At 57.0% G+C, this 57671-nt stretch carries 36 protein-coding genes (1 of these 36 running past the window's edge); 26 read left to right on the top strand and 10 right to left on the bottom strand.

Going from position 1 to position 57671, the window contains the following annotated elements:
• The 6 genes from ENH71_RS03420 to ENH71_RS03395 all read left to right on the top strand — a co-directional run.
• A protein-coding gene (locus tag ENH71_RS03420; RefSeq protein WP_294133230.1) for a non-ribosomal peptide synthetase crosses the window boundary here: on the top strand, positions 1 to 11198 show its 3' portion. Its footprint begins 1645 nt before the window's first position; the window shows 11198 of its 12843 coding nt (coding positions 1646-12843); its start codon lies beyond the left edge, outside the window; its stop codon occupies positions 11196 to 11198.
• 35 nt (positions 11199 to 11233) lie between these two features.
• Positions 11234 to 13342: a serine hydrolase domain-containing protein gene (locus ENH71_RS03415; protein ID WP_294133228.1), complete on the top strand. Its 2109-nt coding sequence runs from the start codon at positions 11234 to 11236 to the stop codon at positions 13340 to 13342.
• A 3-nt stretch (positions 13343 to 13345) separates the two neighbouring features.
• Positions 13346 to 14266: an alpha/beta fold hydrolase gene (locus ENH71_RS03410; RefSeq protein WP_294133227.1), complete on the top strand. Its 921-nt coding sequence runs from the start codon at positions 13346 to 13348 to the stop codon at positions 14264 to 14266.
• A 171-nt stretch (positions 14267 to 14437) separates the two neighbouring features.
• Entirely contained in the window at positions 14438 to 14938 is a 501-nt protein-coding gene (locus ENH71_RS03405) for a YcjF family protein (protein WP_294133225.1), read from the top strand.
• 390 nt (positions 14939 to 15328) lie between these two features.
• Entirely contained in the window at positions 15329 to 16558 is a 1230-nt protein-coding gene (locus ENH71_RS03400) for an outer membrane beta-barrel protein (RefSeq protein ID WP_294133222.1), read from the top strand.
• A gap of 222 nt (positions 16559 to 16780) precedes the next feature.
• Positions 16781 to 19009 carry a LysM peptidoglycan-binding domain-containing protein gene (locus tag ENH71_RS03395; RefSeq protein ID WP_294133219.1) on the top strand — a complete coding sequence of 743 codons (2229 nt, stop codon included), beginning with the start codon at positions 16781 to 16783 and terminating at the stop codon, positions 19007 to 19009.
• A 491-nt stretch (positions 19010 to 19500) separates the two neighbouring features.
• On the opposite strand, the gene ENH71_RS03390 is transcribed toward ENH71_RS03395, so the two are convergent.
• Positions 19501 to 20568: a lytic murein transglycosylase gene (locus ENH71_RS03390; RefSeq protein WP_294133215.1), complete on the bottom strand. Its 1068-nt coding sequence runs from the start codon at positions 20566 to 20568 to the stop codon at positions 19501 to 19503.
• Positions 20569 to 20656: 88 nt separating this feature from the next.
• On the bottom strand, positions 20657 to 21895 hold the full coding sequence (locus tag ENH71_RS03385; protein ID WP_294133213.1) for a tRNA-queuosine alpha-mannosyltransferase domain-containing protein: 1239 nt from the start codon (positions 21893 to 21895) through the stop codon (positions 20657 to 20659).
• A 37-nt stretch (positions 21896 to 21932) separates the two neighbouring features.
• Here ENH71_RS03385 and ENH71_RS03380 point away from each other — a divergent pair, with 37 nt between their 5' ends.
• The 11 genes from ENH71_RS03380 (at position 21933) to ENH71_RS03330 (ending at position 39750) form a co-directional block, all read left to right on the top strand.
• Positions 21933 to 23492, top strand: a complete 1560-nt coding sequence (locus tag ENH71_RS03380; RefSeq protein WP_294133211.1) for a class I adenylate-forming enzyme family protein — start codon at positions 21933 to 21935, stop codon at positions 23490 to 23492.
• 20 nt (positions 23493 to 23512) lie between these two features.
• Positions 23513 to 24139 carry a glutathione S-transferase family protein gene (locus ENH71_RS03375; protein ID WP_294133209.1) on the top strand — a complete coding sequence of 209 codons (627 nt, stop codon included), beginning with the start codon at positions 23513 to 23515 and terminating at the stop codon, positions 24137 to 24139.
• Between the two features lie 45 nt (positions 24140 to 24184).
• Positions 24185 to 24790: an NUDIX hydrolase gene (locus tag ENH71_RS03370; protein WP_294133207.1), complete on the top strand. Its 606-nt coding sequence runs from the start codon at positions 24185 to 24187 to the stop codon at positions 24788 to 24790.
• Positions 24791 to 24991: 201 nt separating this feature from the next.
• On the top strand, positions 24992 to 28627 hold the full coding sequence (locus tag ENH71_RS03365; protein WP_294133202.1) for a DUF4175 family protein: 3636 nt from the start codon (positions 24992 to 24994) through the stop codon (positions 28625 to 28627).
• Positions 28628 to 28646: 19 nt separating this feature from the next.
• Positions 28647 to 30950, top strand: coding sequence for a hypothetical protein (locus ENH71_RS03360; RefSeq protein WP_294133199.1), 2304 nt, complete (start codon positions 28647 to 28649; stop codon positions 30948 to 30950).
• Positions 30947 to 31990 carry a hypothetical protein gene (locus ENH71_RS03355; protein WP_294133196.1) on the top strand — a complete coding sequence of 348 codons (1044 nt, stop codon included), beginning with the start codon at positions 30947 to 30949 and terminating at the stop codon, positions 31988 to 31990. Before ENH71_RS03360 ends, ENH71_RS03355 begins: the two co-directional genes overlap by 4 nt.
• A gap of 37 nt (positions 31991 to 32027) precedes the next feature.
• Positions 32028 to 34697, top strand: a complete 2670-nt coding sequence (locus ENH71_RS03350; RefSeq protein WP_294133194.1) for a peptidase MA family metallohydrolase — start codon at positions 32028 to 32030, stop codon at positions 34695 to 34697.
• A gap of 3 nt (positions 34698 to 34700) precedes the next feature.
• Positions 34701 to 35633, top strand: coding sequence for a DUF4159 domain-containing protein (locus tag ENH71_RS03345; RefSeq protein WP_294133191.1), 933 nt, complete (start codon positions 34701 to 34703; stop codon positions 35631 to 35633).
• 15 nt (positions 35634 to 35648) lie between these two features.
• Positions 35649 to 36686, top strand: a complete 1038-nt coding sequence (locus ENH71_RS03340; protein ID WP_294133186.1) for an AAA family ATPase — start codon at positions 35649 to 35651, stop codon at positions 36684 to 36686.
• Between the two features lie 61 nt (positions 36687 to 36747).
• The gene (locus ENH71_RS03335) at positions 36748 to 37641 is read left to right on the top strand and encodes a DUF58 domain-containing protein (RefSeq protein WP_294133183.1); all 894 of its coding nucleotides are present in this window, start codon (positions 36748 to 36750) and stop codon (positions 37639 to 37641) included.
• Positions 37642 to 39750: an N-terminal double-transmembrane domain-containing protein gene (locus ENH71_RS03330; RefSeq protein ID WP_294133181.1), complete on the top strand. Its 2109-nt coding sequence runs from the start codon at positions 37642 to 37644 to the stop codon at positions 39748 to 39750. It begins immediately after the preceding gene.
• 309 nt (positions 39751 to 40059) lie between these two features.
• On the opposite strand, the gene ENH71_RS03325 is transcribed toward ENH71_RS03330, so the two are convergent.
• Both ENH71_RS03325 and ENH71_RS03320 read right to left on the bottom strand, forming a co-directional pair.
• The gene (locus tag ENH71_RS03325; RefSeq protein WP_294133179.1) at positions 40060 to 43239 is read right to left on the bottom strand and encodes an efflux RND transporter permease subunit; all 3180 of its coding nucleotides are present in this window, start codon (positions 43237 to 43239) and stop codon (positions 40060 to 40062) included.
• A complete protein-coding gene (locus tag ENH71_RS03320) occupies positions 43236 to 44360 on the bottom strand; it encodes an efflux RND transporter periplasmic adaptor subunit (RefSeq protein ID WP_294133178.1) in 1125 nt (374 codons plus the stop codon). Before ENH71_RS03320 ends, ENH71_RS03325 begins: the two co-directional genes overlap by 4 nt.
• Before the next feature lie 287 nt (positions 44361 to 44647).
• On the opposite strand from ENH71_RS03320, the gene ENH71_RS03315 reads away from it, so the two are divergent.
• Positions 44648 to 45049 (top strand): DUF4345 family protein, encoded by a 402-nt coding sequence (locus ENH71_RS03315; protein WP_294133174.1) that lies wholly within the window; start codon positions 44648 to 44650, stop codon positions 45047 to 45049.
• A gap of 14 nt (positions 45050 to 45063) precedes the next feature.
• On the opposite strand, the gene ENH71_RS03310 is transcribed toward ENH71_RS03315, so the two are convergent.
• Entirely contained in the window at positions 45064 to 45600 is a 537-nt protein-coding gene (locus ENH71_RS03310) for a response regulator transcription factor (protein WP_294133172.1), read from the bottom strand.
• A 1-nt stretch (position 45601) separates the two neighbouring features.
• Complete coding sequence (locus ENH71_RS03305) at positions 45602 to 46915, bottom strand: ATP-binding protein (RefSeq protein ID WP_294133170.1); 1314 nt, start codon at positions 46913 to 46915, stop codon at positions 45602 to 45604.
• A 50-nt stretch (positions 46916 to 46965) separates the two neighbouring features.
• On the opposite strand from ENH71_RS03305, the gene ENH71_RS03300 reads away from it, so the two are divergent.
• Together ENH71_RS03300 and ENH71_RS03295 are read left to right on the top strand one after the other, a co-directional pair.
• Positions 46966 to 48705 (top strand): SAM-dependent methyltransferase, encoded by a 1740-nt coding sequence (locus ENH71_RS03300; RefSeq protein WP_294133168.1) that lies wholly within the window; start codon positions 46966 to 46968, stop codon positions 48703 to 48705.
• A gap of 31 nt (positions 48706 to 48736) precedes the next feature.
• Complete coding sequence (locus ENH71_RS03295) at positions 48737 to 49669, top strand: alpha/beta hydrolase (RefSeq protein ID WP_294133165.1); 933 nt, start codon at positions 48737 to 48739, stop codon at positions 49667 to 49669.
• 50 nt (positions 49670 to 49719) lie between these two features.
• Here ENH71_RS03295 and ENH71_RS03290 read toward each other — a convergent pair whose 3' ends face one another.
• Positions 49720 to 51729, bottom strand: a complete 2010-nt coding sequence (locus tag ENH71_RS03290) for a TonB-dependent receptor (RefSeq protein ID WP_294137482.1) — start codon at positions 51727 to 51729, stop codon at positions 49720 to 49722.
• A gap of 313 nt (positions 51730 to 52042) precedes the next feature.
• On the opposite strand from ENH71_RS03290, the gene ENH71_RS03285 reads away from it, so the two are divergent.
• From ENH71_RS03285 to ENH71_RS03270, 4 genes are all read left to right on the top strand, one after another.
• Entirely contained in the window at positions 52043 to 52486 is a 444-nt protein-coding gene (locus ENH71_RS03285) for a BlaI/MecI/CopY family transcriptional regulator (protein WP_294133161.1), read from the top strand.
• The gene (locus ENH71_RS03280) at positions 52479 to 53444 is read left to right on the top strand and encodes a M56 family metallopeptidase (RefSeq protein WP_294133159.1); all 966 of its coding nucleotides are present in this window, start codon (positions 52479 to 52481) and stop codon (positions 53442 to 53444) included. Before ENH71_RS03285 ends, ENH71_RS03280 begins: the two co-directional genes overlap by 8 nt.
• A 250-nt stretch (positions 53445 to 53694) precedes the next feature.
• Positions 53695 to 54789 (top strand): hypothetical protein, encoded by a 1095-nt coding sequence (locus ENH71_RS03275; protein WP_294133157.1) that lies wholly within the window; start codon positions 53695 to 53697, stop codon positions 54787 to 54789.
• A gap of 12 nt (positions 54790 to 54801) precedes the next feature.
• On the top strand, positions 54802 to 55233 hold the full coding sequence (locus ENH71_RS03270; RefSeq protein ID WP_294133155.1) for a PaaI family thioesterase: 432 nt from the start codon (positions 54802 to 54804) through the stop codon (positions 55231 to 55233).
• Between the two features lie 22 nt (positions 55234 to 55255).
• Here ENH71_RS03270 and ENH71_RS03265 read toward each other — a convergent pair whose 3' ends face one another.
• The 3 genes from ENH71_RS03265 to ENH71_RS03255 form a co-directional block, all read right to left on the bottom strand.
• Positions 55256 to 55594, bottom strand: a complete 339-nt coding sequence (locus ENH71_RS03265; protein ID WP_294133153.1) for a P-II family nitrogen regulator — start codon at positions 55592 to 55594, stop codon at positions 55256 to 55258.
• Between the two features lie 107 nt (positions 55595 to 55701).
• The gene (locus ENH71_RS03260; protein WP_294133151.1) at positions 55702 to 56403 is read right to left on the bottom strand and encodes a dienelactone hydrolase family protein; all 702 of its coding nucleotides are present in this window, start codon (positions 56401 to 56403) and stop codon (positions 55702 to 55704) included.
• A gap of 157 nt (positions 56404 to 56560) precedes the next feature.
• Positions 56561 to 56998: a hypothetical protein gene (locus ENH71_RS03255; RefSeq protein WP_294133149.1), complete on the bottom strand. Its 438-nt coding sequence runs from the start codon at positions 56996 to 56998 to the stop codon at positions 56561 to 56563.
• Between the two features lie 132 nt (positions 56999 to 57130).
• On the opposite strand from ENH71_RS03255, the gene ENH71_RS03250 reads away from it, so the two are divergent.
• Positions 57131 to 57373, top strand: a complete 243-nt coding sequence (locus ENH71_RS03250) for a hypothetical protein (protein ID WP_294133148.1) — start codon at positions 57131 to 57133, stop codon at positions 57371 to 57373.
• Between the two features lie 57 nt (positions 57374 to 57430).
• Positions 57431 to 57671 (top strand): hypothetical protein (locus ENH71_RS03245; protein ID WP_294137480.1); only part of this gene is annotated, 241 nt, incomplete at its 3' end.

Here is a 57671-nt window from a genome sequence, read left to right as displayed (position 1 = left end):
CGCAAATGCTGTTGCAGCATCCGGCACATCAGCCGGGTCGTCACATCGCGCTGATGCTGGAAAAAGATGAACGCGCTCTGATCGTGATACTCGCCATTCTGAAAAGCCGTTGCGTTTACGTGCCGCTGGCCGCCAATACGCCCGTGGAGCGGATCGGTGACGTGATTGCAGCAGGTGAAGTGCCGCTGCTGTTTGCGGAGACTGAACGCATTCCGGCGCTTCAGCAACTGGATGTGACATTGCTTGATACCGATGCCTTGCTCATTTCTGGCGAGGCAGGCGTGGCGACGGCTTCAAACATCGCCGGCAAGGTACTGCCGTTGCGAAGCGACGCTGGCAAAACAACGGCTGATGCAGTTCCGGAGCCGGCCTATCTGATGTTTACCTCCGGCTCAACCGGCATACCCAAAGGAACGCTGATCGAACAGCGCTCCGTGCTCAGGCTGGTGTGCAATACAGATTATCATCAGGTCCGGGCAAACGAGCGCGTTTTGTTGACGGGCTCGCTGGCCTTCGATGCGGCCACCTTTGAAATCTGGGGCGCATTGCTGAACGGCGGCTGTGTCTGTATTCCGGCTGGCACGACATTGCTTGAAGTACATGAATTTCACACGCTGGTGGAGCATTACCGGATTGATACTGCCTTTTTGACCACGGGGCTGTTCAACCAGCTGGTTGATAACAGTGCCGGGGCGTTTGATCGACTGCAAACCGTGCTCACCGGTGGCGAAAAAATCTCCGTCGAGCACGTCAGGAAAATACTGCAGCGGCAGCATGGTTTAAAATTACTGCACGTGTACGGTCCTACTGAAAACACCACCTTTTCCACCTGGCACCGGGTTGCCGTGGATGACCTGGCACTGGCAACCATCCCCATAGGCAGGCCGATTGCCAATAGCCGCATTTATCTGCTGGACCCCGATATGCGCCCCGTGCCCATCGGCGTACCGGGAGAAATAGTGTGCGGCGGCGACGGCATCGCGCGTGGTTACCTGACACCGCAGGATGCCGGGCGCAGCGACCAGTCTGCCGCTTTCCTGGCGGACCCTTTTCTGCCAGCCGGTGCCGGCAGGCTTTACCGGACGGGCGATATCGCCAAATGGAACCACAATCGTGAACTGGTGTTTCTGGGCCGCAACGACAGGCAGGTGAAGATACGCGGTTTCCGCGTTGAACTCGGTGAGGTGGAACACCACTTGCGGTCCTTGCCCGGCGTCCTGGATGCATTTGTGCAGGCACGCGGCGCGGCGGGCAGCAGTGAGCTGGTGGCCTGGCTGGTGGGGCCAGGCGCAATCGGCAGCACAGTCGGGGTGGTGCGTGAGGCATTAAAAGGCAGCGTGGCGAATTACATGTTGCCCGCGAAAATCGTGCACATTGAACGTCTGCCGCTAAACGCCAGTGGCAAAGTCGACGTCAACGCGCTGCCATTGCCGGAAGATACGGATACCGGCGATACGCCTGCCGGGCAACTGCACGGAAAAGCGGAACAGGATCTGGCGAGCCTGTATGCCGCGGTGCTCGGGCTGACAGGAAGTGCCGCACTGACGATAGATCGCGAGGCGAACTTCTTTTCCCTGGGCGGCGATTCGATCCGCGCCATTCAGCTGGTGTCGCAGGCCCGTGCCAGCGGTTATCACTTCACGCTGAAAGATATTTTTGCCTCGGAGACGCTCGCCGGCCTCGCCGCGACGGCGGCGGTGACAGCCGTTGTCGCGAGTGAAGAAGCGTTGCAATCCGGGCCGCTGAGCCCTACCCAGCATTGGTGGCTGGAGCAATGCGGCCCACCTGTTGATCATTTTAATCTGTCCAGCGTGTTCAGGATCGCCGAACCCGTTGACCTCAACGTCCTGCGCAGGGTGCTCGACGAGCTAATGGAATTACACCCGGCTCTGCGCCTGACGCTCGATGCTGATACCCAAGTGCAAAGCATAAGAGGTACCGGCAGTTATGTGTTGCGAACCGTCGAGGCGGGGCAGTCTCGCCAGCAGTGCTGGCTGGAACTGCAACAGGCCATAGACCTGCAAGCTGGGGTGCTGCTCGCGGTCGGCGTAGCAGCGGAGGCCGATACCAGCTATCTGGCGGTGGTGGTTCATCATCTTGCTGCAGATGAAGTGTCCGGGCGTCTGTTTGCCCAGAACCTTGAGCGCCTGTATCAACGCCATCTGGCCGCGCAGCGCGGCACAGCGACGCCTGAAGGGCACATCGACGCAACCAGCACTGCCCGGAATCCAGTCCGTGAAGCACTTGGCATCATCAATTGGTCCGCGCAATTACAGGCGGCGGTGGCAAACGGCGCACTGGATCGTGATCTTGGCTACTGGCAGGAGGTCGTCGCTCACGGCAAACAGATTATTGCCGGACAACAACAACTGTTTGCCGATGAACAGATACAGCGCGACAGCGCAGTACACACAATGCCACAGCGCGAGACCCGGACGCTGCTGCAGCTCAGCGCAACGCTGCTCCGCATGACGCCGCAGGAAGTATTGCTGGCGGCTTTCATCCGCGCCTGGCAGAGCACGCTGACTCATGCTGGCTGCGTTTTATCGCTGGAGGGTCATGGCCGGGAAGCAGTTGATGGTCTCGGTGATTGCAGTTCGACGTTGGGCTGGTTCACCTCGCTGTATCCCTTTGTGTTTGCCGGTGGCGATAAATCGCAGCTTGATCTTTACCGCGAAGTGAAGGACAGCATCAGGCGGCTGCCGGCCAAAGGTTTCAGTTATCTGCCACTGCGTTTCTATAAAGACGATGACGTGCGGCAGACGCTGACCCTGCGACCGCAGCTGAGCTTCAATTATCTGGGCGAGAGCGGCACGGATCAGGATGTCTGGCTGGCTCCGGCAAATGAGCCAGCCGGCAATGATCATGGTGACGCTGTCGTTGAACCCTTCAGACTCGACGTGCTGGCGCGAATCACCGATGGCCAGCTGGAACTGATGCTGCGTGGTCAGAATCCGCACTCGTCAGCGGGTCTTGCTGCGCTCGCCGCCGCCTGGCGTACTGAGCTTGGCGCGCTGCTAACCCGTTTGCAGGCTCTGTCGACTGGCAATAGGGATGACAGTGACACAGATCAGTGCCTGCTCTCGCTGTCCGACAGCCTGGTTGCTTTTGCGTCGCTCGCCGAGCTTGACGCCACGCTTGCGGCGTTGCAATTGCCTGCCGCCGGCGTCGAAGAAATATTGCCACTGACTGGGATGCAGGCGGGCATGTGGCTGCATTGTGCGACCCACCCGACAGCCTATCAGGACCAGGTTGCCCTGCGTCTGCAGCAGCCACTTGATGAACAACGGTTCGCCGCCGCCGTGCAGGCCCTGGTTGCGGAAACCCAGGCGCTGAGAACCGGGTTTGCGCAGACGACGAGTGGCGACCTGCTGCAGATCGTCTTTTGTGAACGGTCGGGAAATTATCAGTATATCGACAACTCTGTCGACACGGGTGTTGCTAACGACCGGCACGAGGATGAACTTTCCCGCCTGCGCGCGACGTTGCGCAGCAGGCCACGTGATCTGTTACATGACCCTCTGTTCAGTCTCACGCTGGTCTTTATTAACGCGGACTGTTTTGAGCTCATCATCGATTTCCATCATATGGCGCTCGATGGCTGGACCAGCGCGTTATTGCTGCAACGGCTGGAAGCGCTGTATTTTGGCGAGGCCCGTGGCGGTGACGGCAACGCGGCCAACGGCATGCGGGCGTATTTCCAGTGGCTGGGCCGGCAGTCGCCGGTGCGGGCGCGCGACTACTGGCAGCAGTTACTGGGTGATTATCAAAGCCGCAGTGACGTGCCTACGCATCTGCCGCGACTACCCGCCGATGAACCGAGTCCGCTGTTTGTCGAAACTCGTACCGGGGAAGCCTTGCATGCCAGACTGTTAAGCTGGTGTGAGCAGCAGGGACTCACGCTTAACGCCGTTGTTCAGACATTGTGGGGCGTCTATCTGGGCCGCCTGACCGGCAGCGATGACGTGGTGTTTGGTGCCACCGTAGCCGGGCGCGACATTGATCTCGCCGGTGTCGGCGCCATCGCAGGCATGCTGATCAATACCTTGCCTGTGCGCATTCAGACAGCCAATGCGGCGACGTTCGCTGAACAGGTACGCGAAACTGCGCAACAATTTGCCGATAGCATGAGTTTTGGCCACCTGACGCTGGCGGAAATTCAGACGCTGACACCAGCCCGCGCCGGCCTGGTGACACACGCGCTGGTGTTTGAAAACTACCCTGTGTCTGATGCAGACGCGGCGCGCTGGCAATGGCAGCCGCAGGAAATATTCGATCCAATGCACTTCGAATTTGGCCTGATCGTGGCACCGCTGGCAAAGGACCTCAGCTTCCGGTTTGTCGCCGATGGCAGTCTGTATCTAGAGGACAGGCTGCACGCCATGGGCACAGATCTGTGCGCTTTGCTCGCTGCCTTGCTGGACGGCCAGCAGTCGCCTGCTGCGCTGGCTCAGGACGCGGCAGCAGGCTGGACTGTCTCCGCGAATTTTACGGCGGACAGCCTTATCGGGCTGCTACAGTATCACGAATATGTCAGTGGCCATTCCGGGGCCGTCACGCAGCTGCCATACGATCAGAGTGTGCAGGAGCTGATCAATCCTGACTCACGACTCAGACGCCTGCATCCTCAGCAGCATGTGGTGCTGTGGCGGCCGGTCACAGATGAAAACGGTCAGGTACTGGCGTCCACCGCTGCCGACCAGTTGGCGGAGCTTACTGCGGCGCTGGTCACCTATTCGCGCGCCTGTCCGGACAGCCGCCTGTACTTTGTGCCCTGCCCGTGGCCCGACTGTTATGGACAAAACGGTTATTCGCAGGACGGTGACTGGGCCTTGTACCTTGAGTTTACTGCGTATGCGGCTGATGCACTCGCAGGTATGCACAATGCGGAAGTGTTGAGTCTGGAAAATCTCGCCGATACCTATGACCTGAAGCAGGTCTGTTATCCCCCCGAACTTGTGTTTGGCGATATCCCTTATGCCGAGGAATTCTTTGCGGCGCTGGCAAACAGACTCGCAAGGTTGTGCGATCAGCAGGGCAGGCGTCCGGTCAAAGTGTACATCGTTGATGCCGACGACACGCTATGGGGTGGCATTGTCGGTGAAGAGGGTGTGGACGGCATCCGCCTTGATGCGGTGCATATCCGCCTGCAGCAACAATTGCTGGCTGCGCGCGCAGCCGGTGCGCTGATTTGCCTGGCGACCAAGAACAACGAGGACGACGTGCGCGCAGTGTTCGAACAGCGCGATATGCCCTTGCACTGGGCGCACCTGACGCGGGTGTGTGCCGGCTGGCGACCAAAGTCGGAGAGTATTCTGACACTGGCCGAAGATCTGTCTCTGGGCCTTGACAGTTTCGTCTTCATTGATGACAGCCCGCTGGAGTGTGAACAGGTACTTGCGGCCTGTCCTGGTGTGCTGGCTATACAGTTGCCGCCGGCGCAGGAGCGCGAGGATTTCCTCAATCACCTCTGGTTGCTTGATGCCCGCGCTGCCACGCGTGAGGATACAGCGCGCGCCCGCATGTATGCCGAAGAGCTGCAACGCGCCAGCGTAAGAAAGACAACCGCTAGCTATGCCGATTTTCTGCTGTCACTGGATATCCGCGTTGACATGCACACGCTGGCGCAGGACGAGTTACCGCGGGTGGCGCAATTGTCCCAGCGGACGAATCAGTTCAATACCACCGGAATCCGCTATACCGAGGCTGAACTGGGCGCGTTACTGCAGGAGCCGGACATCGATATTCGTTGTGTCAGTGTGACCGACAAATATGGAAAGTATGGTTTGACCGGCAGTGTTTTCATTCGCCGTGGCATTGATGTCTGGAGCGTTTTCGGTTTTATGCTTAGTTGTCGTGTGCTGGGCCGTGGTGTGGAACATACCATCCTGCGCCAGCTTGCGCAGGAGGCTGAGGCTATCGGCGTCGGGGCACTGCGTGTGGATTTCGTCAAACTGGCGCGTAATACGCCGGCGCTGCAATTCCTGCAAAGCATCACAAGCACACCTTTTGCGCTGCGGCAGGGTACCACTGACAGCCAATACCGTCTGGAGGTGTCCGATGCCGGGCACTGGCAGCCGGGCGCCGAAGACAGTGCAGTGGCGCCGGCACACAGCGCAGAAACACAGGCGCTGACGCCTCCGGACGCCGGTCACGGCGAAGCACCTGATGCGCACCAGAGAGCACGAGTCAGCACAACTGCCGGGCAATCGTCCGCTAGCATGTCCCGCTATTATCAACAGCTTGCCAGCACGCTGAACTCCGGCGCGGCCATCCTGCATGAGTTGCAGCATCAGGCCGTCATTCAGCAGACCGATCGCGTTGCAAGCAAGGCCGCAGCAAGGACACTGCCGGTGACGGCGACAGAGGTGGCGCTGGCCGGCTTCTTTAGTGAACTACTGGGGCAGTCCGATATCTACCGCGAAGACAGCTTTCACGATCTGGGCGGACACAGCCTGAAGGCCATGATGCTGTTTTCGCGCATTGCCGCGCATTTCGGATTGACGCTGGATTTCCGCGATTTGCAGAGTAATCCAACGTTAACCGAACTGGCAGCAGCAATTGATGTCAACGTTCTGAATGCCGATGGGACGCCGGCGACGGAACCTGTTTTGCAGGCCTTGCCCGAGGCAGACAGTTACCCGGTCTCGCCCGGCCAGTCCAGGTTGTGGATGCTGGAGCAGCTTCGTGCTGCCGGCCCCTCGCCGTTACACATGCATGCCACGCTGACGGTCGCTGGCAGTATCAACCACCGGGCGCTGGATAGCGCATTGCATGCCCTGTTGGTGCGACACGAGTCGCTGCGTACATGCTTCCGCGAGGACGCCCGGGGCAGAGTCAGACAACTGGTGATGCCCCTCGCGCCACTGTCGGATTCCGGGCAAGCAAGTCAGGCATCAAATAATGACCATGCGTCACAAAACAGTCGCGTGTACTGGTTCGAGGCTGCGCTGAATGAAGCGGATTTGCAGGCGACGGCGCAGGAACTCAACGGGCTGGCTTTCGATCTGAGTACGGCGCCGCTGGTGCGCATTGCGGCTGGCGAACTGACATCCGGCGGCAGTGTGCTTTTTATCACCATGCATCACATTATCAGTGACGGCTGGTCGATGGGGATATTCTCCAGAGAGCTCACCCGACTGTATCAGACCTTCAGTGAAGATCAGTGCCCGGATGAGGCCGCGGACGGTGTCCCCGCAGATCGCCTGCAGTTTCGGGATTTCGCCAGCTGGCAGCTCGACTGGCTGGCGTCGGAAGCCGGCGCTGACGCCGTGCAGTTCTGGCGGGAGCACTTTGCTCGCCCGGTAGAGGTGTTGCAACTGCCGGCCTCAGGGCCGCGGCCGGCGCTGATGCAAAGTGCAGGCGCTTCGGTTCACATCGACATTGAGCCAGCCGTGTGGACTGGCTTTTCACGCCAGCTGTCCACTATGGGCGTCAGTGATTTCAGTGGCCTGTTCGCTGCTCTGCAGCTCGTGCTCGCCCGGCTCAGCGGGCAACAGGACTTCTGTATAGGCACCGCAGTGGCCGGCAGGCGGCATCCTCAACTCGAATCAGTAATCGGTTTTTTTGTTAATATTCTGCCGCTCAGAGCCACGCTGGCGCTGGATGACCGGGTGGACAGATTCCTGCTTGCCGTAGCGGCAGAAGTAAACGACTGTCTTTCACATCAGGGTGTGCCATTCGACACTATTGTCGCAAACCTGGATCTGGTCAGGGACCCGGGCAGAACACCACTCTTTGATGTGTTGCTGGTGCTGCAGAATACCGACGTAGAGGATCTCCGGTTCGGCGCGCATGTCGCCGAAGTGCATCCGGTTGCGTCCACCACCAGCCAGTACGATCTTACCGTCAGCGCGTTTCCGGCGGCGGACGGGGGGCTGAGATTACTTGCGGAATACGACAATGTCATCTATTCCCGGGCCAACATCGAATTGATTTTGCGCTGTCTCGGGCAAACGCTGAATGGCCTGACCGGCAGTCACAGCGAAACGCTGGTGAACATTCCCTGGCTGGATGACAGTGACGCTGCATGTGTGCAGGCATTCGAAGGCGATGCTCTGTTCAGTCAGCGGTCTGACGCCGAACAAGACCTGCTGCCGGACCTATTCAGACGTGCTGCTGCCAATGCCAGTGGCAGAATCAGCGATGCCGACAGTGACTGGTCTTATGCGGAGCTGGAAAGCGAAATGCAACGCATCGCCAATCTGTTGCACGCGGCGCGGCCCGCCGACAGTGCCGGTGAGAGTTCTGGCAAGAGTTCCGGCAAGCGTTCCTGCAAGAGTTCCGTGCGTAAACAGGTGCACGTCGGCGTCATCGGCCGGCGCAGCGTTCGCAGCGTTGCGGCACTGCTGGGAACGATGGCGGCGGGTGCCATTTATATACCTCTGGATCTCAGCAATCCGCTGGACCGTCTGCTGCTGATTATTGGCGAAGGTTCGGTGGATATGCTGCTGAGCACCGATCAGGAAGGAGCTGATCTGGCTGCCGAGTTGCAGCAGCGGCAACAGAATCTGCAGCATATTCGTTACGCGGATAACGCAAGCGGGGCAGGTCCGGGTGCTGCGGGCGGCATGAGCGTGGATACCCGCGCCATCGCTTACATGATTTTCACCTCCGGCTCGACAGGCAAGCCCAAAGGTGTGCAGATTTCGCATGCGGCATTTTCGGCAATGATCCGACAACAGATTCCGGCGTTCGACGTGCACGGCGACGACGTCTGTGCGCAATTTGCTGCACTGTCTTTTGATGCTTCTTTGTCAGAAGTGTTTCTCGCGCTGGGCACGGGTGCATCGCTGGCAATTGCGCCGGATGCGGCGCGCAATGACATCGACATCTTCATGCAATGGCTGGACAAAAAGGCAGTCACCGTGATCACCTTGCCGCCGGTATTTTTGCGTGCACTCGACAAGCGAGCGTTGGGTGCGCTGCGTGTACTGGTGACGGCAGGTGATGCAGCTATTGGCGAGGATCTGCGGCATTACGCAAAAACCTTGCGCGTAATGAATGCGTATGGCCCGACGGAGACCTCTGTGTGCGCATCTGTTTACCGGGTTAATGAGCACGATGAATGGCCCTTTGGCGTACCCATAGGCAAGCCTCTGCCAGGAGTCATGTTGACCGTGCGCGATGCGTCGGGTTCGCGGGTGCCTGTGGGCGCGACAGGTGAGCTGTACATTGGCGGCGAAACGTTGGGCCAGGGTTATTACGGCGCCGCCGAGCTTAGCGCAAAAAAATTCACTACGCTCAGTGTTGCTGCGCAGACGGATGGCCTGCAGCGTCGCTGGTACCGCTCCGGGGATCTTGTACGCTGGCGCGATGACGGCCTGCTTGAATTTGCCGGGCGCGTGGACGCCCAGCTCAAGGTCCGCGGTTACCGTATCGAACCTGGCGAAATTGAACATGCTGCGCGCCAGGTGGACGGCGTCGATGATGCGCTGGCGCTATTACATCCACAGCTGGGTCTGCTGCTGTATTGCGTGACGGGGCGGGAGCAGGACGCCCGCGATGTACTCAGGTCTGCCATTATTGCGGCGCTGGGGAGATCCCTGCCCCGACATATGCTGCCGGGTTCGGTGGTGCTGCTGGATAGGTTTCCGCTGTCTGCCGCCGGCAAGGTGGAGCGCGGCACGCTGCTGGCGCTTGCCACCGGACCGGGCACAGCGTTTGTCCCACCCGCGACGGATGCGGAGCGGGTACTGGCACAAATCTGGTGTCGTGTGCTGGGTGCGGAGCGTGTCGGGTGCCATGACGATTTCTTTACCCTCGGTGGCGATTCAATCAAGGCGCTTGAGGTGCTCAGTGGCATCCGGGCAGCTGGCTATACCTGTGAGCTGAAAGACTTCTTTGCGTTTCCGCTATTGATGCAAATGGCCGGTACATTAACACCATGGCAGGATTCAGGGCACTTCAGGGAAGCACTTGTCGGCGATGTTGCGTTGCTGCCGGTGCAGCGCTGGTTTCTGGGTTCCAGAAGCACTGAAGCGGCCCGGCATTTCCACATTGTTACTGAATTGAAGGTCACCGCCGGGGTGTCGCAAAGCGTGCTGGCGGAGGCCATGACAGCGTTGATACAGCATCATGACTCCCTGCGTGCACGTTTTTATATGCTGGATGGACAATGGTTGCAGGAAATACAGGAGACGCTGAACCTGGCTGACGTGCTCACTTGCTATCGTCGTGGCGCTTCCGCCGACCTGCAGGCAGACCAGTCTGCTATCGAAGCACTGGCCTGTCGCCCCTTTGAACTCGAAGCAGGGCCTCTGGTTCGTGGCATCCTGGTACAGGGGCCTGATGGCGACAGCGAGTCGGTGGTGCTGGCGTTGCACCATCTTGTCGCGGACTGGGTTTCACTGCGCACGCTGATTGCCGACCTGAACGCGCTGACGCAGGCCTTGCTGGCAGGCGAGACCGGGCTCGCCCGTCTGTCTCCACCCCATTTACTACGGGAAGTGGCAGATGTGCGTTCTGCGGAACTGCTATCGGCACAGCAGACAGCTTCCGATGCGTATCATAAAGCTGTGGCAACGACGGCTGCGCTGGCGCCGGATTGTGGCTTGCACAATGAGTTGCACACGCTGCATTTGCGAATTGCTGCTAATGAACTGGCGGCTTTGTGCGAATCCCTGCACCGGCAGTCTGCCGCACAGCAGGTCGAGTTCAGGTTGCAGGACATGTTGCTGGCGACAACATTGAGTGAGCTTGGCGGCCTGCTGCCAGTTGAAGAAATTCCACTGTTGGTGGAAAGTCATGGCCGTGACGGCTCGCTGGACTTGTCTCGTCAGGTCGCCTGGCTGACACGTGCCCGGCTGCTCAATCTCGCGCCGCAACTCTTTGCCGGGCCTGACGCGCTGCAGCACGCTCATCAGGCCTTGCAAGCCGATACCCGGTCGCAGCCGGATGTGTTTGCCTGCGTGGCTGCCGAAGCTGAATTGCACCAGGCATTGCCCGCGCTGGTGAGCTTTAATTATCTTGGGGAATTTACCAACAGTCAGCACCCGGACGATCTGTACACGCTGACGGGCAGGGTTTTTGACGGGGCGATGGCGTCGACGTCTCCGGTCGATGTGCCGTTGCATATGGAGTTTTATGTTGTAGATAATGCACTGGAAATACAGGTAGCATGGTCTGCAGTCGTATTCGAGTCCGGTACCATGCGGGCTTGCTGGGAAAGGGTGCGGCGCAAATTTGCGCGCGTATGATTTTTTATCCACCATCGTTATGGGAAGGACTGCTTATGAAAACTTTTTCGATCATTGCCAATCGCAGGCAGCGACTGCGTCAAGTCGACGGCAAGCCGTTTATGTTATCGCTGGTTTTACTGTGGGCAGCGCTGGCGGGCAGTGGCGCTCATGCTGACAGCGTCGATGGCAGGGAAATACCGGAATTTGCCAATGGCAGTATTGTGCTGCCGGAACTGGCTTTCGGGGGCGACCTGTACAGCGTGGAGTTGACCCTGGTTTCCGCCTCCGGGCCCGAAGTTATGCAGGTGTCTGACTCCAACCTGATCGGCCCGGCCGGAACGCCGGACAGTTATCATGATCACGCGGCGCGATTGGCGGGCAACACCCTGAGCATTCCTGTCTTTGCAATGAACGGCCGCTACTACGCCGCGGAGATGGATGCGTCATTTTCTATCACAGGGTCGGCGCCGCAGTTTCAGCTGAAAAACCTCTGGCCGGTGACGCCCGGCAAGTTGTCTGTTCCGGTGGCCGGGCTTGATTACGTGTCCGGCACCAGGGCAGGTGTGACCGATTCCCAGGGCAGGTTCTATGGCGTTGAGGGCAGTCCCGTTGCTTTCAGTATCGGAGCGCTTGGACTGGGTAATCAGGTTTCGGTGACCGCTTCAACAACCAGCACCTATGCCTCATTGTTTGCGCAGGGCGAAAACGACCCGGCGTACTCACGTTCGTTACAGGTGCTGGGTCTGCTGGACGCTGACCACAACAGCGTCAACGGTATTCAGCTCACAGCCTCAATGAAGCAGGTACTTGCTGATCCACTGGCGGCCACAAATCTTGCGTCGGGCAGTTTTAGCAGTCAGTACTCGGCGCTCGCGACGGCGGCCAAAGGTGCCAATGCCGATGCGGTGAGCTACACTGCGGACGCAGCGGAAATCAATTTCCAGAAACTGGAAATCCAGAGCTACATGCTGTCGCGTCTGCAACAGAAGTCCATCCCCGGTGTTGCGCTTTCAATTGAACTGCCTAACGGTGAAATCTGGCACACCGCAGCAGGTGTGGCTGATACCCAGACAGGTGAGGCGCTGACGCCAAAGCACAAGTTCAGAATCGGCAGTGCCACCAAGTCCTTTACCGGTATGTTGATCATGCAACTGGTAGACGAGGGCAAATTGAGTCTCGACCAGAAGCTGTCCGAGTTTTTCCCCGGCAAATTTCCCAGCGGTGATGTGACCACAATCAAAATGCTGCTGAACCATACGGCGGGTATTTTCAGTTTCACCAATGAGTTCCCGGACTTCGAGCGCGCATTCGGCGTCACCATGGATGTTGAACCGAGCATGACTGATCTGTGGTTCGTGCGTTATATCGGTATGCCGGGTTTTGTCTATGCACCGGGTGAACTGGTCGATATCGGAGCCTCCATCAATTCAGCCTTTGCCAGAAACAATGCCACGGCTGACCGACCCTATCTGGTGAACGAGCCCGGCCAGAAATGGAATTACTCCAATACACACTATGTGCTGCTGCAGGAAATCGCCGAAATGGTGACTCAAAATAGCTGGCAGCATGAAATTCGTACCCGGTTTGTCGAGCCATTGGGTCTGACAGATACCGTGGTACCGTCGCCGGGTGAACTCAAGCTGGAGGGCACGTACGCGCGAGGTTATGTTAACTGGGCCGACAATCAGGGGCCGTTCGTAGCAGATCTGTTCGGCTTCCCTCACACGGACGTGGAGAGAACCAACACCGATCCCGCCTATACGATGGGTTCGGGTGCGATGATTTCGACCGCGGCCGATCTGGTGAAATGGGCCAATGCCGTGATGGAAGGACAATTGATGAGTCCTGCCACCCAGGCGTTGATGCGCGAGCCGTTCGAGGTGCAAGGCGCATTCGGTGAAAGCATCAATATGTTGCAGGGGGTGGTGCAGGATCTGGGTCTGCAGGTGTTCGGCCACAGAGGACAGATCGTTGGCTATGATGCGTCCTGGCAGTATCACTATCGCAACCCCAATGATGTCATTGGCACCGGCAGGGCGATGGCTGTGCTGTTGAACAGAACTCTGCTGACGGAATCCAACCCCGATGGCAGTATTCACATTTCCGATGTTAATCAGGTGATGCTGGAAGGCATCCTCGACATTCTTTACGGCACCGAGTAAAGCATGCAAAGTCGATTTTTCCGGGCCAGGGATGGCCTGCGGTTACACTACCTCAGCCATCCCTGCACACAAGCGGAAAGTGCCAGCTATTGCATTCTGCTGCATGGTTTTACCAACGATGCACATGTATGGGATGGGCTGGTCGGGGCGTTGCAGGCGAAGCATCATGTGTTGGCGCTGGATCAGCGCGGGCATGGGGATTCGGACTGGGACCCGGCGCGGAAGTATTCACACTGGCAGCTCGCCGAAGATTTGCAGGACTTTCTGGTAAGTCTGGGCGATGCCACAGTGCATATCGTGGGTCATTCCCTGGGTGCCAGAGTAGCGATTCTGGCACTGGAATCAATGCATCATTCGGTGACCTCGCTCACGATTGTTGATGCCGGCCCGGAGGTCAGTCCGGAGGCAGGAGAACGACTGGTCAATGATGTCATGCAGTTGCCTGAACATCACGCCGATGTTCAGGCATACCTTGATTGTCTGGCGCGTATTTACGTGATGGCGGACACCGAGGCGCTGGCCCGTCTCGCCAGTTTTGGCTTGCGTGTTAAGCGGGGCAGGCTCATGACCAAGACCGATCCGGCTTTCACGCCCGGCATCTGGCATAAAAGTCCGGAGTTCCGGCGCCTGGACAAGGAAAAAGGGGAGTTGAGCGTGCGGCTATGGAGAGCACTTGGTGCGCTTACGCTGCCGGTTCACATAGTTCGTGGTCAGGCATCGTCGATTCTCGAGCATTCGTTGGCATTGAAGATGGTGCAGGTGCTGGGTGATCGCGGCTTACTCTCTGTTGTGCCCAGGGCAGGGCATGCTGTGATGCTGGATAATCCGGTTAAAAGTGCTGCCCTGATCGCACAATTCATTCAAAATGCAGCAAGTGAAACCGGCGTTACACGAATAGAGAAAGAACTTGAATCCCGGGTTTAAATTTAGGATACTTGGGTAGCACAGAGTGCAATAAGGAATATATGCTGGATTAGCATTCTGGCCTGCGCCAAATTCGATAAAAGCGTCCCAAAGTTACAGAAGCGGCCGAAAGAGAAAGTGCGGTCGCCCAATTGACAGTTAACCAGCAAATTATTTCATAAGGAGTGTAACGTGGCTACCAAGACCGAAACCGACATCGATACCGAGACAGAAGCGCAAATGGCTGAGAAAGCGGAACGCCTGGACCAGGCGTCAGCAATTATTTCCAACAAATGCAAGTGGAGCGCTGCGGCGGGTTTCATACCGGTGCCTTACGTCGATCTTGCCGGGCTCGCTGCCGTCCAGGTAAAAATGGTCAGCGATCTGACACGTCTTTACGGTAAAACTGTTAAGCAGGAAGCCATCAAGACCACAGTTGCAACTCTGCTGGGTACACTGACAACGGCAGGCCTTGCGGCGCCGTTTGCTTTTACAACGGTCAAGATTATCCCTGGTCTGGGTTCTTTTGCCGGTGGTGTAAGCATGGGTGCCCTGGGTGCAGCGGCGACGTATGCGGTGGGAAAAGTTTTTGTTAATCACTTTGAAGGTGGCGGCACGCTGTCGAACTTTGACGTCGACAAGGTAAAAGACGACCTGAAGAACGAGTTTACTGCCAAAACTGCCAAGGCCTGATTTGGCTTGTGTCTGGCGGCTTGCGCCAGGCGGCCAGCATTTCTGAAGGCTGTCGTGTGATGACAACTGCCCTGTACCTTGTACAGGGCAGTTTGCTGTTCAATTACTGTGCTTGCATGGAGTCTGGACAATGATGTTTGACCCGCTTTTACTCATAATCTATGTCTGTGTGAGTGCCGTTGTCGGTTTTTTGGGGCGAAATCGTGCCATCGGGTTTCCGGCGTATTTACTTTCTCATTGCTTGTTTCCCCTGTCATAGTGGGATTGGTGCTGCTGGTATCCTCACCTGCACCGGTGAAAAAAAGTACCTGAACAGGCGCTTTTGACTGTGTCCTGCCGGATCCCTTGTCTTTTCCTCTACCGAGAATGTCCCGAGAGGCCGTATATTTCATGAAATCACCCTTCAAAGCCGTATTTGTGCCATTGCTGATTGGTCTGGCGCAAAGTGTGAGCGCACAAAGTGCTCATTTTCAGGATATTCCGGTTCCGGCCGGTTTTCCGCAACCAGAAGGCAGGGCGCTGGGTTCACTTCATCTTAACGCCGACGTGACCGCCGGCCTGATGACAACGAATAATGTCTATCGGGATGCGAGCCACCTGAGTTCCGAAGCGACCCAGCTGGGGTTGTCGACCTCAGTGACGTCGAGCGCAGAGCGCCACCTGATTATCGGTACGCTGGAACATTTCACGCAGGATTTTCGCGATGATGCCTATCAGGATATGGATCTGGACGTGACCAATGCGACCGTTTTTGGTCGTTTCGTGACCTCCGAGATGACCAACCTGCGTCTGCTGGTCATCAATGAAGAGGACATACTGGGAAAAAGCCAATCGGAGCAGCTCAACAATTTTACCAGCGGTGTGCAGCAAAACCAGCGCGTCGAAGCAATTTTCGAAATCGACAATTCCCGTTACTTCGCCAATATCATGGGTCGCAATGACGAGGTCGAGTCCCGGACAACAACGGGGTTTGAGAGTGACGCTCTTGACCGGTCGGAGCGCGATTATATCCTGCTGGCAGGCCGTCACTTCGGCTGGGGAAGGGCTTTCCTGTTTGGTGGCACTCAGTCTGTCAGATACGAATCTAGGACTTCACCGACACTGGCGAATCGCAATTCCGACGAGAATCGTTATGGTGTCGGGGCTGAGTATCAGATTGGCAGTTTTTCGGGTGATGTGGATATCTTCCGGTTCACGCAACGCTTCAAAAGCGCAACAATACCCGATATCGAGAAGGCCTGGGTGGGCAGCGGCAGGTTGAACTATACTGCGAGTGACAACCTTACACTGGTTTTTTCTGCTGACAGAAGCTTCCATGAAACCAATATTCCTAATTCGGGTGGTATTTTTGATGAGACCATCTTTTTGGGTGGTGCATGGTCATTGTCCCCGAATATGTCCCTGAGAATGGGGCCCAGCTACAACAAAACCGAAATACAGAACACGCCAGTGGTGATCGACAGGTTCGAGCTGGATGTTGAGCTTGCATGGCAGGTCAGCGCCCACTTCGAGATGCTGGTCTCGTCCAACGTTTTTGCACAGAATGCCGAGAATCCTGCTTTCTCGGGTTTCGACGCGCAGCAGGCCCATACCGTCATCAGTGTCAGATATTCGCTTTGATTGCTGACAATATCCTGTGCGCGAATATCCGGCGCGGGACTGCGAGTTCATAATCTCCCGGGCGCTGGCTGGAGTTGACAGGGTGCGTTGGCGCGGGCAAGATCAGGCAATAATGTATTTGTCTACCCGCTATCTTGTATCTATAGTCGGCGACTGGATTGATTGACAGTTGCCCGATTTAGCATTTTGTCGACCGTTCTGAGAGTTTTGTGGATTATGCTGATGATAAAAACAAGCCTGCATCGATATGCTTTAGGGTGTTTTTTAGGCCTGCTGGGCTTGCTGTCGCTGTCGGCAGGCCCGGTCCAGGCTCAGTCTGAGGCGTTGCCCAGACCAGCAGAACTGGAGCCGGCCATCGGTTTCTGGACGCGTGTATATACTGAAGTCGATACTGACAGCGGGTTTTTGCACGATGCCCGCAATCTGGCCGTGGTCTACCGCAAGGTCGACTATAATCGCCGGGAGATCGAACAGTTTCGCAACCGCATCGTCGAAGATCTGCAGGTGCTGGCGACGGGCAAACGCACCGATCTGACCCTGACCCAGCAACAAACCCTGGATGCCTGGCCGGCCGGTGTCAGTAACACAGAGTTAGCCGCAGCGGCGAACAATGTGCGCTTTCAGCTGGGGCAATCCGACCGGTTTGTGGAAGGCCTGATTCGTTCTGGTGCCTACCGCGAGCACATCAACCGGATAGCCACCGAGCGCGGTTTGCCGGTTGAGCTCGGCGCCTTGCCGCATGTTGAATCCTCTTTTCATCCCGGCGCTTATTCGCATGCCAATGCTGCCGGCATGTGGCAGTTCATCCGTGCGACCGGGCAACGCTTCATGCGTATCGACAATGTTGTGGATGAGCGCATGGATCCCTATGTTGCCACGCATGCGGCAATGAGTCTGCTGGAATACAATTACAATCTGCTGGGCCAGTGGCCGCTGGCATTGACGGCCTATAACCATGGCGCCGGCGGCCTGGCGCGTGCCGTGCGTGAAGTCGGCAGCAACCGGATTGAGGATATTATCGCCAACTATGACGGTCGTGCGTTTGGCTTCGCGTCGCGCAACTTCTATCCACAGTTCCTCGCGGTGCTGGATGTCGAGCGCCGGGCGCAGGCGCTGTTCGGGTTGCTGCATCTGGACGCGGCGCCGGAATATGATGAGTTCGAGCTGGAGGCCTATATCGAAGCGGATACGCTGGCAAGGTCCATGGGTGTGACGCTGGAACAACTGCGGTTTGATAATCCGGCATTGCGGCCGGTAGTGTGGCAGGGTGGCAAACGTATCCCGCGAGGCTACACCGTCAAAGTGCAACGGAACTCGATTGATGCGCCGCTGGCGACCCTGATTGAGCGTATCCCGGCGGAACAGATGTTTGCCTATCAGACCCCGGATGTGAATTACGTTGTACAGCGTGGCGACAGCCTGTCTGCCATTGCCGGTCGCTTTGATACGTCCATTGGCCAGTTGGTGGCATTAAATCAACTCGACAATCAGCATCGTATCCAGATCGGGCAAACGCTGCTGCTGCCACATGATACCAATATGGCGACACAGACCCTCGCGTCAGGTCCGTCAGAGGCATCCACGCCAGAGCTGCAGCCTGCAGTGGCCACAGCAGATGGCAGCTACAGTGTTCGTGCCGGCGACACGTTGTCGCTGATTGCGGCGCAGATGGGTGTCAGTGAGTCGGATATTCTGCGCTTGAACGGGATCACGGACCCGCATCGTATTTATGCCGGTCAGGCGCTGCGGATACCCACCGGTGATGAGCCGCAACTGACAACAGCAGCTTACAATTCGGCGGTGGATCAACGAACCATAGATGAGCCGGTGGTATTGCCGCAGACCGCTGATGCATCGGGTTCTGGCCTGATGGGGCCGCCGCAATATGATGCGCAAATCCATGGCGATCGGTTGGTGGTGCAGGTCATGTCGGACGAAGCGGCAGATGACCTGGCTGTAGAGCCGGATCTGAGCGTCAGCGCAGGTAATGAGCTGGCAATACGAGCGCTGTCAGCAGATCCGTCAGACTATTCGGTGGGCAGTAACGCGACTGTTGAAATTCAGGCCTCGGAAACCCTTGGTCACTTTGCTGACTGGCTGGATATACCGACACAATCACTGCGCAACCTCAACCGGTTGAGCTTCGGTCAACCTTTGATCATTGGCGAGCGGCTACGTCTGGACTTCAGTCAGATCGATCAGGATGAGTTTGAACTGCGTCGTCGGCAGTTCCATGTAGCGCAGCAGGAGAATTTTTTCCGCAATTACCGTATTCAGGATCTGGCGCGTCATGAGCTGGCGGTGAATGAGAATATTGCGAGCATAGCGAGGCAGCGTTATTCGGTGCCGTTGTGGTTGTTGCGGCAGTACAATCCGGGGCTGGATTTCAGTCGTGTGCGCGTCGGGCAGGAAATCGTTTTCCCGGTCGTTTCACGCGACGATGATGTCTGATTTTCCGCTAACCGCTAACCGCTAACCGCTAACTATCTAAAAAACTTTTCTGGACGCCCTCCGGGTGGTGGGTGGCGGCTTTCGTAGACGCCCGTGAACCCATCCCTGGGGGGCTCGGATGCGACCGTCCAAGGGTCGCATACGCTACTCAAGCCGCCACCCACCACCCGAAGTGCTCGTGCAGGATTCTGGCAATTAAGATCTTGCGAATGCGAAGTCTGATGATGCCCATTGATAGTAGAATCTGGCACGAGCTGGCCGGGCTTGGGTATCGTCTGGAGGAGCGTTGACAACCCTTGGACGGTTGTCACCGAGCCCCCCAGGGCCGGTTTTTGCTCCTGCAAAACCTGCATTTCCGCCCTCCATGGCGGTCAGATAAGGTTCACGGGCGTCTCCGGAAGACGATACCCAAGCTCGGCCTGCGTCCCCATCGAAATCTTCTAACCGTATATGGCCGAACGGAGCATTATCTTACGAAATAGACCGGGACGTCAGTCGCGGATATCGTCTATGGCATCGGCGAGCAGGGAGACGGAGAGGGCGTAGCGGAAGGCCGGGTTGTAGCGCATGATGGAGCAGAAGTTGCGGTACACCAGGTAGCCCTTGTCGTCACCCTCATCACCGATCAACAGCGCCGCCGGCAGGTTTCGCGTCGGCAGATCACTGCCGTCGGCCCGGCGCACACCCAGCTGCTGCCAGTCATTAAGTGGACGCCAGGCACCCATGCTCTGAAACGAACGGCATTGTGCCTCCGGCGTCATGCCCGCGCTTTGCGGTGCCGGCAACGATTGCTCACCACCCGACGGCAGGCTTACTTCCCGGCCCCAGGTCTGATCATCACGCCAACCGGTTGAGCTCAGATAGTTGGCCACGGATGCTATGACGTCCGGGCCCATGGTCCACAGATCGATACGGCCATCGCCATCGTGATCAACCGCCAGGCGCAGGAAGCTGCTTGGCGTGAACTGCACAATGCCCAATGCGCCTGCCCACGAACTTTTCATCATCTCCGGCGTGGCATAACCCTTGTCCACGATCTCCAGCGCGGCATACAGCTCATTGCGGAACATCTCTCCCCGACGACCATCAAAGGCCAATGTGGCAATGACACTGAACAGCGGTTCGGTGATAGGGAAGCTGCCATAGTTGCTTTCCAGTCCAAGAATGGCTACCACGAAACGGTGCTGCACGCCGTACCCGGCAGAGACCTCGCGGATCATGTCGCCGTGCTCCGCCATCAGATCCTTGCCCGCCTCTATGCGGGATGCATTCACCCGGCGCAGGTAGCGTTCATAGGTATTGACGAATTCAGCCTGACTGCGGTCAGCCTGCACAGCCTGACGCTGCTGTCTGATCGTCGGCAACACGCTGTCGAGGGTGCTGGCGCTGATGCCGCGCGCCAGCGCATCCTCGCGAAACTCTGTCAGCCAGCTCTGAAAAGCAGCCTCATTCTGTTCATCACCGGTGGCCTGCTCATCTGTGTCCTGTGCAGACAAAGTCAATGGCAGCAACAGTGTGCCGAGCAATACAGCCAGATTCTTGATGTGTGTTAACCGCATGGATACTCCCCGAGTCGTTCGATACTGCTTGTCGTGATTCTTTAATGGGCACAACTTTAGCGTGTAGGCATTGTGGCGACAAGCATTTTCAGGCCCCGGTCATGATACCTTCCATGCGGGTTTTCCAGGCTTCATGCATGGCCCCGGCGCTGAACCGGCGAATATCAATGTCAGGGCGGCAGGTCCGGGGATTTTGCCACTGCCGGTGCCATGTGGTGATTTTTTCGCAAGCGGACACGGCCTGCTCCGCCACGGTCAGTCCTGCCACTGAATACAGGCACTCGGGATTGATGTACTCAGGATACGCCAGTGCGGCGGGCGCCAGCGGTACGCATCCTCTGGCCATTGCCTCGAGTACCGATAGGCCCTGAAAGTCATGCAAGGCGGTGGATAACACGATGTCAGAGTTCGATAAAACGCCCTCGTATTCATCGCGTGATGGCAGCCAGGCATCGAGGCCGGGTGTCATGTTGTGATGAGCATAATGGGCAGCAAGCAGTGATCGGATCTGCGGAAACTCATCAGGTTCACCGCGAAAACGTTGCCCCAGCAGATGCATGCGAAACGGAAAACCTTGCCCGACCAGCTGCCGGACAATGGCAAGCAAGAGCTCCGGGCCTTTGTCGTATTCGTGTCGATGATTCCAGGCCAGCTGCAGGTCATCTGCAACGTTGTGACGGCGCCTTGTGTCACTGTTATTGTGAAAACTACCGGCAAACAATTGATCGGGCAATGGTACTGGCAGTACAGATGATTTTGACCTTAAGGACTGTGGCAGGTCGGGCGGTACATGGTCAGGCAATTTGCTCAGCAATGACTCGAGTCCGTCGAAAAAGCTGCGGCGGTTCCAGTCGCTGTTGAAGGCAATGTGATCTGCGCACAAAGCGGTGTAGAGGCTGGTTATTTGTGCATTGATCTGGTTGCTGCGTTGTGTGGCATCGGCTGCCGGGGTCGTTGCCCGGGTTGGTCTGGCGGGATAAACGAACTGATTCTCATGAAAATAAACCAATGTCGGCAAGCGCGCCAGTGCCGGTACCAAACCACGCAGACTGCTCAGGTCGGTCAGTGATGTCACGACCAGCAGGTCGTAGTTGTCAGTCAGCGTCTGGCGGTGGTTAAATGCCCAGGTCAGGCTGTTGCCGCGCACGCGCCAGGCGAAGTGACGCGGTGGCAGGCTCAGGCAGGTCCACTGGTCGTCAGGAAACATGTCGCATAACGTGTCCCGCCACTGCTGGTGACTGTATGCATCATAAGCGCTCAATAAAAGAATGCGGCGGCCGGTGTTGACGGACGGACGGGTGCTGGCGGTTGAGCGGGTGACTGGCATGAGGCGGACCACTGGCTGGTTTTAATTCGGAGAATCTATGCAATCTAATGACGAACGGCTGTTGGGTCAATCGCCGCAAGCGCTGCTTGAGTGTCTGCCGGCACGAGTCAGTGATGCCTTGATGCAGCATGCCCGGCGCAATGCGGGGGCACCGGCAGTGCGTGATCATTTGGGGCGGGCACTGAACTATGGTCAGTTCGCTGATGCCGTGTGTGCAGCTCGGCAAACGTTGCAGGACGCCGGCGTCAAAGCCGGTGACCGGGTCATGCTGATTAATGAGAACTGTGTGCCGCTGGTCGTAACCATTCTCGCGCTGAGTGAATTATCCGCCTGGCCGGTGGTGGTGAATGCCCGCATGGCGGAGTCCGAGCTTGACCGGATTCGACAGCACTGTGAACCGCGTCTGCTGCTGTACTTCCTTGATTCCGCGGCCGCCATGGAGCGTTGGCAGCCGTTCGCCGCGTTGAGCGACAGTTTTATGCTGGAACTGGGCGCAGGTGATGTTGGCGTGCGGCCCATGCCGGTGCCGGCAAGGCCGGAGGAGGCCAGCCTGATCGACGCAGGTGTTTTTACCCTGATCTATACCACCGGGACCACCGGAGATCCGAAAGGGGTCATGTTGACCCATCGCAACGTGCTGTATGTTGCTGCGGTCAGCAGCGCCCTGCGGGGACTGCGTGCCGATGACCGGGTTTATCTGGTGTTGCCGGTATCGCATGTGTTCGGGCTGGCGGCGGTGTTTCTGGCCTCGGTCTATGTCGGTGCCGAACTGGTGCTGGCCGATCGCTTCGAGCCGGCGACGGCGATGATAACCATGCGTGAGCATGGCATCACCGGCGTGTTCGGCGTGCCGGCGATGTTTGCCAGGCTGGTCGACCATGCGCGTGCCGAAGGACTTGGGCCTGCTGACATGCCGCCCTTGCGTTTCATGTACAGTGGTGGTGCGCCGCTGGATCCTGCGATCAAGGAAAAAACAGAAGCCCTGTTTGCCATGCCTTTGTTGAATGCTTACGGTATGACTGAAAGCGGGCCTACCATTTGTCAGGTGCGCTACAGCGAGCCGCTGGCATCCTGCAGTGTCGGACGCCTGCTGCCCGGGCTTACGTCGCGACTGCTGGACGTTGATGGCAAGCCGGTGGCGTCAGGTGAGGTCGGGGAGCTGCATATCCGAGGCCCCAATATTATGCTGGGTTATTACCGCAACCCGCAGGCGACAGCCGCAGCGCTGGATGCAGAGGGATACCTGAATACCGGTGACCTGGTGCGACTGGATGAAGCCGGCAATGTCCATATCGCCGGGCGCAGCAAGGAGTTGATTATTCACTCGGGCTTTAATGTCTACCCGCCAGAGGTGGAAGGCGTTATCTCAAAACATCCGGGAGTGCTATTGTGTGCTGTGGTCGGGCAGCCACGGGACGGCAATGAGGAAGTGGTCGCCTGGGTGCAGCGCGCCGCCGGCAGCGATCTGACAGAGGTCGAGTTGCAGGCTTTCATCAAGCCCTTGTTGACGGCTTACAAGCGGCCATCCAGAATACTGTTCATGGCTCAGTTGCCCACGGCGCCATCCGGTAAGGTGCTGAAACACAAATTAAAATAACATCCACAGGGAGCAGGAAAATGATCAAGTTATACGGGTTTCCGATCAGCAATTATTACAATATGGTAAAAATGACCTTGTTGGAAAAGGGCATGGCGTTTGAAGAAGTGCTGGTGCGGCCATCGCAGGAGAGCGATTACCTGTCCTGTAGCCCGATGGGCAAGGTACCCTGTCTGGAAACCGGGCAGGGGTTTCTGACGGAAACCGAAGTTATCATTGATTACCTGCACGATCTGGGTCAGGGCCCTGCTTTCTATCCCGAAGACCCGTTTGAAAAAGCCAAGATCCGGGAGCTGATCCGTTATCTGGAACTGTATATCGAATTGCCTGCGCGCCGGCTCTACGGTGATGTGTTCTTTGGCAAGCCCGCCAGTGATACAGAAAAGGAGTCCGTACGTAAAGAACTACAAAAGGGGTTTGCCGCCTTGCGCCGGTTGGCGGATTATTCGCCATATATCGGCGGAAATCTGATGACCTATGCAGATTTCTATTTTCTGTTCAGTGTCGGGCTGGTAACCCGGGTGACAAAAAAAGCCCTGGACTGGGATGTATTCAGCACTGAACCGGGTATACGCGAACTGCTGGCGCTAATGGAGCAGCGTGACAGTGTCAAAGCTATCCGCGCAGCACAGAAAGCCACGATGTGATCCGGTTGCTGACCGTAAAAGAATAAGAAACAGAGAGGCATTCCAATGATCCCCAGTCCTGCAAGCACGGTCGTGTTGGTGCGTGAGGCCGAAGACGATGTTGAAATACTGTTGCTGTTGCGTAATACCAAACTGAAGTTTGAGGGCGGGGCCTGGGTGTTTCCAGGTGGCAAAGTGGATCCCGGGGACTATCCGTCGCAAAGCGCAGATTATCCGCAGCATGGGGGAGACCGGCGCAAACAGGATTATCTGGCAGCCATCAACGCCGTAATTCGTGAGACCCGTGAGGAAGCCGGACTCAGCATAGCGCCGTCGGAGCTTATCCACATTGCCCACTGGACGACGCCCATGGGCTTGCCGCGGCGTTATGCCACTTGGTTTTTTTTGTGCCCCTTGCACACACCGGTGGAGATTGTGGTAGATGATGACGAGATTCTCGACTACCAGTGGCTGACGCCGCGCATTGCACTGGCGTTGCACGAGGCCGGCACGATCCGGTTGCCGAACCCGACGTCGCATACCTTGCGCAGCATCGCACACTACAATTCAGTGACGCGCCTGTGTACTGACATGCGTCATGCGGATATACATGTTTTTCCAGAGAATTCTGATTATTATCAGCCATTTGAAGGAATTATAAAGTTGCCGTAAGCGACCGTGGGGCAGCCGGAAAAGTACATAAGCCGCATGCGTCAGATGGAAACCAGGCGCGGACAGATTTGCTTGCGTTGTCCGGTCGCTTAATGGGATAGTTAGGTCACAGGCGATACCAGATCAACAGCCAGGGAATGCTCACGGAAAGAGCGACTGCATGCGCTATCGTTGACTCATTCACGAACAGCAGAGCCGCCTATGTCGTTGTCCAAGTTGGAAAAAACCACAATCGAAAAATTGCGTGCGACTCTGTCCACGGTGCGTCGCCGGCGACGCCTGCTGAGCATGTTGCAGCAGACCAGCCTGATGCTGACCGGCATCGTGGTCTTGCTGTTGACCCTGAGCGTGGTCAGCCTGTGGTTGCCCCCTTCACCTGTCTTGCAAACCCTGCTTTTTATCTGTTTCGGCGCCGTCGCAGCGCTATTACTTTGGCGTTACGTAGCGGCATTGCGGCGTCTGCGCGCCGACGACAGGCAACTGGCGCGGTTTGTTGAATCCAGAATGCCGGATCTGGAGCAGCGTTTGTTAACGTCACTGGAATTCTCCAGTGATGAAAAGTCAGCCGCAGACGCGGGGGTGTCGGTCCAGTTCGTGCGTCAGTTGTGGGCTGATGCCGATGTCCATCTTGAGGCGCAGCAGCAACAACTGGCGCAGGTGTCAGATGTACGGTTGCCGCTCCTGACACTGGCTACCGCCGGCGCCGTGGCGCTGGTAACCCTGATCGCTTTTGTCAGCTCCGATGCCTTGCTGCGCGCCGGCGGACAACTGTTGTGGCCGTTCCGTGGTGGCGAGGAAGTTGCGTTGCCGGCTGTCGAAGACAGTGCTCAACCACCGGCAGAGATGAATATTGTGGTTGAGCCGGGCGATATCCGCATGCAGCGTGGACGCGAGGCGACCATCATTGTGCGCATCGAGAATGCGTCGCCGGAGGATGTCAGTCTGCGCATGCAGACTGATCAACTTAACTGGTATGACGTTTCCATGCGCCGCGATGGCACTGGCAGTGACGGCGCCGCCTTTAGTTACTACATGCCCGCTGTCGAGGAAGATACCGAGTACTACGTCAGCGTCGAACATGACGGTGAGCAGCGTAGCCGGCAGTATCGCATCAGCCTTTATGACCTGCCGCGCGCGGAGCAGATTGATGTGGCCTACACTTTCCCTGAGTATACCGGGATCGAGAACTACAGCGAGGAAGATGCCGGTGACATGGTAGTGCCTGAAGGCACCCGGGTTACTCTGGATCTGGCCTTCAACAAAGCGGTGCAGCAGGCGCAAGTGGTGTTTGACGATGACATGACGGAACCTGTCAGCATTGACGGCATCAGTGGCACCGCTACATTTACCGTGACCAGCGATACCACCTACCGGATTCTTGCGACAGATTTCGATAACCTGGAGACCGAAGATCCGGATGTATTTTATATCCGTGCGATTGCAGATCAGCCGCCTGAGCTTGCCTTGCACAGTCCTGGCCGGGATCAGGACGTGATGCCACTGGAAGAGGTGGTTCTGGAAGTCGAAGCCAGTGACGATTATGGTCTGAGCGAGTTCACCCTGCACTACAGTGTGGTTGGCCGTGACGAAGTAGCTGTCGACTTTTTACCGCCGGCGCAAACGCGAAGCATCGCCGGCAACCAGATGATCTACATGGAGGACCTGACGGTACAGCCGGGAGACTTTATCAGCTATTACATGACGCTGGCTGACAACAACGGTCTGGACGGTGCCCAGTCTGTGGTATCAGATATCTATTTTCTGCAGGTGGTGCCCACTGATCAGGAGTTTCGCCGCGCCAGCGGTGGTCAGCAGGGTGGCGGCGGCGGTGGTGCCGGCGGTGGCGACAGCAGCGCGCTGGTAACATTGCAGAAGGATATTATTTCTGCGACCTGGCGCCTTCGTCAGAATCAGATGGAGCTGGAGCCACAACAGTTTGCCGATGATGTGGCCGTGATTGCCGAGTCGCAACGCGATGCCGTGGAACGTGCCGGGATGTCCATTGAGCGGCTGTCAGAGAGAATCGATTTTGCGGATGACACCTACGCCAATGCGGTGACTTTTTTGCGCAACGCCATAGCGCAGATGGAGCTGGCTGCCACTGAACTGGACGAGGCGGCACTGACCAGTGCCATGGTGCCCGAGCAACAGGCTTTGCAACTGGTGCTGCGAGCGGAAGCAGAAATCAATCGCACTGACGTCAATTTTCAACGCACGGCAGGCGGTGGTGGGGGCGGCGGCGCCCAGCAGGAGCGCGAAGATCTGCAGGAACTGTTTGATATGGAGATGGGGCAGAACGAGAATCGATACGAAACGCCCCGGCAAGCCAGTAGTGGCCAGAACAACAGCGAAGAGGCCAGCCGACTTGAGGAGCTGGCGCGGCGCCAGGAAAGTCTGACCCGTGCGCAACGCGATTTATCGCGACGCATGGAGGATATGACCGAAGAGCAGCGCCGACGGGAACTGGAACGATTGCGCCGGGAGCAGGAACAGTTGGGCAATGAACTGGCGCAACTGGATCAGCAAATGTCGCGCGGGCAGCAGCAGGGCCAACAGAGCCAGCAAGGCCAGCAGGGCCAGTCCGGTGCGCAGCAGGAAAGCCAGATGCAGCGCGCACTGCAGCAGATGCAGGAAGCGGCCCGGGCCGAAACGCCGGCACAGGCTGCAGCGCGCAGTCAGCGCGCGCTGGAAAGCCTGCGCGAACAGCAACGGCAGATGGATCAACAGCCAGGTAATTCCACCAATCAGCTCGCGCAGAACCTGTCAGAGCGAGGACAGCAGTTGATTCAGCAACAACGACAGTTGCAGCAGGCGCTGGCGCAGTTGGGCCGGGAACAGGGTGTGGGGCAGTCACGCGAGGACGTCGCCAACAACGAAGATGTGCAGTCACTGCTAAACCAGCAGCAACGTAACCGGCAAGAGCTGGAGGAGCTGGAGCGGATGTTACGTGCTGTTATTGCGCGGGCCGGTAATGATGAACAGCAGTTGTTATCGCAGGCGCAGCAGGCCAGTCGCGCTATCAGACCGCTGCGTGAACAGATGGATACCGGCAATCGCGTGCTACGCAATGGCATGGTGAATCTCGCGGTCGATATTGAGCAGGAGGTCGCTGATGCCCTGGCCGAGCTTGGGCAAAACCTGCAGGCACTGAACCCGGGCACTCAGTCAGACGGTGAATCGGGTACGGAGGCTCTGATGCAGGCGGCAGCCGATGCCAGTGCACTGCGTGAACAACTTGAGTCGCTGCAACAGGAAATTGATGCACGCGCGGCCGGTGGACAGGGTGACGAGTCGATCTCGGAACTGCGTGACCGGCTGTCGCGGTCGCAGGCGTTGGCCGAGCAATTAACCCGGCAGCTCGACCAGGCCCGGGAGGGCGCGGGCCAGCAGGGAGAGGCGGGCTCGCAGCAACGAGGTCAGCAGGTGGCTGGCCAGCAGCCAGGTCAACAGCCCGGCGCGCAGCAGGGACAACAGGCCGGCGGGCGGGGACAGCGTGCCGGTGCAGGCGGGCAGGCGGCCACAGATCAGGCCGGTCTGGGTGGCGCGATTCCGGAACCGGGAGAAGCAGCATTGTGGGGCAACGCCCGCTCCATCAGCTCAGACATCACTGAGCAGTCGCTGGAAGCGTTCATGAGCCAGCCGGAACTTTTACGCGGCCTGTTACAGCCCCTGGTGGAGCTGGAGAGTGATCTTCGTGCCCGTGCGGAACTGGCGCAGATCACGCGCCGCCTGTATGCCGTGTCGGAAGAAGACATTCCGGATCAGTATCGACGCCTGGTTGAGGCATATTATCGGGCATTGTCAGAAAACAGGAGCGCAGTTGAGCCAGTCGAATAACTGATTCAGCACCAACATAATGAGTTTTTTTCTTGATGCCAGCACCATGGAAGCGATCCGGAACGGACAGTTTTCCTTTGCCTATGGCCCGCATCCCTTGCTGGCAGCCCTGCTTTTCATGGCTTTGCCAGTTGTGGTCTGGCTACTGTATCGCAAAACCACCCGGCCGCTGACGCCGCGCTGGAAAGCATTGCTGGTCACACTGCGCTCTCTGATAGCCATGGTGTTGCTGTTCATGTTGCTGCGCCCTGTTATTACCACCTGGCAGGTCAATCCGCAGGAAACTTACCTCGCGGTCCTGGTAGATGACTCCCAGAGCATGCAGATCCCTGATCTGGCCGGTCAGCAACGTCGACGTGACGTTATCGCCGACGAGTTGTATGCCGACAATGGCATTCTGGCACCTCTGTCCCAGCGTTATCAGGTGCGAACCTTTGCTTTCAACAGTCAGGCACGACGAATCTCCGGTGCCGACGAGCTGACCGCCGCCGGCAATGCATCCCGGCTGGATCAGGCGCTGCGTCAGGTGAGAGAACAATTGGGTGGTCTGCCACTGAGTGCCGTTGTGCTGATCAGTGATGGTGCCGATAATGCCGGCGCCGACCCGTTGACCAGCGCCCGTGAATTCGGTGCAGAGCAAGTGCCGATTTTTACGGTGGGTGTCGGGCAGACCCAGATTCCACAGGATATCGCTATCACAGAAGTGAGCGCCGCCAGTACCATTCTGGATAACACCCTGTTTGATGTGCAGGTGAATCTGGCGCAGCGGGGGTTTGCCGGACGTTCTGTGCGCCTGCGGGTTATGGATGGTGAGACCGAGGTTGCTTCCCAAACCGTCCTGCTGGGACCCGATGGTAGCAGTCGTCGATATGAGCTGGAAATCTCGCCTGAGCGCCGCGAGCCGATTCTTTACGAATTGCAGGTCGACGAGTTTGATGAGGAGATCATCCTGCAGAACAACCGCTACCAGTTTCTGGTCGACAATAGCGAACGGCCGCCGCTGAATATTCTGTATGTTGACGGACATCCGCGTAATGAATTCAAATTCATTCGCCGTGCGGCCGAAGGTGATGAAAGCCTGCGCCTGGCATCCTATCTGCAAACGGGCCCCGGCCGTTTCTATCGGCAGGGTATCAATACCTCTACCGAACTGAGTGATGGTTTCCCTGAAACTGCTGAAGACCTGTATCAGTACCAGGCCATCGTCATGGGTGATATTGACCGGGACTTTTTCAGCGATGAGCAATTGACCCTGTTGCAGGACTTTGTTGCTGAACGCGGCGGTGGTCTGCTGGTCGCGGGCATGCTCGATGATACGTTTGCCGATACCGTTCTTGGCGATATCCTGCCAGTGACGCCGGTGCGAAGTGAGGTGTTGCCGACGTTTTTGCAGGGAGGTATCCGGCGCGGTAATCACGCTACCGGAGAGCTTTTCGTCCCTCGACTGACATCGGCCGGGGAGTTTGCAGCATTGCTGCGACTGGACAGCGACGATGCTGTCAATCGCCGCCTGTGGGGCGAAATGCCGGCATTGCAGGGCGTTTATGTCACCGGCAGGCCCAAACCCGGTGCCAGTGTGCTGCTCGAGCATCCCATTTTGCAGTATCAGAATCAGGCGGTGCCGGTGCTGGCAACACAACGTTATGGCAGCGGGCGCAGCATGGCGCTGACCACAGCCAGCACCTGGCGCTGGCAGATGCTGATGCCCTCCGATGATGACTCACATCAGCGAATCTGGCGTCAAAGTCTGCGCTGGCTGGCGCAGGACGCCCCGGAGCGGGTAACCATTGATTTCGACAGAGCATTCTATAACCAGGGTGACCGGGTAAACGTCAGTGCCACTGTCCTGGACGCCGGCTATGAACCTGACAATAATGCGTCGTTGTATCTGCAGCGAACCGACCCGCTGGGGGACGTCAGTGATGTTGCCATGAGCTGGGATATTAGTGAGGATGGTGTTTACCGTAGCCAGTTCACGGCTGATTCGGAAGGTATCTATCGTGTGCTGGTTGATGTGGCCAGTGCTGCCGGCACGGGCATCGAGACCGAGAAGCAGGCGGCTTTTGTGGTGACTCCGTCGCTGCGTGAGTACAACAACGCCGGGCTCGACAGCGGTATGCTTGGTCGTATCGCAGAGGCCAGTGGCGGACGTTATTACAGTCTGCCGCAGATACAACAACTGGTTGATGACATTGAACATTCGCCCGGAGCCTACTCAATGGAGGTACAGGAAGATCTTTGGGATAAACCCTGGTTGTTGGCGCTGCTGATTGCATTGATGAGCCTGGACTGGATGGCACGACGTTACCGGGGGCTGTCATGAACTGGCGTTTTGTCTACCAGGTTTGCGCGGCGGCGCTGCTGGTATTGTCACCGGGATTGTCTCTGCAGGCGCAGTTGCCGGATGACGAGAGCACGCCGTGGTTTCAGCAAAGTGTCAATACCGAAAAGTACGCGGTGATCGTCACTGGCGCAGCGGCGTCTGACGCAATAGCTGAGCGCTTTCTGCGCTGGACGCGGGACCTGCATGACACCCTGAGGGATGATTACGGATACAGCAGTGGCAACATCCGCGTACTGTTTGATGCCGGCCAGAGCCCCGGAAGTTTAGCTGTCAGCGGCAGCTCCCGTGCGGACGACATCGCTGCGGAATTAGCGAACCTGCAACAGGAGGTATCGGCAGGGGACCAGGTGACATTGTTTATGATCGGTCACGGTTCCGGCACTTTTGGCGCAGCCAAATTCAATAACGTGGGCCCTGACATGACCGGCACCGATCTGGCGGCGATGCTGGACGGGTTCTCCGAGCAGGATATCGTAGTGATCAACACGACCAGTGCCAGCTTTGAGTTCTCGCGCGAGTTGTCAGCATTAGGGCGCGTTGTGGTATCGGCGACACGCTCGCCCTCTGAGCGCTATGATCCGATATTCCCCGGCTATCTGATCGAAGGTCTGCAAAGCCACACCGCCGACCTGGACCGCAACGCCCGCGTGTCCGTGCTGGAAATCTTCAATTATGCCCGGGGACGTGTAGCGGGCTGGTATGAAGAGCAGGGGCGACTGGCCACCGAGAATGCAGTGCTTGATGATACCGGTGATGGGCTTTTTTCCCGGGAGCCGGGACCGAACCAGGCGGACGGACTGCTGGCCGAAATTGCCTATCTTGATGTGATCGTCCCGCAGGAAGAAAAAACGTCACCGCAGGCACAGGCGTTGCGCGCAGACATGCAGTCGATCGAACGCGAGATTTTCATTTTGCGCAATCAAAAACAGAACTACCTGGAGGACGAATACTGGCGCCGGCTGGAAGCCCTGTTGATTGATCTGGCAACCCGGACGAGGACATATAATGCATTGCCTTAAACAGACATTTAAGACTTTCCTGCGGATCCCTGTGTTAATGCTGACACTGGCGGTCGCTCTGCTACCTGCAAACAGCCTGGCGCAGGCGCCAGGCACGGGCCTCAATCCATCGGCGCAGGAGTTGCTGGACCGCGGTGATGAATTGCTGCTCCGTGGTTCCTATCTGGCGGCTCTGGAAGTATTCAACAGAGTTGATGACGACTTTTTTCAGACTCAGGCAGCATTGGGTCTGAGTCGGGCACACATGGAAACAGGACAGTATGGGCAGGCCGAGGCTGTATTGCAGCCAGCTGTGACGTCGCCTGCCGACAATCCGCAACTTGCTACCCGGCTGGCTGAGCTGTATGTCATGACCGGCCGTTCACAACAGGCCCAGGTCTTGCTGGCTGAGGTTGTGGATGGACAACTGAACCCGCCGGTGCGGACCCTGGTGCAGTATGGTCTGGTACTGGCGCTGCGCGGAGATCGCGATAGCGCTGATATACAGTTCAACGCTGCACTGGCGCGTTATGACAGCGGGTTGGTGTTCGACTCTGCTGATGTCGCCATGGTGGCGGTTGCCGCCCGTCAACTGGATGAGTTCCATGATGCCAATGCACTGTTCAGTGAGGCGGTCAGACTGGATGGCAACAATCTCGAGGCTCTGGTGTTGTGGGGCGACCTGTTTCAGGAAAAGTTTAACGATCAGGACGCTCAGATCAACTATAACGAAGCGCTGGAAATCAATCGTCGGTACGCGCCAGCACTGGCCGGCCTGGCCAGAATTGAAAGTCCGGAGCGCAATCTGAGTCGGGCGCTGGATGCCAATTCAAGAAGTGTCGCTGCACTGCAAACCTTCGGTGACCTGATGCTTCGCAATGGTCGTGAAGACGAGGGTCTGGGTTTTCTGGCTCAGGCACTGGAGATCAATCCCGAGTCCATTCCGGCGTTGGCAACGCTGGCGGCACGCGCTGCGATGAATGATGACATGCAGGAGTTTGCCCGATTGCGCGAACGTGTCAACGCCTTCAGCCCGGAAAGTGCCGATTTCTATGCCTCGATTGCCGAGTTTCTGGGCAACAATTATCGCTTCACCGAGGCCGTGGAGTATGCGCGCCGGGCTATCGAGCGTGACCCGCGCAACTGGCATGCGCACACCGTGCTGGGCGGTAATCTGGTGCGGTTGGGGGAGGAAGATCAAGGTAAACAGCATCTGGAACAGGCCTTTGATAACGACCCGTTCAATGTCCTGACTTCGAATATGTTGCAGGTGTTCGATGTGTTGGAGGAGTACGCAACACTGGAGAGTGAACATTTCCGCGTCAATATGAGTCAGCGCGACGCCCGTGTACTGTGGCCCTACATGGAGCCGCTGCTGGAAGACAGCTGGGACCGGCTTGTTGCCAAATACGGCTTCGAACCCGAGGTGCCGGTTGTCATCCAGGTATTTGAGCGCACCGAAGATTTCGCGGTACGCTCAGTCGGCTTACCTGATATCGGGCCTTTGGTAGGTATCTGTTTTGGCAAGGTCGTTACCCTGATCTCGCCGGATACGCTCAGTGCCAACTGGCAGGAAATTGTCTGGCATGAACTGGTGCATGTGTTTACCCTCCAGATGACACAAAATCGTATGCCGCGCTGGTTGTCCGAGGGCATTTCCACCTGGGAAGAGAGCCAGGGACGACCTGAGTGGGGGCGTCGTCAGGGCCTGGATCTGATCCGTGCCGTGCGACAGGATCGTCTGCTGCCGGTCGGCAGCCTAAATGACGGATTTACCGGCGCCAACAGCGATGCGGATTTGAGCTTCGCCTATTTTCAATCCTACCTGGTAGTGGAGTATATCGCCGAGCAATACGGCTTTGACAGCCTGCTTGCGCTGATCCACGAGTACGCCGAGATCAAGGATGAAAGCGAAAAATTCTTTAACGTGTTCGGCATTGATATGGAGACCTTTGATGCCGGTTTCCGTGCCTGGATTGATCAGCGGGTGGCGGACATCAACGTTTACGTCCACGCCGAAGACAGTCCCGATGAAGGCGAGGGGCACGGGCATGGCGTCCGGGAGAACAGCAGCGCCGTACTTGCCGAGTTATACAACAGCGAGTCTCTTAAACAATACATGCAGGGTCGCGTGCAACGTGAGCCGCGTGATTTTCAGGCGCATTTGCAGCTCGGTATCGTATTGTTCCGTGAGGAAGCCTACACGGAGGCAATAACGCATTTGCGCACCGCGCATGAGTTACTGCCAGACTATACCGGTTATCCCAGTCCGTCGCTGGTGCTGGCTCAGATTTATGAAGCCATGGGTGACGAGGTAGCACAGCGAGAGCAGCTGGCGATCATGCTGGAGAATCAGCAGCATGACTATAACGCACCGATGACTCTGGCGCAGTTTGCACTGGACAGTGGTGACCTGGAACAGGCCGCGTACTACATCGATCGGGCATTGGCGGTGAATCCTTACCGGCCGGAAATTCATCGCGTAAACGCTGAACTGGCATCCCGACAAGGCGATACCGAGCGCAGTGTTCAGGAGTATGAAGTGCTGCTGACGCTGGACCAGAATGATCCGGTGGCAGCTCGCACCAATCTGGCGCAAGCCTACCTGGAGAACAGTCAATCTGACGATGCCCGGATGACGATACTGCGGGCGCTGGAAACAGCGCCGACCTATGAAAGAGCGCAGCGTATCCTGTTGCAGGCAGTTGCTGGTGAGGAGGAAGACTGAGCCATGAGGCTGCGACGAGTACTCAGTTCACTGACGATGCGATCGGCGCTGACCGCGCTGATGTTACTGTCAGCCTTGCCGGCGCTGGCGCAGGAACCCTCGTCGACAGACGCGCAGCCATCGCCCAGGCCCGGCGTCGCGCTGCCACCGGATTTTGATTTCAGTCGCTTCCGCCGGGAGAACCAGGCCTTTCCGGATACCGGGGTGGCGTCCGGCCAGCAATCAGCCGAGGGGCCGGGCACCCCCGAATTTACCTGGCTGCGGGGACGTTATGAAAACTACCCTGGTGGTCGTGGCCGGCGTGGGGGATGGTGGGACACGGATTTCCCCGACGCCGAGCAGAACTTCATGCGAGGTGTGCAACGCTATACCTTTATTGACGCTCAGACCTACAACACGCGCTGGATAGACCTGACTGACCCGGAGCTGTTTGAGCATATATTTCTCTACATGACGATGAAGCGGGTGCCGATTGGTGGCATGAGCAGTGGTCCTAATTTTTCCGCTGACGAGGTCGCTGCGCTGCGCGAATTCGCCCTGCGTGGCGGCTTTGTCATGTTGGATGATTTTTGGGGGGAGGCACATTATCAGGATTTCCTGATCGAGATCGCCAAGATTTTTCCGGACCGCGAACTGGTAAGGCTGGACCTGGATCATGAAATCTTTGGCATATTCTACGATATTGATCAGGTCGCGCAGGTGCCTGGCCGCGCCGTGACCTGGGACTACGGCAGCGTGACGCTCGACGATCCACGTTATCCACCATCCGTGCATGCCATTCTGGATGATGCAGGCCGCGTGATGGTAGTTGCCAGTTTCAATTCCGACATGGGAGATGGCTGGGAGCACACCTTCCACGAATACTATCCCACCAGTATGAGCAACGAAGCTTACCGGCTGGGTATCAATTATCTGATTTACGCATATACACACTAGAGGCAGGACAAAACCATGAGTGACACCGATATCATTACCGAGCATCCGACTGCAGGCCTGGAGGATCAGGACGATCTGGCACTGGTGAAAAAAATGCAGCAGGGCCGGGATCAGATGGTGCACGAGATCCGCAAGGTCATCGTGGGTCAGGATGCTGTCATCGAAGAGTTGTTGATTGCCCTGTTCGCCGGTGGTCATTGTCTGGTGACGGGTGTGCCGGGTCTGGCGAAGACGCTGTTGATCAAGACTGTTGCCGATATTCTGCAATTGAATTTCAGCCGTATTCAATTCACGCCGGATCTGATGCCTGCGGACGTTGTGGGTGCGGAAATTGTTGAAGAGAACGATGGTCGACGCAAACTGGTTTTTGTCAAAGGACCTATCTTCACCAATATCCTGTTAGCTGACGAAATTAACCGCACTCCGCCAAAAACCCAGTCATCCCTGCTGGAGGCCATGGAGGAGCGCCAGGTGACGGCAGCAGGTGTCACTCACAAAATGGCAGAACCATTCTTTGTGCTGGCCACTCAGAACCCGATCGAACTGGAAGGTACCTATCCGTTGCCGGAAGCGCAGCTCGACCGCTTCATGTTCAAGATCGAACTGGGGTATCTGACCGAGGAAGAAGAAGTCATGGTGGTCAGCAATACCACGCGCAACTTTGACCGCTCCGTATCCCATCCCTTGAGCGGCGAAGACATCCTTGCTTTTCAGAGGATTGCCAGGCAGGTGCCGGCGGCACAGTCTGTTATCCAATACGCGGTGCGGCTGGTGCATGCAACGCGCCCACAGAATGAAAACTCGCCTGAGTTCGTCAAGGATTGGGTTACCTGGGGGGCGGGTATCCGCGCCTCGCAGAATCTGGTGTTGGCTGGCAAGGTGCGGGCCCTGTTACATGGTCGATACAATGTCTCATTCAACGATATCCGCACGCTGGCGCCCTCGGTACTGCGCCATCGACTGCAGCTCAACTTCCACGCCGAGGCTGAACGTATCACCCCGGACGAGTTGATACGCCGTGTTGTGGCGACCGTGAAAGAGCCCGGCCTGTGAAAGTCGCAGGCCTGACTCTTAATACCATAGCGCCGGCACGTCTGGCCGCAGGATATGCAGCATGACCCAGAGCAACACGTTTATTGATCCGGCAGTACTGGCCACGCTCGACAATCTCGAGATGCGCGCGCGCGTGGTGGTGGAAGGGTTTATTGCCGGACTGCATAAAAGCCCGAAGCGGGGCTTCAGTGTCGAGTTCACCGATTACCGGCATTATTATCGTGGCGATGACATGCGACATGTGGACTGGAAGCTGTACGGGCGCAGCGACAAGTTATACATCAAGCAGTATGAAGATGAAACCAATGTCCGCGCGTACATACTGCTCGACAGCAGCGCCTCAATGTCATATGCCTCCGATGGCATGAGCAAACTGGAATATGGGCGCACGCTTGCGTCAGCGCTGGCCTATTTCATCATGCGGCAGCGCGATGCAGTAGGCCTCATTACCTTTGATGACAAGATACGTGATTACATTCCGGCGAAAGCCCGCCAGCTGCATCTGATCCGGATTCTGCGCAGCCTGCACGAGCTGACTGCCGGCACCAAAACCGATATTGTGCGCCCGCTCACCGAGCTGGCGATGACGTTAAAACGTAAGAGCCTGGTGATACTGATCAGTGACATGCTGGCAGACGAGCAGGCCAGTATTCGTACGTTGCAGCAACTGCGGGCGATGGGTAACGAAGTGATTGTGTTTCATGTGCTGGACGAACAGGAACTGCATTTCAATTTTAACGAATCCTCTGAATTTATTGATATGGAAACAGCCGAAACCCATATCACGTCGCCGGCCGCCATTCGCAACGCGTATCTGGAGAATCTGAATACCTATCTGGATGACTGTCGCAAGCGTTGCCAGACCAGCGGCGTTGATTATTGCCTGCTCAACACTTCGCAGCCACTGGACAAGGCATTGGCCTCGTATCTGGCACGGCGAACCCGGAGCGCATAAATGAGTTTTCTGAATCCTTTGTTTCTGTTTGGCTTACTGGCTGCCGCGATACCGATCGCGATTCACCTGATTCGGCGCGAAAACCCGCCCAAGATCATGTTCGGGTCATTGCGCTTTCTGAAGCAGACAACCAAGAAGCTGATTCTGTTCCAGCAAATCCAGCAGTGGTTGTTGTTACTGCTACGCGCGGCGCTGATCTGTCTGTTGGTGTTCGCATTCGCCCGGCCCTTGTTTTACCAGGGTTCTATCGCCCAGTTGCTGGACGCGGAACCACAATCAACCATGCTGCTGATTGACAGCTCGCTGAGCATGCAGGTTGGTGACCGCTTTGAGCAGGCAAGGCAACAGGCGTTGCAGGCGCTGGATACCCTGTCCGCCGGAGATGAAGCCGGCGTCATCAGTTTTGCCGAGGGGACACTGGCAGTTCGTGAGTTGACCACCGATCTGAGTAGCTTGCGCACATTTATCGATAATTTGCCAGACCCCGGGTATGAGCGCGTCCGATTCTTCCCTGTGCTGAGACTGGCCAATGACATGCTGACACAGTCACGCCACGAGCAGCGTAGCATCGTGATGATATCGGATTTCCAGGCCAGTGGCATGAGCGGAATCGACAGTGACGACAATGATGCTGGCTGGATGTTGGCACCGGGTGTCTCCTTTTCCGGCGTCAATGTGGGTGATGAGCGTAGCAGTAACCTCAGCCTGATTGATGTGCGTGCGCCGCAGCAGCTGATGGCAAGCGCGATGAACCGGGAGGCAGGGGCGCCGGGCGGCGAAACAGAAGCTGTGGACAGTGCCGATGCCGGGCTGTTGGAAGCGCAACAGGTACTGGCCAGAGTACGCAGTACCGGCAGTGTTTTGCTGGAGCGCGGTGAAGTAGCGCTGCTGGTCAACGGTGAGCCGCAGCAGCGACGGCCGTTTGAGCTGGGCGATCGTTCCGAGACTGTGCTGGAGCTGCCGCTGGCGCTTGATGGCAGTGGTGCCTATACCGGTGAGCTGGTGCTCGCCGGCGATACATTTGATCTGGATAACCGCTGGTACTTCAGCCTCGATGTCATGCCGGCGATGCGTGTACTCGTGGTCAATGGTGACCCGTCAACAGACTGGTACGATGACGAGGCGCATTGGTTTGTGCTCGCGCTGGAAGGCATGGAGAACTCACCGTTCTCGGTTACTCAGGTCACCATGGCTGAGTTTGAGGCAACCGATCTTGATCAGCATGATGCGGTGGTGCTGCTTAACACCGGCGCTTTCGTCGGGGCAGCGCAACAGGCACTGGAACGATTTGTCACCAGTGGCGGCAGCTTGCTACTGGCCCCGGGTGATCGTGTTGACGCGACCGACTTTAATCAGCAGTTAGCGAATCTGACGCCGGGCAGACTGGGCAGCGCACAAACGCTGGCGGCTAATGACTATCTGCTGATTGCCGATGTAGACCGACGTCATCCGGCATTGCGTCCGCTGGATGTTGACTGGAGTGCGCGCTTTCAGGGCTACTGGCGCAGTGAACCGGTCGACAGCGGCGAGGTGCTGATGCGCTTTGATTCCGGTGATCCCCTGTTGCTCGAGCGTGCCGTCGGCGAAGGCCGGACCATGCTGGTCACCTCGCCACTCGATCTGGGTTGGAGTAACTTCCCCTTGCAGGGGCTGTATCTGCCGTTTGTCCATGAAACGCTCACCTATATGATTCAGCCTCCTCTGCAACAGCGTGCCTGGCTGGTGGGTGATATGGTTGATTTGACCCCGGCATTTGCCGACGGTGCCGCACAGCTTGACGTGGTTGTGCCGGATGGTACATCGGAAACTGTCAGCGCCGACAACCCGTTTTATCGCGCCAGCATGCCGGGCTTTGTGCGCACCGAAAACGGCCTCAACTTTGCAGTTAATATTGAGGCGGAGGCTGCGGAACTGGCTCAGGTGGATGTGACGGTGCTGCATGACCAGATCCTGAATCCGGAGACCACACCCAGTGTCGCAGCCGGTGTGCGCACGGCACAACTGATCGCCGAGCTGGAACAGCCGCAGCGCATCTGGTGGTGGATAGTGCTGACAGTGTTGTTACTGTTTCTGCTGGAAGCCTGGGTCGCCAACCGGACCTATCGCTAGCGCGTCAGGATTAAAGCCGGCACAGGGCCTTGAATTGGGTGTTGGCAGGGCAGGGGTTCAAGACAGACAACGGAATATTATCCCTTGTTAGATAGGGGGGAACAGAGAATGACGTTCCGCCGCCTGTCTTGAGGGTTCATGAGTTGGCCGCCTGATGTCCGTCAACGGGCGTCCTCATAAACTGGTATTGATACTAACACAGGCACTTTTCGCAAAAAGTGCTGGTGACAAATTGTTGCAAAGCGTTGGTTTGCTGTCACTACCCCTGACAATTACGCCCGGATATCGAACAACTGTTCCATTTTAAACTCACGCTTCTGCGGCAACATTCTCCCGTTTGCTGAACATGCGTCTGATTCGGCTGAGACGCTGACGCAGGTGATCAGGCAGTGCCAGCATGGCTGGCGTCACGATCAGGGTCAGGATAGTGGCGAACGACAAACCGAAGACGATTGCATTGGCCAGTTTCACCCACTGCGATGTAATCGGACCACCGATCTCGATTTCTGATCCTATCAGGTCAATTGACACGTGCATTGCCAGCGGCAGCAAACCGCAGCCGGTAGTAAATGTGGTCAGGAACACCGGGCGCAGACGCTGCACACCAGTCTGCACGATCACCTCCCGGAGATCCCAGTCGATGTGTTTGGCGCGCAGATAGTTGAAGGTATCGATCAAAACGATATTGTTGTTTACGATAATACCGGCGAGCGCCACGATACCGACACCCGTCAGAATTACGCTGAATGTCTGGCCTGTGGTCAGCAGGCCCAATAACACACCTGCTGTAGACAGAAGCACAGAAGACAGAATCAGCAGCGCCTGATAGTAACTGTTGAACTGGGTCACCAGCAGAATAGCCATCAGTGCCAGAGCCAGACCAAAGGCGCTGAGCAGGAAGGCGAAAGATTCGGCCTGCTCCTCATTGGCGCCGCGGAAGCGATAGTCGATGCCAGGGGCCAGCGGGTTGGCATCCATCCACTGTTCGACGCCCTGCACGATATTATTGGTAACGTAGCCGGGCGCCGGGTTGGCGCGTACGTAAACCACCCGATTGCCGTCAACCCGCTGGATTGAGCTGACACCGGGCAGCGCTTCGCGGGTAATAAAGCTGCTGATGGGAACCAGGCCACTGGCGGTATTGATCCGGATATTGTCGATTTGCTCGATACCCCGATATTCTTCAGGGTAACGCACACGGATTTCAACTTCTTCTTCGCTGTCATCAGGACGGAAATCGCCCATCATGACACCGTTGGTCAATAACTGGATGGCGGTACCAATTTCCGTCATGTTGGCGCCCGACATTGCTGCGCGTGCGCGGTCAACGGTGATCTGCCATTCGATTCCGGGCACCGGTGTCGTGTCGTCGATATCTATCAGGCCTTCGACATTATTCTCCAGATGTGAGCGGACTCGCCGGGCTTCGGCAATCAGCGTGCGCAAATCCTCACCATAGAACTCCATTTGCAGCTCTTTGCCAACGGGCGGACCCTGTTCAGGTGTCGAAATTTCCGCACGCACGCCCGGAATATCCTGAATTGCCTGGCGGTAAAGTTCTTCAACTTCAAAGCCATTGACGTCACGATCGCGCCGGTCGGTGAATTCAAGGAATATGGTGCCTACCAGGTCAGGCGCTGCTCCCATGCCGCCGCCCATGCTGCGACCGGCACCAGACTGAGTCACGATGCTTTTGTAGTAACCGATATCCTCGATGCGTGACTCGACATCAAGCATGATGTCGCGAATCTCTTCCGGCGAATAATTGCCTCTGGTAAATACCTGTACCTGGGTTTGCGCAGGCTCCACGCTGGTGAAAAACTCGACCCCGCGACCATAATTAAGGTAAGCCCAGACAATGGTGACCAGGGTGATCACGCTGGCAAGGGCAACCAGCCCGGGCGCCCGGACAGCCATCCGCAGAATCCGCGCATAAATACCAACAATGCCTCGCATGTCGTCGGGCGGGGTCTCTTCAAGCTTGCCTATCTGGTTGCCACCGCCTGCTGCCATCACGCCGGTCTTGCCGCCGATCAGCGAGCCGATGGTTGGTGCAAACACCAGGGCGTAAAGCAGCGAACCAATCAGAACCGCGAATACGGTCACCGGCAGGTAGCCCATGAACTCGCCTGCCACACCCGGCCAGAACATCATCGGCAGGAAGGCGGCCAGCGTGGTGCCTGTGGAGGCGAGAATTGGCCAGAACATGCGGCTGGTGGCTTCCTGGAAGGCGTCCTTGCGGTTGTAACCTTCAGCCAGTTTGCGGTCGGCATATTCGACCATGACGATGGCGCCGTCGATCAACATGCCCAACCCCAGTAACAGGCCAAAGATCACCATGAAATTGTAGGTGAAGCCGAGCAGGGAAATGATAATAAAAGCAAAGAAGAACGAGAACGGTACTGCCAGCGCGACCAGAATGCCTGAACGCACGCCAACGGCGGCAATGACCACGACCAGCACCAGTACCATGGCCGTTGCCATGTTGCCCTGTAGTCCGGAGTTCTGTTCAATCACCAGTGGGATGGTGTTGTTCAGGTATGTGATCTCGACAGCTGGCGGTATGCGCGTGCGCATGTCCTGCACAATCAGGTCGATTTTATCCATCGCCTCTACCAGGTTGGCGCCTTTGCGCTTTTGTACATCCAGCGAGATTGAGCGGTCGCCATTGGCGTAGGCGTAACGATCGGCATCCTTGAATGTACGGCGCACCTCTGCCAGATCGCTCAGCACCACAACGCCGTCGGCGTTGGCCGCTATCGGCAGCTGGAAAACGTCATCGGCAGTTTCGATCAGACCTGGCACTTTAACCGAAAAAGCACCACTGCCGGTGTCAAGAGTACCGGCAGGGATCAGGCGGTTGTTGGTAGACACGGCCTGCACCAATTGCTGATTGGTAATGCCGTAGGTTTCCAGTTTTGAGGGATCAACAATTATTTCCAGCAACTCTTCGCGGGCGCCGATCGTATCAGCGGTAAGAATCTCGGGCAGATTTTCAATCTGACGCTGCAGGGTTTGAGCGATACGCAACAATACGCGTTCAGACACACCTTCGCCGCCAAGCGCGATTTGCACCACCGGGACAGTTGCTGCCGACACCTCCTGGATCAACGGCTCTTCGGTATTCTGTGGGAACCGTGCTTTGGCCCGGTCCAGTGCCGAGCGGATATCATTCAGCGCCAGGTCGGGGTCAAAACTGACGTCAAACTCGGTGATGATGGTCGCCGAGCCTTCGCTGGAGAATGATCGCAGCTGAGTGATTCCATCAATATTGTTCAGTTCGATCTCGCTGGGCCTGGCCAACAGGCGCTCAGCATCTTCCGGCGAAATACCGGGCAGAATAATAGTGGTAATGATGACCGGAACCGTGACATCCGGGTTCAATTCCACCGGAATGGAGCGGTACGCTGCCAGTCCTGCCAGAATGATGACGGCAAATATACTGAGCGTGGTCCTGGAGTGAGAAACGGCGGCTTTGATGTATGTCATAGTTGTGACCAGTCAAAATTGGCGTTCACGATTTGTCCCTCGAATACCAGCTCCTGCCCGACTGTGATCAGGGTGACTTCACCGGGTAAACCTGTCACCCAGAAGCCGGACTCATCAATGCGGGTGCTCTCACCGACAATCTGTACGTGATGAAATTCAACTTCGTTGTCGCTGTTCAGGGTTTTTACGCCCATCAGGCCCGCATCATCCAGTGTCACTGATGACGGTGGCACCAGATGTGCGCGGATCTGCGCAGCGTCCAGCAATATTTCGGTGCTGATGCCCTGACGGATCGGCGTTTGCTGCGGTTCCAGCCGGACTTCGATGCGGTAGCTGCGGGAAACCGGATCCGCTGCTCTGGCCAGATAAGTCAGCTCCCCGCTGATTCGTTCACCGGTCACCATGATGCCGGTCACTCGGGTACCGACTTCCAGTTTGCTTACCTCCTGTTCCGGCACCTGTCCCACCAATAACATGGGATCGTCATCGAATAATGCTGCGCACTGTCCGCCCATGTCCATGTAGGCGCCGACTTCGACGGCCCGTGTTTCCACGATGCCATCAAACGGTGCCCGGATTTTGGTGCGCTCGAGAGTCAGCTCGGCCCGGCTTACGGCAGCAATGGCTGCATCATAAGTGGTCTTTAGCTGGGCCAGGGCCGAACGAGAGATCAATTCGCGCTGGAACAGATCCTGGCCGCCCTGGTACTCCAGGCGGGCCTGTTCCTGGCGGCTCAGAGCTTCCTGTAAGTCAGTCTCGCGGGTGTCGATGGCGAGTTCGCACAGAACGTCGCCGGTCTGCACGCGGGCGCCACGGGCTGCGGGTGTGCCAACTACGCGACCGGCGGTTTCGGCACGGACGTCAACCAGACGGAAGGCCTGGGTCCGGCCGCGGACACTGACCGTCTGGGTATAGGTATCAAGGCGCGAGCGTTTGGCGCGGACAGTAAAGTCTGCCGCCGAGGAAGCGTTGGCAGAGCCATCATCGGCGATGGCGGTCACGGTTCTGTCGCTGTCGGTGCTGGCATAGCGCTCATCGCGATCATCCTCACCTCGTGGGACCAACATCCATGCCGCGATCACGATGACCAGGCCAATAGCTACCAAATATTGTTTTTTCAAGACAGGCTCCGCTTGCTTGTGACTGCTTTCATTTGCGTGTGAGTAGTGTATCCGCTGTTTTTGTCAATGCAATGCACCAAGCGGCGACCGGGCGCGCTTTTTGGTATGCTGGCCGATAGTTGTTGTTATACGTTTGCGGCATGTCCGAGGATCACCTTGTGTCCCCGAATTCGGTGGAGAGCATTGCGGCAAACGTTATACCATGTGGATCTGCCTGCGCTGAGTGCCAAAAGTCATTATCTGGATCATGCAGTGCAATCAATACCCTGAATTTTAAGGAATTGCTGATGAATGTACTGGCTCGTTTGTTTCCCCCGGCCTTGCTGGCATTGAATGGACTGATCTACCTGGGTGTAGGGTGGTTATTTGTCTCCGATGTCGCGGGCTGGTTTGAAGTCGTCGGCGTCGATTTGCGCTCAGATATGGGGTATACAGAGTTGAGGTCGGTATACGGTGGTTTCATGCTCGCCTTTGGCGCTTTTCTGCTGGTATGCGCACTGCGCAAACCCTATGCGCCGGCAGGCGTGCTATTACTGGTATTCACCTATGCCGGCCTGGTGGCTGCCCGCAGTTGGGGAGTATTGGTGGAACAGGCCTACAATGCCACGGTACTGCAGATCTATATCAGCGAATGGCTGGCGCTGGTGTTGAGTATCGCTGCATGGTTCTGCCTGAAGCGCAGTCACTGAAACCGGCGCGTCCGTCAGCCGGCAACGGGTTTTTTCTGTAATTTGCGCTGCAGTGTGCGTCGATGCATGTTCAGTTGGCGCGCCGTCTCGGAGATATTGCCGTCGTTTTCCTTCAGCACTTTCTGAATATGCTCCCACTCCAGACGTCTGACCGACATCGGCTGTTGAATTGACAATGAAGACTGTTCGGACTGTGGCGTAGAGGTCAGGGCGGCGAGAATGTCGTTGGCATCGGCGGGTTTGGCCAGGTAGTTGTCAGCACCCAACTTGATGGCTTCAACAGCAGTAGCGATACTGGCATAACCGGTCAGCATCAGGATCGGGCTGGCGGGACATTTTTCCCTGAGCAGCGGGATCAGTTCCAGAGACGAATGGCCGGCCAGGTTCAGATCGACGATGGCATAATCATGGCTGTGACTGGCGATGGCCAGTCGTGCTGCATCCAGGTCACTGGCATGAATAACAGCATAGTCACGTCGCTCGAGCGCGCGGCTCATGACCTGGGCAAACACGGCGTCATCTTCTATCAGCAGAATCAGTTGCTTATTCATATCAAACACTCACCGGAAGTCTGATTACGGTGCGGGCACCGGCGTCCCTGACATTGAACATTTCAATACTACCACCCTGACGCTGGATGGAGGCATTGGCCAGAAAAATTCCCAGGCCCATGCTGTCACTGCGGGTCGAGATAAAGGGTTCCCCCATGCTCTCCATCACCTCCGGCGGAATACCGGGGCCGTCATCCTGGACTGACATCACGACATCAGTTTGTTGTGGTGATGCCCAATAATACTCTACCGACACGCGCGATCGGGCGGCTTTGAGTGCATTCTCGATGATATTGATCAGGGCGTGGCGGATGGTAATGTCTGCCGAAATCAGTGCTTCGCTGCAGGCTGCATCCATGCTGAAATCTATCTTCGCGCCCGGGTGAATATTGGTGATGTAGTCACGTATGGCGTCATCAAAATTGCTCAGTCGAAGCTGGCCCGGTTGACTGTGATCGTTCTTGTTGTAAAACCGGGTCAGCTGATCCAGCGAATGCTTGCAGCGCACGACCTGTTCGCGCAGTAAATGGATATCAGCCTTGACACTCTGTTCCCGCAATTGTTCTTCGCTTTGTTCATCCAGTTCTGACAGCAGCACCGCCATGGTGGACAGGGGGGTGCCCAGCGCATGCGCTGTGCCTGCCGCCAGTGTGCCGATCGCCACCAGTTGCTCGTTGCGCATCTCGTTCTCGCGGGCTTTGGCCAGGGTAAGTTCACGACTGCGGATGGCCTGCGCCATGCGACTGACAAATGCCGTGATCAGCACGGCACTGACAACAAAGGTCACCCACATACCGATCAGATGCACCTGAAAGTCGGGCACCATGTGCTCGGCATGCTGATCGGTAGCAATACCTACCAGTAACAGCAGGGTGTATACCACGATAGCGAGTGCCGCGAGTATATTGGCCCAGAACAGATTCAGCAGGGTCGCGCCCACCGCCAGCAATACCAGCAGGTAAGAGATCAACGGATTGGTGGCTCCGCCGGTGTAAATCAATAGGACTGTCAGGAATGCAAAGTCGAGTGCCAGGTGCGCGGCCAGCTCCCGTGTGTTGATCAGCGTGGCATTGCGGACCCGCCAGACACCCAGTGCCAGTGAGGCCAGAATGCATGTCAGTAACGCCACGATAGGACCGACCGGCAAGTGCAAGGGTGAGAAGAAATCGAAGACGATGGCGCCCAGAATACCGGTAATCATCACCAGCGTCCGCAACACCAGCAGGCGTTGTAAACTGATACGGGGCGCACTGCGTAATTCGCCGTCGGTGCCGCGCAGCAGGGTGTTCAACCATGTGGTACCAGTTTTAGTCATGTCGGGCCCGGCTTTACTTATTTTGCTCATTGTACCGTATAATGCGCCGAATGAAGACGACCCCACAGTCACTGATTTTTCCATTGAATATATATGCCGAGTTGCTGGAACTGGCTTTTGGTCATGTCGACTTTCTCAGTTACGGTACTCAGGCAGAGCCTGACCTGTCGGTAACCGGGGCGCAGCAGGCGATGGCGGCCCGGTTGCTGGCAATGCTGGAGCCCGCGCCCGGGGCAACCGTGCTTGATATTGGTTGCGGCACCGGCGCGCTGGCATATGAGCTGGACCGGGCCGGTTATCAGGTCACAGCCATTGACGTCAGTGAGCAGGCCATCAGCGCCGCGCGCAGACGTTTCTGCGAACACGACACCGCGTCTGCCGCCCTGCCGCGCCTGGTGCTGGCCGACCTGCAAAACTATGAGACGGACGAATGCTTTGATGTGCTGGTGCTGCAGAACAGTGCCCGCTACCTGTCGCCATTGACAGTTTTTGCACACGCCCGTCGCTTGCTGAAAGCAGGTGGTCAACTGCTGATACTGGAAGAATTCACCGGTGATGATTCTGTTCAGGCGCCGGAACCATTGCCGGTACTCAGCCACGTGCTGCATATGGCGGGCAGAGCCGGTTTCGAATTAACGCAGCATCACGATGTCAGCAGCAGTGTGGCCCGCTGGCTGGAACACTGTCTGCCGCTGTTTGACCAGCACCTCGTTGCCCTGGCGCAACGCACCGGTTTGTCCACAGATCAATTATTGGCGCTACGCCAGTCCATGGCTGATGATCTGGCCAAGTGTCAGCGCGGGCGCTATATCCATGCCCTGCTGGCGTTTCGCATGGATGCCTGCGATGTCACCCTGTTGCCAGCGGAATTGATGCCCGCAGAGCGCTTTCAGGTTTTGTTTGAGCGCAGTTTTGATACCGGTTTTGATGCGTCACTCTGGCATTGGAAATATGGTGACGGACGCGGACATTCGGTGGTGGCGTGCAAACGTGGTGAGGCCGTAGCCCATTACGGTGGCATCAGTCGTGACATTCTGTACTTTGGCAGGCCCGCGCGAGCATTGCAGATCTGTGATGTCATGGTGCTGCCGCAACACCGAAGCTTCTATAGCAAACGCAGTCTGTTTTTTATTACCGCTGCGACCATGCTGGAGTTGCATGCCGGCAACACTGCAGAGCACCTGCTGGGTTTCGGCTTTCCCAATATCAAGGCCATGCACGTTGCTCAACGTTTGGGGTTGTACGGTAAAACCGACGAACTGCTGGCTTTATCCTATCCTGCCGATGGCGAGCCGGCCGCCGGTGCCTGGACCGTCGCGCAGGCAGGCCCGGAGGTCGACAGCGGCGGATTGACTGACGCCTTGTGGCAACGGATGGCACCGGCGTTTGCTGACGACATTATTGGTATCAGGGACGCAGCTTACCTGCACTATCGGTACGCGCAGCGTCCAGGCCTGGACTATCATGTTCTGGTTCTGACGCATCCCTCAGGCAGTCATGCAATAGCGGTGACCCGCGACCATGGTGAGCACAGGCTGATCATGGACGTGGTAGCGTCGGCAGATGATTTGCCCCAGGTGCTGATAGCTCTGAGTCAGCATGGGCATGACACGGGGCGACCCATGGTGTTGTGGTTGAGCGCAGGCCAACTGCATCGTGTGAGAACAGCGTCACTTCATGTCGAACCCACGGGCATTCATATTCCCTGCAACGCCTGGACGCAGGGTCCTGCCGCTGAAACGCTGCAGGGGAAGTGGTGGCTGACTGCCGGCGATATGGATTTTATGTGATTTAACAAACAACAAGACGGAGAGCGTGATAATGAGTGCAATAACTGCCAGTTCGATGTGCGGTACGCTGAATGTCCGGCCAATGTCTGGCGTCAGGGTGAGCATGCACAGGTTGGCGCTGTTGGTTTTGCTGGTCATGGGTTGCTGGCTGGCGCCGGCGATCGCGCTGGCCGGTACGGTAACGCATCACAGTTTTTCCTCGGCAACCCTCGGGCGTGAATACAGCTACAATTTGTACACGCCTGAAGCGTATCACAGCTCGCCGGCATCGTTTCCGGTGCTCTACCTGTTGCACGGCGCTGCCGGCGATGAGCATAGTTGGGTCGATGCCGGCCGGGTGCAGGCGACTGTTGATGCGTTAATAGAAGAAAGCAGGGTGCCGCCAATGCTGATCGTGATGCCGGCAGACCCGAACTTCTGGTGGGCCGACTCGCTCACGGAATCTGCGCAGACTGCGTTGATCACCGAACTGATACCGCACATTGATGATAACTACCGCAGTATTGATGCGCGCGAGGGCAGACTGATTGCAGGCTATTCTGCCGGCGGCTTTGGCACGGTGAATGCCGCGCTGACTTTTCCCGGATTGTTTGCTGCAGCTGCAGCGTTGAGTCCGGCGGTTTATGATCCGGTACCGCCAGCCAGTTCATCGGCGACGCGTATTGCGATTTTTCAGCGCGATGGCGAATTTGATCCCGCGTTGTGGCGCTCAATGAACTGGGTGTCAGTGTTTGATGACTACAAACAGTCAGGTGTCATAGTTCCATTCTATATTAACAGTGGTGACCATGACCGCTTTGATATCGCCTACCACGCCGCCGGTTTTTATCAGGCATTGCGTGAGCATCAGGCGGACAGCGTCGAGTTACGGATTTTCGACGGTGACCATGATTTCGCCGCCTGGGGTGGTTCGCTGGGTGATGCCTTGCAATACATTTCAGGCTTCCTGGCGCCTGCACACTAGAATGGTATCAGCGCCGGCACCGATGGTGCTGTGCCGGCGCCAATGCCAAGTCAGAAGCGGGCCTGAATGCTCATCCGCACACTGCGGGGCTCAACCGGATGAAAGTGGATATCTTCCACCGGCGCAGCTTCGCCCGGCAGTTGTGACTCATAAAAATAGGTGATGTCACGGTCATCGCTGTCAAGCACATTCAACAGTTCCAGTGTTAGCGACAGATTGGGTGTGAACTGGTACGTCGTCTGTGCATTCATCAGAAAGGTCGACTCGGAGCGCGGCAGTCGCGCCTCTGTCAACGGCGCTTCGCCCAGATAACGCAAGCGAATACCACCACTCCAGTTATTGAGGTCATCCACGATCATGCCCATTGACGCCGTGCGCTCGACCGCATTGCCGATGCGGTTGTCGACACCCACGCCGCGCAGTCGGGCTTTGGTGTAACTGACATCGGCATCAAACAGCAACCACTCGGTGGGGGAGTAGAGACCGTTGATTTCAAACCCTTTCCGTTTGCTGGGGGCAACGGCTTCGGTATTGCCTGCGTCTCCGACATAAATCAGTTCCGACGACAGGCGCATGGTAAATGCGGTAACGGCGAGCTGCGTTTTCGGGATCAGTGAGGTGCGAAACCCGGCTTCATAGCTGCGGGCCGTGGCCAGTGGGTCTACACTGTCAATAGCATCACCGGTGACCGGGTCTATACTGATCACCGTGCCACGTGCATCATTACTGTGGAAGCCCTGGCCGGCGCTGAGGAATGTTTCCAGACCGTCCATCGGGCTGAACACAAGGTTCAATTTCGGGCTGAACAGGGTGTCGTCGCCTGAGCCACTGTTGACAGCGATGTTGGCGGCGACGTCAAAATCATAGTGATCCGCGCGCACGGATGCCACCGATCGGAAACGATCGGTCCACTGGTGTTGAACGGAGGCGTACAGGCTGTTGAGAGATTGCTCAACGTTGTCCGCGCGCACGGTATTGTATATTTCACGCTGTTCGGTCTGGTACAGGCCCACGTCGATGTCATCGTAGCGGTTCTGGAAGCCCACCGTGATTTCGGTGGGGATGCGGGTTTGCAGGTTGCGCCGGTACTCGGTTTCAAAACCCGCCACGCGGCGGTCATCAGCCTGCTGGAACTGGTCCCCCCGGACCGGATCGTTGGCGAAATAGGTAAAATTGGAAAACAGATCGAGCGTGTAGTCCATCAGGTAGGCACTGAAATTCCATTGATCATCAGCGCCCAGATTCTCCTGCCAGGCAAATGACAGGCTGTTGCGCCGGGAATCGCCACCAACAGTGGGGTCGATATTGCCCCAGCGACTGAGGCTGCCCTTTTCAACTGCACGCAGCGGGATCTGGTCGGTGGCATCCCAGTCGTTGAGATAGGTCATGCCGGTGAGGCTCCATTCGCGTTCAGGCGATGCTTCGTGGTATTTAACCACTGCCTTGCGCTTGTCCAGGTTCTGGTCACGCTGCCATGGGCCGCCGTACTGGGTAATAGCGCCGGCAAAGGTCAGTTGTCCGGCGAATACATCGAATGATTCACCCAGAAACAGGCGCTGATAATCGTTTTCACCCAGTGTCAGGTTCATCGTGCCCTGTTCCAGGCTGCCAGCATAGCGGAACCCGGCCGAGCCAGCCGTGGCGAAGTCACCACCATCAGCATAATAGGGACCTTTGCGGTAAGTCAGGCGATCGACCAGTTCGGGAATAATGAAGTTAATGTCGGCGTAACCCTGGCCGTGACCATGGGTAGGCATATTGATCGGCATATCGTCCAGGCGCAGGGCAAAATCGGTGCCGTGATCCAGGTTGAAGCCCCTTACAAAATACTGGTTGGCCTTGCCTTCACCACTGTGCTGAGTGGCAATAAGTCCGGGTACAAATTCCAGCAATTCAGCTGTGCGTGAAACCGGGCGTAGTTCCAGTTGCTTGTCGTAGACGATACCCTCGGCCGCAGTGACGGGGGTGCCTGAGAGATTGAAGTCGCTGCCGAATACCAGTATTTCCTGCGGTCGATCTGCATTGGTTTCTTCTGCAATACTGTTACTGGCTAAAATCAAAGTAATTGCGGCCGCCAGCGACTGCGATAGTCCGGGTTGTTTCACTACGTTGTACCTCAAAGGTTGAATCGACGCCTGGCGTCGCGATAAATGTGTCACACAGACAGGATACAATGGGAAAACATCGTGGAATTATAAAATATTGATTATATTGATTTTATTTGGTAAAAAAGCACCGATGGGCTATCGGTTTTTGCATTTGCGCAAAATCAGGACTACATTGAATATAGATGACGCCGCTACTATCGAAGAGCAATAGTCGCGATTGTTGAGTTGAAAGATGAGAAATCCATACGGACGTCGGATACTGAAAATGCGGTCTTCTTCAAATATTTTAAGCCATAATCTGGGTGAGCTGGAGCTACGTGTACTTGAAGCACTGTGGCAGCGGCCGCACCTTGATGCGCGTCAGATACACGAAGCGCTGTGCGCCCAGACGCCGCCGCGACGTACCCCTGGCCTGAACACAATTCAGTCAACGCTCGAGCGGCTGTTTCGCAAAGCCTATGTCGACCGGATAAAGCAGGGACATGCCTTTACTTACCATGCCTCGGTTTCGCGCGGTAATCTGCTCGGCCGTATGCTCGGCGACGTTATCAAGCTGTTGCACGATGGGCGAATGGAAACCATTCTGAGCAGCTTTGTACAGGTCGCCTCCGATCTGGATGATGCTTCACTGGATGAGCTGGAAGCCCTTATCAGGCTCAGGAAATCGCAGCAGAGCGACGCTGGGGTTGGAGGGGATCAGGATGATTAATACTCTGGGTACGCTGTGTCTGATCTGGTTAGTTCTGTGGCTGGTGCTGACACTGATCCTGCGAGGCCTTTATCCCCTCATCCGGTCAACTCTGTTCCGCCTGCATCCGGCGCATGGCAGTGTGCTGTTGCTGCTGCTCTGGTCAGCGCCATTCATTCTGAGTCTGTTGGCTACCTCGTTGTTGCTGGTGCCGACATTTGGTGGCCTGCTGCTTGCCCCGCATTGTCACGGAGACTGCGCACCGCATGTGCCCACGACCAGCACCTGGGTATTGGTCTGGAGTGGATTCACGCTGGCGGTAGTTGCCACGCTGGCATTGTCCTGGCATTTTGCACAAAGCTTGTGGCGCGGAATCCGCATGCGCAAACAATTCGATGCGCTGTCTTCGCGTCAAGCGGGTTACCGTTTGCTGGCCGCCAGTGAGCCTGCGGTGTTTACTCTGGGCTGGTGGCGGCCCCGTGTCTATATCAGCACAGGTCTTCTGGGCGGTTGTTCGTCTGAAGAACTCGCCATCATTCTTGCCCATGAACAGGCGCACCGCAAGCGCCGGGACAATCTCCGGCTCCTGCTCGGTCGTGTGTTCTGTCTGGTTCTGCCACGAGTCTGGCGCCAGTCTGTGGTGCATGATCTGCACTTGTTGTGTGAGCAGTCCTGTGACTTCGTCGCCGCGAGCCGATACGGGTCCTTGTCGGTTGCCCAGACCCTGGTGCAGGTCGGACGTGTGTTGCGTCGCTCTGCAGCGCCGCTGCAAGGCGTGGCTTTTGATGGCAGTGACCTGCAGAGCCGCGTCCACGCACTGTTGCGCCTGGACAGTCGCCAGTTGCTGAGTCGTTGGCAAATCGCGACGCTGTTTGCCGCCGCCGGCCTGGCGGTTTTACTGGCAGTGGAGCCTTTGCATCACGGTGCAGAATGGATGATAGACGTGCTTGAGCACAACATGCCGTTGGCGCATCTTTAAGCTCCAATCATGGAGGAAAGATGACGAAAAAAGGCAATGCCGGGAATTCTTGGCTAATTGCTGGTTGCCCGGCCCCGACTGGATTACACTGGGGCGGAAATCTGATTCCAAGGTAGCCTTTTAGTCATCCCGACTTATTCACAGGCTGCCGGGTGCGATACTGGCACGATCAGCTCGTAGTGTTGGCACAGGGATTGGTTTCAGGGGAGCTATTGTGCAAGAGTCAGCCGCAAACAAAAACAGGATCTTGATGATAACGTCCGGCGCGTTGATGCGCAGGTCCATGCTGCCATCATTTTTTCTGGTGCTGGCTCTGCTGGCAGGCATGCTGTCCAGTGAGTCCGTCATCGCGCAGCCGGATGCAGGTTTCACCGAGAGCACCAACGACGATGCTGGTGCAGGCGAGGCGGAGGACGATGAGGACGCTTTAGCAACTTCGGCTGCAAACGCCGTCGACAATATTCTCACACGCACCATGGCGGAAATAGAGCACAGCAACGCCTGGCGTTGGCTGGAAGCGAGGCGCGATGGTGTGTCGAAAAACGTCTCTGTTGTTGGTCGTAACCTTGATGACTGGCTGGCGGGCGAAGGTGTCGGTGAGCGCAGTAATGAAAGTTACATGCGCATACGAATCAACCAGCGTTTCGGTCGCTTCAATCCCTACCATTCCAATGCCCGCATCGGCGGCAGTGTTGATTTGCCTCGCGCCACTGAGCGCTGGAAGCTGATATTTGAATCAGAAAATACCGAGCGGGACTCCTTGCGCGACCAGCGCTTGAATAACGTCTCCACGACATCTTTTACCGGTGGTTTCCGCTACGAACACCCGGAACGCAATGGCTGGCGTTTTAACCACGATATCGGCATGCGCGCCAAGATTCCCCTGGATCCGTTTTATCGTTTCCGGGTTCGTTATGGTGCTGACCTCAGTGATGACTGGTATGCCGGTTTCAGTAGCCGGATTTTCTATTACAACAATGAGGGATGGGGTCAGGACACCCGCGTATTTTTCACCCGCATACTGACAGAACAGCTGAATTTCCGTATCGAGTCCGAAGTCAATTACCAGCATGACGAGCGCCTCACCGAGTTTAGCCAGTCCGTAGCACTTTACCAGGCACTGGGTGAGCGCGAGACCCTGACCTATGAGGTGGGTTTGATCGGTCAGAACCGGCCGGTGGCAACCGTCGACAATTATTTTTTACAGATGGTGTATCGCAAAGCTATCTATGAAGACTGGCTGGTACTGGAGCTGGTGCCGCAACTGCTGGCCGAATATCAATATGACTGGAAGCCGGACCCCAGAGTACAGCTGAATCTTGAGATTTACTTTTTCGATTTTTAACGCAAGGAACATATGAGCGCGGACGAACAACAACCAATTTTCATGCGCCCGGGCCACTGCGCCGGGGATCTGCTGGAAGCTCCCGACTGGAGAATCATTCGTGAGGCTGAAGGACTCATCGACATTGACGCACATATACCGGGAAAGGTGCTTAATCCACGACAACAACTGTTTGGCGGTTTTACCGGCACTTATGTTGATATGGTCGCGTTGTACACCATACGGACCCTGTTCCCGCGACGCGAGGACTACTGGATAACAACCATTAATATGCGTATTGATTATCTCGATCCGGTGCTGGGCCCGAGAGTGAGATTGCAGGGGGAGCTGATCAACAAGGGAAGGTCGACGTCCCTGGTGTCAGTCACTTTTTTTGACGAGGACGACAATAAGCTGGTGTATGCACTGGTAACCTTGCGGGTTATCGACAGGCAGCAGGCGTAAACCTGCTGTCTGCCGGAAGAGCTTACAGCGCTTCGTTACCGGTTTCGCCGGTGCGGATTCGGATGCTCTGCTCAAGCGCGGTGACAAAAATTTTGCCATCACCGATGTGACCGGTGTTCGCTGCTTTGCAGATCGCCTCAATGGCCGAGTCCACAAGTTCGTCAGCAACCGCCACTTCGATTTTCGCCTTGGGCAGGAAATCAACAACGTACTCGGCACCACGGTACAGTTCTGTATGGCCCTTCTGGCGCCCGAAGCCTTTGACTTCGGTCATGGTCATGCCATTCACGCCCAGCTCTGACAAAGCTTCGCGAACATCGTCGGATTTAAAGGGTTTGATGATAGCGGTAATCAATTTCATCCAGCATCTCCAGCACGGCGTTGAGTATCTGCAAGGCAGCGAACTTTAGCACGGCGCATACAAAAGCACCACCAGCGCACGTGCCCCGGTGACGCAGGCTGTCCGCGCTATTGGGCTCCGTGAATGTATTCTTTTGTTGTAGGTAAAGATTCCAGCCAGGGGTGCAGATTTTCCCAGTCCAGCGTGAATACGTGGCGGGCGTCAGGCACCAGCGCTGCGTCCACGCGGGCGCCGCCAGCTCTGAGAGCGTCGGCAAGCGCGGGCATACTCTGGTTCCAGCGAAACAGGTCATCTTCCGCCACACGCAAATAGATGGGCAATTGCTTCATGTCTTTGATTAAGGATAAGTCTTTCATCATGCCGGGGACGGCAACGACACCGTAATATTGCTCGGGATGCTGTGCTGCGAGCTCCAGGGCCGAACTGCCGCCGGTGGAGACGCCAACCAGCAGGGCTTTGCCCGGGAGAATATCCGGGGATTGTTGCAGATGGCTAATGACTTTGGGGATCTTCTGGCCGTTGGCACCGGTAAATGGCGTGTTGGTCGGTGATACCGGCACCGCGATCATCCAGCCCCTGGTTGCCAGCTCCTTGCCCAGCCAGAATTGAGCGCGCGCCACATATTCGTTACCGTCACCGCCGGGCATCAACACGCACAGTGGCCAGGGTCCATCACCGTGTTCTTTGCTGGGCTCAAACAGGAATACCTTCACGGAACTGCCATCTTCCAGCTCCACGATGGTATCGCGCGCAGCGGCCAGCGCTGGCAACAACAACAAACACAGAGTGAGGTAACGACATATGAACATGAAAAAATTCCGCTGAATTCGGGGTGTAAACAAACGGCAGAGGTGAGCCTGACGCTGTTATCTCAGGTAATCCAGTTTAACAGAATCCCCATCGGCAACATGGCGTAAGCGACAAAGCGGGCTCAAAAGGCGACAGCTGGCCGTTACTGACAATGTGTCAGAGGCCAACGATCTCCATGCGTTCATTGGCGGACACGGTTACTTGAGTGCCATCTTCTGTAATAAAGCTGCGATCACCGATATTGCGCTTGGAAACGCGGTAAATGACCGGGCTTTGATCGGCGTCACGGTACAGCAGCACGGTCACCAGGCGCTGTTGATCCTGCCATTGCAGGTAGGTGACAAGGCTGCCGACAACGACGATACCGGTCAGGACCAGCCACAGGACGGTTTTGACTTTACCGGCCATTGGCGCTCGGCTATCGAGGGGGGCGGGTGGCATCTGGTGCGGCCGGTTTCTTCCCTGCCAGGGATCAGCTTTCTGTGATTTGGATTGGGGTGCCCGGGTGGATGCTCGCTGCTGTGCGCGTTGTCGGCGCAGGAAGATCACGGCGATGACAATCACCAGCAAGGTAATAAGCACTTGGCCAAGCATAGGATTCCAGATATTAGTGGTGCGAATGAGTGCTGATCATACCGTCCCGCGCGCAGTTGATCCAGTTGTCGGTGCTTGTGGACACTGCCATAATCCCGAATCAGGTAGTCAACTTGATCGCGAGGACCAGCAATGCAAAAAATCACCGGTATTATCTGTCTTGTGTTGTCTGCAGTCTGCGTGATGGCGGCGCTGCTGACGGCGGTGAATCTGGGCTTCATCATGACCCGTCCGGACTCGATTTCGGTGGCGAATGCGTTCGTGGGGCAGTTTGTGGTGATTGTGGGGGCGCTGGTGTTGGGTCGGTTGTTGTATCAGTTGGGCCGGGCCAGGTTGGTGGGAGCCAAGGGCGGTGGGTCGGGGTCCGAAAGCTAGGGTGATCGGCTCTCGGACAGTGGGTCGGGCTCTGGTCAGTGGATCGGGCTTTGGTCAGTGGATCGGGCGCCAAAGCCTGGGGTGATCGGCTCTCGCGGCATGCGCTTCGAGGCGATGCACCCCATGCTCTGGAGCCCTCTGATGGGTCAGGGGCCGGGCAGTGGGCCGGGCTTTGGTCAGTGGATCGGGCTTTGGTCAGTGGATCGGGCGCCAAAGCCTGGGGTGATCGGCTCTCGCGGCATGCGCTTCGAGGCGATGCACCCCATGCTCTGGAGCCCTCTGATGGGTCAGGGGCCGG

This window comes from Pseudohongiella sp. (genome assembly GCF_011050365.1).
Taxonomy (GTDB): Bacteria; Pseudomonadota; Gammaproteobacteria; order Pseudomonadales; family Pseudohongiellaceae; genus Pseudohongiella.
This window is presented reverse-complemented; position numbering and strand designations above follow the sequence as displayed.

What these genes read in the sequence shown, in the direction of transcription:
- ENH71_RS03415 (WP_294133228.1), top strand. Translation starts at nt 11,234, where the DNA reads ATGAAAACTTTTTCGATCATTGCCAATCGCAGGCAGCGACTGCGTCAA.
- ENH71_RS03410 (WP_294133227.1), top strand. Translation starts at nt 13,346, where the DNA reads ATGCAAAGTCGATTTTTCCGGGCCAGGGATGGCCTGCGGTTACACTAC.
- ENH71_RS03400 (WP_294133222.1), top strand. Translation starts at nt 15,329, where the DNA reads ATGAAATCACCCTTCAAAGCCGTATTTGTGCCATTGCTGATTGGTCTG.
- ENH71_RS03395 (WP_294133219.1), top strand. Translation starts at nt 16,781, where the DNA reads ATGATAAAAACAAGCCTGCATCGATATGCTTTAGGGTGTTTTTTAGGC.
- ENH71_RS03390 (WP_294133215.1), bottom strand. Translation starts at nt 20,568, where the DNA reads ATGCGGTTAACACACATCAAGAATCTGGCTGTATTGCTCGGCACACTG.
- ENH71_RS03385 (WP_294133213.1), bottom strand. Translation starts at nt 21,895, where the DNA reads ATGCCAGTCACCCGCTCAACCGCCAGCACCCGTCCGTCCGTCAACACC.
- ENH71_RS03380 (WP_294133211.1), top strand. Translation starts at nt 21,933, where the DNA reads ATGCAATCTAATGACGAACGGCTGTTGGGTCAATCGCCGCAAGCGCTG.
- ENH71_RS03375 (WP_294133209.1), top strand. Translation starts at nt 23,513, where the DNA reads ATGATCAAGTTATACGGGTTTCCGATCAGCAATTATTACAATATGGTA.
- ENH71_RS03370 (WP_294133207.1), top strand. Translation starts at nt 24,185, where the DNA reads ATGATCCCCAGTCCTGCAAGCACGGTCGTGTTGGTGCGTGAGGCCGAA.
- ENH71_RS03365 (WP_294133202.1), top strand. Translation starts at nt 24,992, where the DNA reads ATGTCGTTGTCCAAGTTGGAAAAAACCACAATCGAAAAATTGCGTGCG.
- ENH71_RS03360 (WP_294133199.1), top strand. Translation starts at nt 28,647, where the DNA reads ATGAGTTTTTTTCTTGATGCCAGCACCATGGAAGCGATCCGGAACGGA.
- ENH71_RS03355 (WP_294133196.1), top strand. Translation starts at nt 30,947, where the DNA reads ATGAACTGGCGTTTTGTCTACCAGGTTTGCGCGGCGGCGCTGCTGGTA.
- ENH71_RS03350 (WP_294133194.1), top strand. Translation starts at nt 32,028, where the DNA reads ATGCTGACACTGGCGGTCGCTCTGCTACCTGCAAACAGCCTGGCGCAG.
- ENH71_RS03345 (WP_294133191.1), top strand. Translation starts at nt 34,701, where the DNA reads ATGAGGCTGCGACGAGTACTCAGTTCACTGACGATGCGATCGGCGCTG.
- ENH71_RS03340 (WP_294133186.1), top strand. Translation starts at nt 35,649, where the DNA reads ATGAGTGACACCGATATCATTACCGAGCATCCGACTGCAGGCCTGGAG.
- ENH71_RS03335 (WP_294133183.1), top strand. Translation starts at nt 36,748, where the DNA reads ATGACCCAGAGCAACACGTTTATTGATCCGGCAGTACTGGCCACGCTC.
- ENH71_RS03330 (WP_294133181.1), top strand. Translation starts at nt 37,642, where the DNA reads ATGAGTTTTCTGAATCCTTTGTTTCTGTTTGGCTTACTGGCTGCCGCG.
- ENH71_RS03325 (WP_294133179.1), bottom strand. Translation starts at nt 43,239, where the DNA reads ATGACATACATCAAAGCCGCCGTTTCTCACTCCAGGACCACGCTCAGT.
- ENH71_RS03315 (WP_294133174.1), top strand. Translation starts at nt 44,648, where the DNA reads ATGAATGTACTGGCTCGTTTGTTTCCCCCGGCCTTGCTGGCATTGAAT.
- ENH71_RS03310 (WP_294133172.1), bottom strand. Translation starts at nt 45,600, where the DNA reads ATGAATAAGCAACTGATTCTGCTGATAGAAGATGACGCCGTGTTTGCC.
- ENH71_RS03305 (WP_294133170.1), bottom strand. Translation starts at nt 46,915, where the DNA reads ATGACTAAAACTGGTACCACATGGTTGAACACCCTGCTGCGCGGCACC.
- ENH71_RS03300 (WP_294133168.1), top strand. Translation starts at nt 46,966, where the DNA reads ATGAAGACGACCCCACAGTCACTGATTTTTCCATTGAATATATATGCC.
- ENH71_RS03295 (WP_294133165.1), top strand. Translation starts at nt 48,737, where the DNA reads ATGAGTGCAATAACTGCCAGTTCGATGTGCGGTACGCTGAATGTCCGG.
- ENH71_RS03285 (WP_294133161.1), top strand. Translation starts at nt 52,043, where the DNA reads ATGCGGTCTTCTTCAAATATTTTAAGCCATAATCTGGGTGAGCTGGAG.
- ENH71_RS03280 (WP_294133159.1), top strand. Translation starts at nt 52,479, where the DNA reads ATGATTAATACTCTGGGTACGCTGTGTCTGATCTGGTTAGTTCTGTGG.
- ENH71_RS03275 (WP_294133157.1), top strand. Translation starts at nt 53,695, where the DNA reads ATGATAACGTCCGGCGCGTTGATGCGCAGGTCCATGCTGCCATCATTT.
- ENH71_RS03270 (WP_294133155.1), top strand. Translation starts at nt 54,802, where the DNA reads ATGAGCGCGGACGAACAACAACCAATTTTCATGCGCCCGGGCCACTGC.
- ENH71_RS03265 (WP_294133153.1), bottom strand. Translation starts at nt 55,594, where the DNA reads ATGAAATTGATTACCGCTATCATCAAACCCTTTAAATCCGACGATGTT.
- ENH71_RS03260 (WP_294133151.1), bottom strand. Translation starts at nt 56,403, where the DNA reads ATGTTCATATGTCGTTACCTCACTCTGTGTTTGTTGTTGTTGCCAGCG.
- ENH71_RS03255 (WP_294133149.1), bottom strand. Translation starts at nt 56,998, where the DNA reads ATGCTTGGCCAAGTGCTTATTACCTTGCTGGTGATTGTCATCGCCGTG.
- ENH71_RS03250 (WP_294133148.1), top strand. Translation starts at nt 57,131, where the DNA reads ATGCAAAAAATCACCGGTATTATCTGTCTTGTGTTGTCTGCAGTCTGC.